Origin of the sequence: Croceibacterium mercuriale (assembly GCF_000802385.1) — a bacterium.
GTDB lineage: Bacteria > Pseudomonadota > Alphaproteobacteria > Sphingomonadales > Sphingomonadaceae > Croceibacterium > Croceibacterium mercuriale.
Window position 1 is genome coordinate 672,022 of record NZ_JTDN01000002.1, and the last position, 57,671, is coordinate 729,692.

Sequence of the window (57,671 nt, forward strand, 5' to 3'; positions counted from 1 at the left end):
CGATGCACCCGCCCGCCGCAGCGGCCCCAGCCCTTCCACGCCCAGCGCGAAGATGGTCGGGAACTGGATCGACAGGAAGAAGCTGGCCGCGACCAGCGCATACAGCCCGGTCTGTCCGGGTGACAGCGCGGCCACCAGCGTCAGGATGCAGGCCGCGCCCGCGAACGATGCCAGCAGCACGGCGGAGCGTGCCTGGGACATCAGGCTGGAGCCGATGAAGCGCCCGGTCGCGAACAGCAGCAGCGACACGAACAGCGCATCTGCGCCGGCGCGTTCCGTCATGCCGGGCACGCTGGCCTGGGCGTAGCGGATGGTGAAGCTCCAGATCCCGACCTGCGCGCCGACATACATCAGCTGCGCCGCCGCGGCCGCCACCAGCCGCGGCCGGCGGAAGGCCGCGGAGAGCCCGCGCAATCCGGCACCGTCCTGCGTCGCGGCCCGTTCGCCCGCCGGGAAGCGCACGACCGCCGCCGCCAGTGCGAATGCCAGCACGACCAGGCCGATGATCACATAAGGCGGCGCCACCGCGCGCACCTCCATCTGGTAATATGCCAGTTGGTCGGCGGCGGACATGGCGGCCAGCGCCGCCTCGTCATGCTCGATACCGGACAGGATGAAGGTGCGCCCGATCCAGATGCCTGCCAGCGCCCCCAGCGGATTGGCCGCCTGCGCCCAGTTCAGCCGCCTGGCCGCGCCGTTCGCGTCGCCCAGTTCCGTCATCAGCGGATTGGCGGCGGTTTCCAGGAAGGCGAGGCCGCTGGCGATCACGAACAGCGCGAAGAGGAACAGCAGGTATTCGCTCATCATTGCCGCGGGATAGAACAGCAGCGCGCCCGCGCCGTACAGCAGCAGGCCCAGCACGATGGAGGCCTTGTACCCCTTCGCGCCCATCAGCAGCGATGCCGGGATCGCGAACAGGAAGTAACCGAGATAGAACACCTGCTGCACGAAGCTGGTGCCGAAATCCGACAGCACGAACGCCTTCCTGAACTGCGCGATCAGGATGTCGTTGAGGTTGTTGGCCATGCCCCACAGGAAGAACAGGCTGACCGTGATGATCAGCGCCGGCAGGAAGCGGCCCTGCGTCGGCGTGGCCGCGCGATCGTGCGCGGCGGGAGGGGGAGCCATCGCCATCAGTCCAGCGCCCGGTCCAGATGGACATAGCCGCCATCCGGCACGATCCACTGCCCGGTGGTGTGGCCGGAGCGCGGTGACAGGAGGAACACCACCGTGTCGGCGATCTCCCGGTCGGTGGTCATGCGCCGGCCCAGCGGGATGCGGGCGGTGATCCGGTCCAGCTGGTCCTGCGGATCGTCGAACGTGTCGAGCCAGCGACGGTAGAGCGGCGTCATCACCTCCGCCGGCAGCACCGCGTTGACGCGCACGCCATCACCGGCCAGCGCGGCGGCCCATTCGCGGGTCAGGCCCAGCTGCGCCGCCTTGGCCGCGACATAGCCGCTGGTATTGCCCTGCCCGGTCAGCGCCGTCTTGGACGAGATGTTGACGATCGCGCCCGTGGCGCTGCGCAGATGCGGCAGGCAGTGATGCGCCATGGAGTAATAATGCCCCAGATTGCGCTGGAGCGAGGCATTGAAGGCGTCCAGTCCGGCCTCCAGCCCGACGCTGTCATTCACGCCGGCATTGTTGACCAAGCCATGGATGCCGCCGAACCGCGCAACCACCTGCGCCACCGCGGCGGCACATTGCGCATCGTCCGACAGTTCGGTCCGGATGAACAGCGTGTCGGGCTGCAATGCACCGAGGCGTTCCGCGAAGTCCGGCTCCAGCGGGCTGCGGCCCAGGATCACGGGAATGGCGCCTTCCTCGGCCAGCACGATGGAGATGGCGCCGCCGATCCCCGCGCCGCCGCCGGTGACCAGCACCACCTTGCCGTCCAGGCCCAGCTTCATGCCACCAGCTCCGGCACGCGGAAGCGGTAGGTCTCGATCGAGTCGCGCTTCATCTCGATGGAGAAGCCCGGCGCCTCCGGCGGCCAGTAGGCCGCGTGGCGCACTTCGCACGGGTCGACGAAATGCTCGTGCAGATGGTCGACATATTCGACCACGCGCCCCGCCTTGCTGCCGGCGATCGCCACATAGTCGATCATCGCCAGGTGCTGCACATATTCGCACAGGCCCACGCCGCCCGCATGGGGGCAGACGGGCAGGTCGTATTTGGCGGCCATCAGCAGGATCGCCAGCACCTCGTTCAGCCCGCCCACGCGGCAGGCATCGATCTGCACCACGTCAATCGCCCCGGCCATGATGAACTGTTTGAACATGATGCGGTTCTGGCACATCTCGCCGGTCGCGACCTGCACCGGCGCCACGCCGTTGCGGATGGCACGGTGGCCCAGCACGTCATCGGGGCTGGTCGGCTCCTCGATGAACCAGGGCCGCGCGAAGGCGAGCTGGTTGACCCAGTCGATCGCCTCCGACACTTCCCAGTTCTGGTTGGCGTCGATCATCAGCGTCACGTCCGGCCCGATCACCTCGCGCACCAAGGCCACCCGGCGGACATCCTCCGCCAGGTCACGCCCGACCTTCAGCTTGATGTGGCGATAGCCGTCGGCCAGCGCCTCTTCGGTCAGGCGCACCAGCTTCTCGTCCGAATAGCCGAGCCACCCGGCCGAGGTGGTGTAGCAGGGGTAGCCTTCCGCCATCAGCGCGGCGATCCGCTCCGCCTTGCCGGTCTCCCGTTCCTGCAACAGCGCCAGCGCCTCGTCCGGGGTGATGCAGTCGGTCAGGTAGCGGAAGTCGATGCAGCGCACGATCTCCTCCGGCGACATGTCCGCCACCAGCCGCCACACCGGCTTGCCGACGCTGCGCGCCCACAGGTCCCATACGGCATTGACGACCGCGCCGGTGGCCAGATGCATCGCGCCCTTGTCCGGCCCGATCCAGCGCAGCTGGCTGTCGCCGGTCAGGTGCCGCCAGAACCGCGCCGGATCGTCGCGGATCCAGTCCAGTTCCAGCCCGATCACCAGGTGACGCATGGCGTCGATCGCGGCGATGCAGATGTCGTTGCCGCGGCCGATGGTGAAGGTCAGCCCATGCCCTTCCAGCCCGGGCGTGTCGGTTTCCAGCACCACATAAGCGGCGGAATAGTCGGGATCGGGGTTCATCGCGTCCGATCCGTCCAGCGACAGGCTGGTGGGGAAGCGGACGTCCGCGGTGCGAATGTTGGTGATGCGCGTCACAGGACGGACCAACCGCCATCGATCACCGCGACCGTGCCGGTGGTAAAGGCGCTTTCATCGCCCGCCAGATGCACCGCCAGCGCAGCGATCTCCTCCGGTCGGCCGAGCCGCCCGACCGGCTGGCGCGCGGCAAAGGCTGCCAGGGTCTTCTCCACCGGCTCGCCATTGCGCTCCGCCTGCTCGCTGACCCGCTGCAACAGCGAGGGGGTTTCCACCGTGCCGGGGCAGATCGCATTGCAGCGGACGCCCTGCGCCACGAAGTCGGCCGCGACCGCCTTGGTCAGGCCGACCACCGCGCCCTTGGTCGCGCCGTAGGCGAAACGGTTGGGCACCCCGATAATCGAGGACGCGACGGAGGCGATGTTGATGATCGAGCCGCCGCCTGCGTCCAGCATCCCGGGCAGGACGGCACGGATCAGGCGGAACATGGCGGTGGCGTTCAGCGCCACGGCGGCGTCCCAGTCATCGTCGGTGCAGTCCAGCGCGGTCCCGGCATGGACCACGCCGGCGGCATTCACCAGCACGTCCACCGCGCCGATCGTGCCGGGCAGGGCGGCGATGCCGGCGCCATCGGTCAGGTCCAGCGTGATCGCGTCCGCCTGGCCCGCCAGCGTGGCACCGTCCCGGTCCAGTCGCCAGACGCGCGCACCTTCGGCCACGAAGGCATCGGCGATGGCGCGCCCGATCCCCTGCCCGGCAGCCGTCACCAGCGCCGTCTTTCCGGCAAGCCTGCTCGTCACGATAATCCCTCTCCGCTTCGCAAACCATCACCGCTTGGCACGGTTTCATATGTGCAACTTACTTCCAAGCCGATTGGCTGCAAGCTTTTTCGCAGGATTTGCCCGACGCCCGGTCACAGGCTAGGTGAAGGCATGGCCACGACCGAGCAAGCCGAGACGGAAGGGCGCGGAAGCGGCGTACGCGCCTATTCCGCGCCGGCGCTGGAAAAAGGTTTCGACATCCTGGAACTGCTGGCGGAAGAGCCGGGCGGACTGACCATCAGCGAGATCGCCGCACGGCTGGGCCGCTCCATCAGCGAAGTGTTCCGCGTCATCATCGTGATGGAACGCCGGCTGTGGCTGCGCAAGGATCCGGGCAGCGACCGCTACAGCGTGACCTACCGCGCGCTGGACGTGGCCTTCCGCGCGACACCGGCGCAGACGCTGTCGCAGGCGGCGGCACCGGTCATGTTCGACCTGGCGGCGTCCATCAACCAGTCCTGCCACCTGGTGATCCGCGCGCAGGATCGCGGCATCGTGGTCCACCGGCAGGAAAGCCCGGCAGCGGTCGGCTTCGCCATCCGGCTGGGCACCGCGGTCGACCTGGCGGCCAGCTGTTCCGGCCATGTGCTGCTGGCCTTCACGCCGGAGGATCGCCAGCGGCAGATCCTGATCGGCCTGCTGGGCGTGGGGCCGGCATTGCGATCCGCGCTGCAGCGGCTGAAGATCGTGCGGGCGCAAGGCTTCGAGATGCAGCCCAGCGCGCGCACCAATGGCGTGACCGATCTCAGCTACCCGGTGTTCGGCTTCGACGGGCAGGTCGCCGCGGCGATGACGATCCCGTTCCTGGCGATGATCGACGGATCGCAGCTGACCGACCTGGACCAGACCCGCGAGACGCTGCGCAATGCCGCTGCCCGCCTCTCGGCCGAACTGGGCGCCCCGGCGGACGTGAACGGCGCAGCCTAGCCCTCAGCGCCCGGTATTGACGTAATCCCACACGCGGGAGATCACGACAGAACCTTCGCCGACCGACGATGCGACCCGCTTGACCGATCCGGCGCGCACGTCGCCCACCGCGTAGATGCCGGCCGCAGAGGTGGCATAGGTCGAGTCCTTGCCCACGCAGGCGCCGGTCCGCACGAAGCCCTTCTCGTCCAGCCCCACCACGTCGGTCAGCCAGCCCGTGTTCGGCGCCGCGCCGACCATGATGAACAGCGCGCAGGCGTCCGTCCGCTCCTCACCCTCCGGACGGCGGATGGTCACGCCGGCCAGCTGCGCGTCACCATGCACCGCGGCAACTTCCGCGCCATATTCGATGCTGATCGCCGGGTCCGCCTCCAGCCGGCTGGACAGGTAGCTGGACATGGACGTTGCCAGCGTGTCGCCCCGCACCAGCAGCCGCACGCGGGCGGCGATGCGGCTGAGGAACATCGCCGCCTGCCCCGCCGAATTGCCGCCGCCCACGACCACCACCTCGCCATCGCGGCAGAAGCGCGCCTCGTTCTCCGTGGCGGCGTAGTAGATGCCGGCGCCTTCGAACTCGGCCAGGCGATCGATCGGCAGGCGCCGATATTGCACGCCGGTGGCGACCACCACCGCCGCCGTCCGCACCCGCTGACCATTGTCGAAGGTGGCGCACCAGCAGCTATCCGGCAGCCGGTCCAGCCGCTCGACCCGGATCGGCACGGCGAAGCGCGTGCCGAACTTCATCGCCTGCACCTCGCCCCGCCAGACCAGGTCCGCGCCGGAGATGCCGGTGGGGAAGCCCATGTAGTTCTCGATGCGGCTGGAGGTGCCGGCCTGCCCGCCGATCGCGCTCTCGTCCACCACCAGCGCGCGCAGGCCCTCCGACCCGGCATAGACCGCCGCTGCCACGCCGGCCGGCCCGGCGCCGACGATCAGCAGGTCGATCTCCTCATCATCCACGAAGTCCAGGTTCATCCCCAGCATCCGCGCGACGTTCTGCGGCGTGGGATCGGCCACGACATTGTCACGCCCGAAGATCGCCGCCGGCAGGTCGGCGGAGATCGCGCAGCTGGTGGCGACCGCCTGCGCCTCCGCACTGCCCAGCGGGTGGGAGAGATATGGGACGCGATTGCGGCTGGCGAAGCTGGCGATGCGGCGGATGTTGCGGTCCGCCTCCTCCCCGATCAGCACCAGCGATGCGTCGCGCCCTTCCAGCTGGCGCCGGCGCCGCGCGGCCAGCACGGTGATGATGATGTCCGACATCTCCGGTACCCGCGCCATCAGCGCCAGCATCGCCGCGCGGGGCACCTCCACCACGCGGGTGGGGGCCGCGGTGCGCATCGCCATGGACCAGCGGCCGCCATGCAGGAAGCCGATCTCCGCCATGAACTGCGTCGGCCCCAGCGTGGAGGGTACCAGCCGTTCGCCGGTAAAGGCGTCGGCCACCTCGATCTCACCCTCCTCGACATAGACGAAGCGGTCGATCGGTTCGCCCGGACGGCTGAGGAAGGTGCCGGCCGGATAGCTCTGCTCCTGCCCGGCGCGGCGGATCGCCGTAACGTGTTCCGGCGCCAGCGGGGTGCGCTGCATCTCCCGCAGGTCGCGTCCGATCGTTTCCATGTCGTCTTGTCCCCTGCTGTCCGGTCCCTTGTGCCAAGCGCAGGCGCCGGCGGCAATCGGGCAGGCGCGCGTGAGATTTGCGGGAGCGCGCAGCCCGCTTGAACATTCTTACGGCAACAAAGGGGACACCTTCATGAAAGCCGCACTGCTGCTCGCCTCCGCCTGCCTGCTCGCCACCAGCCCGGCCATTGCCCAGAGCCATCCGGAGGACGCCGACAAGCGGCCGGTCGATGCCCATTATTTCGAGCCCACCCCGCTGGAGCCGCCGGCCGATTTCGCCGCCGGGCTGAAGGTGCCGGACGGCTACCGCGTCAGCGTGTGGGCACAAGGGCTGGGCAACAGTCGCATGATCGCGCCCGCGCCGGATGGCAGCATCTATGTCAGCCGCCGGTCCGAAGCGGACATCATCCGGCTGGTGGATGCGGACAATGACGGGACGGCCGATGGCGAACCGCAGATCATCGTCAACCGGCCCGGCCTGCACGGGCTGACCATCCATGACGGGCAGCTGTACTTCATGACCGCGCGGGAGGTGTTCCGGGCGCCGTTGCAGCCCGATGGCGGGATCGGCCCGGTGGAGACGCTGATGGACGACCTGCCCGATGCTGGGCAGCACCTGAACCGCACGCTGGCGGTCGGGCCGGACGGGATGCTGTATGTCAGCGCCGGCTCCACCTGCAATGCGTGCGACGAGAGCAGCCAGGAGAACGCGGCACTGCTGCGGTCCAACCTGGATGGCAGCGCGCGCAAGATCTGGGCATCGGGCCTGCGCAACACGATCGGCTTCGGCTGGCATCCGGTCACCGGGCAGCTGTGGGGCTGGGACCAGGGGATCGACTGGCTGGGCAACGACCTGCAGCGGGAGGAGCTGAACCTCATCGAGCGCGGCAACCGCTATGGCTGGCCCTATGTGTTCGAGGACGGCCAGCGCAATCCGCAGGACGAGCCGCCCGGCGGCATCCTGGCGGCGGACTGGATCGCAGCCTCCACCAGCCCGGTGCTGATGCATGTCGCACACTCCGCCGGCATGCAGATGGCGTTCCATCCCGGCGGCGGCTTCGGCCCGGATGTTGCCGGCGACGCCTTTGTCGCGTTGCGCGGCAGCTGGAACCGGCGGCCGGCCTCCGGCTACGAAGTAGTGCGGGTGCGCTTCGACCAGGCGGGCCAGGCAACGAAGATCGAGCCGTTCGTCAGCGGCTTCCTGGCGGCGGATGGCGCCAGCCATTATGGCCGGCTCGCCGGCATGGCGGTGCTGGCGGACGGATCGCTGCTGTTTTCCGACGACGCGAACGGCGTGCTGTACCGCGTGACGCATGACGCGGCGCAGGGCCGCGCCGCACCGTTGCAGCCGCCGGCCGGACCGATGCAGGAACAGGCGGCCAGAGGGTCGGGCGTGCCGCTGGCGCTGGAGCGGCCGGAGACGCGCGCGTCCGGGCAGGCCCGCATCGCGGTGACGTCGCCCGCCTTTGCTGCCGATGGCGCGATCCCGCGCGATCATAGCGAATACGGCCTCGGCATCTCGCCGCCATTGGGCTGGAACGCGGTGCCGGGGGCGCAATCCTACGCCATCGTGATGGAGGATCCCGATGCCGCGGCGACCAGGCCGTTCGTCCACTGGGTCGCGTGGAACATCCCGGCCGCCACGACCAGCCTGCCCGCCGGCCTGAACGAGCGGGACCGGTTGAGCGGCGGCACGCTGGACGGGATCATGCAGGGCGCGACCAGCCATGGCAGCGTCGGCTGGAACGGCCCGCGCCCGCCGAAGGGCGACCGGCCGCACCGCTACACCTTCCAGCTGCTGGCGCTCGACCGCATGCTGGACCTGCCGCTCGGCGCCACGCGCGACCAGTTGCTGGCCGCGGCGCAGGGCCACGTGCTGGCGACCGGCAGCCTGACCGGCCTGTATGCGGAGCCGCGCGGCCCCGAGTGATCAGCGTGCCGCGGACCAGCGGGCATAGGCGCGGGCGACGGCATTGCCGCTGGTATTGTACCAGCTGTAGCCGTCGCGCCGCTCGCGGCTGACCTCCTCCACCCGGTCGCGGATCGCACGGTCGCGATCGCCGAAGATCGGGGCCTGCGTGACCGGATCGTAGAACCGGGCCCATAGCGGCCCGGCGCCGGGTTCCGCCACCAGCAGGCGGCCCGCCGCGGAATCGGTCGCCTTCCACGCCACATCGCGCAAGGCGTGGGCGGCGAACCAGGCAGCACCCGCCTCGATCGCCGCGCGCATCTGCGGCGAAGGGTCGGGCTGGCGCATCAGGAATTGCAGCACCGATGCGCTTTCGCCGGTGGACAGGGCCAGCGGTTCGAAATTGCGTGCGCCGATCGGCACGCGGGTCAGGGCGTCATATTGCTGGGCCCAGATGGTCGGCCGGCCATCGGCCTCCAGCTGCGTGTCCAGCATCACGGCGATCGCCCGCTCCACGGCGGCGGCGGCCTGCGCCCGCATATCCTGCGGCACGAAGGCGTAGTCGCCCCCGCCGCCGGCAATCCGCTGCAACAGCGCGGTGGTGCCGGTCAGCACATCGTCGTTCAGCGTCAGCGCATCGTGATAGCCGCCTTTCAACGGCCAGACCTGCGGCCAGCCGCCGCCCGGCAGCTCCGCCGCCATCAGGTAGGCGACGCCTCTGGCGAAGGACTGGCGATACGGCTCGCCCTCGGTACCCGGCAGCTGCGCCTGTACCCGCGCCAGGAAGGACAGCTCGGTCACGGTGGCATCATTGTCCAGCGTGCCGACGAAGCTCCACCCGCCGGCTCCGTCCTGTGCGGCATATTGCCCCGCCTTCAGGTCGGCGCCGATCCAGTGCTGCCCGGCCACGCGCGGCGGGGCACTGCGATTCTGGTTCTTGCCCCAGCCGCCGGCTGGCGTCTGGAAGCTGACGATATTGTCCGCCAGCGCGCGCGCCTCCGGCCCGGCATACCATGCGGCATCGCGGTCGAGCGGCAGCGTGCCCGCGGTCGAACCGTCGGGTGGCGGCGCCGGCACCGGCTGGCCGGCCAGCGCGGCACGCTCCGCCTCCAGCACGGCCTTGTCCCGCACCATCGCCGCATCAGAGCGGGCGAGATAGTCCAGCCAGGCGGCCTGCTCCGCCGCGGGCAGTTGCGCCACACGCCCGGGCGTCAGCGGTTCGGCGGGCTGCATGGTGCCGACCACCTCGGCCGCGAGCGGCATCGGGGCGGCAGCAAGCAGCAGGGCAATGACGAGGCGTAGGCGCATGGGGATGATCCTAGGGTTCAGGGGGCGGGCGGCGCCGGGTCCGGCTGCAGCACCAGCAGGCCGCGCATGTCGGGCACGCTGCCGGCCAGCAGGCGCGCCATCATGGCGGCAAAGTAGTCGGCGCCGTCCGTGCCCAGATGGGTGCGGTCGAACGACAGGCGCGGGATGGCGGTGGGCACCACGTTCACTTCGGTGGTCGCGGCCGGGGCCTGCCCGGTCGCCTGCGAACCCGGCGGCAATTGCGCGAAGCGGTCGGCCGCCGCCTCCCCCATCGCCTGCACCGCGCCGGAGCTTTCCGCATTGAGGTCGACCAGCAGCGCGCCGGTTTCGGCGGCGACACGCCGCACCGCCTCGGCCCAGGGCTCCAGGTCGTTGACCAGCTGGCCATTGGTGAACATCCGCCGGGTCAGCGGGGTGACCAGCACGGGAATGGCGCCGGCGCGTCGCGTATCCTCGACGTAGCGGCGAATGTAGCCGGGGAACTCTTCCGCCAGCTCGGTCGAGCGGGTCTTGCCCGGCTGGTCGTTATGGCCGAACTGGATCAGCACCCAGACATGGCCGTATCCCGGCACCTGCGCCTCGTGCAGGGCCAGCTCCCACGACCGTTCCTGCATGTAGGTGCGCGACGACCGCCCGCCACGCGCCAGGTTGAGGCAGGCGGCGAAGGAGGTGACGTGGCGGGCGCAGAAGCTGGGCCCCCAGCCGCCGATGACCGCGGTAGTGGAATCGCCCACCAAGATGATCTTGGACGGGGTGATGTCGCGCGGAAACTCGCGCGCGACCGGCGCAGGGGAGGGCGTGTCCTGGGCCGAGGCCGGCATATGTGCGGTGGCGAGCGCCAGCAGGCCCGCCAGCCTGAGATGCTTCATGATCGTCTGCATGATCGTGCCTTATCCCTGCTGCGTTCCCGGAGGGAAAGAAGGCGCCGGCGGTGTTGAACCGCCGGCGCAGGATGCCGTGGAGAGGACCACCAGCGGCATGGAGCGGTTTAGAACCGGACGCGTGCACCCACGCGATAGATCGGCCCGGAGCTGGCATATTGCGACACCACCGGGTTCGCCGAGTAGGCGAAGCGGTTGCTGGTCTGATTGGTCAGGTTCAGCCCTTCCGCCGTGACCGAGATGCTCTCGGTCAGCTGGAAGCTGGCCGCCGCATCCAGGTTGAAGGTGGAGGCGCTGCTGCCGAAGTCGTTGATCAGCGGGGCGTTGCAGTAGGTCGGCGCACCAGTCGCGCTGAGGGTCACGCCAGGCGCACAATTGCCTGCCGCCAGCGGATAGGTGGTGCTGTAGCCTTCGCGATAAGCGCCCGACACACGCAGCCGCATCCGTTCCGTCTCGTAATACAGCGTGCCGTTCACCGCCTTGGGCGACACGCCCAGGAACGGCGCCTGGTCCACCGTCTGCGGGATCGTGGCGGTGCCCGGGTCGAGGATGTAGGTCAGCTCGCTTTCGATGTAGGTGCCGTTCACCTGCACGCCCAGATTGCTCAGCAGGCCGGGCAGGAAGGTCAGGTCGGTCTGGAAATTGACCTCGATCCCGCGGACATAGCCGCCCGGCGCGTCACGGAACTGGCGCGCGATGAACGGATTGTTCGCGTTGATGTAGGCCAGCTGGAACGGGTTGCTGAACTGCGCGCGCAGCGCCTCGATCGTTTCCGCATCGGCAAAATCGGACAGCTGCGATTCAAAGTTCACCGTCTGCGGAAAGCTGGCGATGTCCTTGTTGAACACGGCGACCGAGAACAGCCCGCCAGGCGCGAAGTACCATTCGAAGCTGAGATCGACATTGGTCGCCCGGAACGGGGCCAGCTTGGGGTTGCCGATGGTCAGCGTGCCGCCGGTGACGTCGCCATTGTTGGGCACGGAGATGGAGGAGATCGACGGCGACAGGTTGCCCAGCAGCGGGCGCGCCATCACCTTCGACGCGGCAATGCGCACCACGACATCGTTGATCGGCTCGTACACGAAGTTCAGCGAAGGCAGCCAGTCGGTATATTCATTGTCGCCGGTAATCGGCCGGCCGGCGGTCGTCTCCCCCAGGGAGTCCACCTCGGTCAGCACGGCGCGCACGCCGATATTGCCGCGCCAGGGACGCCCGAACAGCTCCGTATCCCAGTCCATCTGCAGGTAGGCGCCGGTATCGACCTCCTCCACGCCGAAGGATGCGGTCCGGTTGCGCTTGCGGGTGATGCGCCAGTCGGACCATTTGTTCACGCAGTTGCAGGTGAAGTCGAACAGCTCGTCGAACTTCTCGATCGACGGGACGATGAAGCTGGTCGCCGTGCCGTCCGGCACCGTCAGGCCCTGGCCGAACTCGATCGTTTCCGACACGTCTGCCACGTTGACGCCCGCTTCCTTCAGCGTCGGGTTGAGCAGGTCGCTCACGCGTTCGTACTGGTCGGTGAAGAAGCTGTAGGTCCGCCGGGTCACGCCGCCCTTCAGCGTGAAGATGTCATCCACCTCCCATGTCAGGTCCAGCCGCGCGGTCGACAGCTTGTTGGTGGTGTCCCGCGTGTAGTTGCGGATGGCGGAGAAGCCCTTGACCGTGTCCCAGTTGGCGGGATCGGCGGCATCGAAGCCGAAATCGATCACCGGCATGTCGCCGCCTTCGCGCTCGTCATAGATGAACGACCCGGGGCTATCCATGCGGTTGAATTCTACCAGCAGCCCCTGCGACCGGTTGGTCGACTTGGACTCGCCGTAGATTGCCAGCGCACGGAAGTTGTCGGTGAACTCGTGGGTGATGTTGCCGGAAATCTGCCGGAATTCGGTGGTGTAGCTGTTCTGGTCCTGCGCCGACCGGAAATCGACATTCTGCAGCACCAGATACTCGGCGACGCCGTTGTTCACCTCCGATTCCAGCACCCGCACCGCCGGTCGGCCGATCAGCTGGCCGCGATAGGCCAGCCGGTTGGTGCTGGGGATGTAGCCCACGGAATTCGGGTTGTTGTAATAGTCGTACGGATCGAGGTTGAAGGGGTTGGTGCTGAAGATGTTGGCAGTGGCCGGGTTGTTGGCCGCCAGCGCGCCGGGCACGACGGCGGAGGGTGCCAGCACCGAAGGAACGCGCTGGCCGGCGGCGTTCAGCGCGGTCGCGAAGGCGGGCGTGGTGCCGTACAGTTCCTGCCCGCAATCCTGCGGCGCGTTCAGCTCCGTCTCGGCCGTGGGCGTGCACTGGCCAGGATACAGCGCGCGCGCGGCGCTGGGGGTCAAGTTGTTGCCCGCGGTGTTGAGCGCGGCATTGGTGTTGTTGCGGTTGAGGCCGACGGAGGAGACCTGGTTGTAGCGGCTGGTATTCTCGAACCGGGAATAGACGCCATCCAGCGTGAACCGCGTACGGTCGGACACCTGCCACTGATAGGCGGCGGTGATGCCGAGGCGCTCGTTCTCGACATTCTGCTGCTCCAGCGCGGCGAGTGCCGGGATGCGGACCTGAGAATCGTCGAACCGACCGGGCGTGTTGAATGGCGCGCCGGGGAAGAGGTTGGCATAGGCGGCCGCGTCAGATCCGGTCTGGAGATTGATCACCTGCGGATTGGTGATCGCGCTGCCAAGATTGGTGCCGGCAGGTGCGGCAAAGCCGCCACGCTGCGGAGTCTCGTTGCCGGCGAAATCGGCGCCGCGGTACAGGTAGTCGGACGAGCCCACGCCCCGGCGATACTGGTCAAGCTCGTTGCGCGACTGGCTGTAGGCGCCCGAGATCAGGAAGCCCATGTCGCCATCCATGAATCGCTTGGAGACGAGCCCGGCGACACGCGGCGAAAAGGCACCCGAGTTCTGCTGGTAGTTGCCTTCCACTGACAGGGCCAGCGCGCCGCTGGAATAGTCGAACGGCTTGCCCGTCTCCAGGTCGATATTGGCGCCGAGCGAGCCTTCGTCCGTTTCCGCGGACGGAGTCTTCTGCACCTTCAGGCTGCTGAACAGCTCCGACGCGAAGGTGTTGTAGTCGAAGGCGCGGCTGCGATTGGGGCTGGTGCCGGCATCGTTGGAGCCGGCGGTGGCCAGCGCCTCGATCCCGTTCAGGCGCGTGCGGTTGAAATCGCCGCCCAGACCACGGACGGAGATCTGCCGGCCTTCGCCATTGTCGCGATCGACCGACACGCCCGGCAGGCGCTGCAGCGATTCGGCCAGGTTGGCGTCGGGGAAGTCGGCGATGTCCTCGGCCGTAATGGCGTCGATCTGCACGTTGGCCGTGCGCTTCTGCGCGATCGCGTTGCGCAGGGAGGCGCGATAGCCGGTCACGACAATATCGTCCGAATTGCCCTCGGGCGCGATCGCGTCAGCCTGGTCGCCCACGGTGCGGTCGGCCGGCACGCCGGTGCCGTCCGGCTGCTGCTGCGGCACACTGGCGGGCGGAACATCCTGCGCATGGACCGGCGCGGAAGCCAGCGCGATGGCGCAGGCGAACATGCTGCCGCCCAGCGCGAGCTTCGCGCGGACACCGGTGTCAGCCGCAGATGCGACGATATCGACGGAACGAACCTTCATGCCCTCAATCCTTCTCCCTCGCGGCGGGCTCTGCCCTGCCGCATCATGCTGTCGCGCCTGCCTTCAAGCTGCTTCATGTGCTTCTTACGGTAGCGGTACCACCGGTGTCAAAGAAGATTTACATCATTGGCAAAAGTGGGTTTTATGAAAAATAATTGTGTGAATGGCTGGGCCGGACAGTGACGTTCTCGCGCGTGATTTGCCGTGGCGCCACGGCTGGGATACCACCACAGGTGCCATGTCACAGGAACCGTGCCCGATGAACGATGCCGCAGAACCCGAGCTGTTCTACCTGGAATATTACAACGACTTCCTCGACAAGGTGCGCCTGCTGGCGGACCATGTGGCGCATGGCGGCTGGCAGCCGGACTTCATCATCGGGATCGGGCGCGGCGGACTGGTTCCGGCGGTATTCGTTTCCCACCAGCTGGATGTGCCGATGCTGTCGATCGACCATTCGGCCAAGGTGCCCGGTTTCGCGGACGAGCTGCTGGGCAAGGTCGCGTCGATGAGCGCCGCCGGACGGCGGTTGCTGTTCGTGGACGACATCAACGACACCGGCGGCACCATCGAATACATCCGTACATTGCTGATCGACCAGGGGTGCGACCCCGCCAACCTGCGCTTCGCCACGCTGATCAACAACAGCCGCAGCCGCGCCACGGCCGATATCTGGGTGGACGAGATCGACCGCGACACGGACAAGCGCTGGTTCGTGTTCCCGTGGGAAGCGGTGGCGAACCGGGAAAGCATCGTGGACGAGGCCCGCGCCGTGCCCGAACGGCTGGGCTGACCGATGCGGATCTGTGTGTATCTCGGCTCCTCCCCCGGGGCCGACCCGGTCTATGCGCAGGCGGCGCATGATTTCGGCACCATGCTGGCCCGGCGCGGCATCGGCCTGGTCTATGGCGGCGGCACGGTGGGGCTGATGGGCGTGATCGCCGATGCCGCCTGCGCCGCCGGCGGCGAGGTGATCGGCGTGATCCCCGAGGCGCTGCGCGCGCGCGAGCACGACCATCAGGGCATCAGCCAGCTGCATGTCGTGAAAACCATGCATGAACGCAAGGCGATGATGGCCGATCTGGCGGACGGCTTCGTGACGCTGCCCGGCGGGATCGGCACGTTCGAGGAGATGTTCGAGGCGTGGTGCTGGTCGCAACTGGGCTACCACAACAAGCCGGTCGGCCTGCTGGACGTGAACGGTTTCTACACCAGGCTGGGTGCCTTCATCGACGATGTGGTGACCCAGGGCTTCCTGCAGCCGCGCCACCGGGCCATGCTGATCGTGGAGCGTGATCCGACGACGATGATCGATCGGATCGCCGGCTTCGTGCCGCCCGCCAACGAACACTGGCTGGGCGAGGGGGACCGCTAGATCCGATGACGCGCCTGCTCGCCCGCCTGCGGATCGACACCTTCATCCTGCTGCTGGTCGGCACGGTGCTGCTCGCCAGCCTGCTGCCGGCGCGCGGGGCCGGCGCGACGGTCACCGGCGGCGCGGCCGATGTGGGTATCGTGCTGCTGTTCTTCCTGCATGGCGCGCGCCTGTCGCGGCAGGCGGTGGTGGACGGGGCGCGGCACTGGCGACTGCACCTGACCACCGGCGCGGTCACCTTCGTGCTGTTCCCGCTGCTGGGCCTCGCCATCTGGGCGCTGCCGATACTCACCGCGCCGCTGCGCACCGGCATGCTGTTCCTGACGCTGCTGCCATCGACCGTGCAATCCTCCATCGCTTTCACCGCCATGGCCCGCGGCAACGTGGCCGCCGCGGTGTGCAGCGCTGCGTTCTCCAACCTGGCCGGGATCGTGCTCACCCCGCTGCTGGTGGCGCTGCTGATTGGCACGCAGGGCAATGGCAGCGCGATTTCCGGGGAAGGCGTGCTGACCATCGTGGGGCAGCTGCTGCTTCCATTCCTGGCAGGTCACCTGCTGCAACCGCGCATCGGCGGCTGGGTGGCGCGGCAGAAGCGGCTGCTGACGGTGGTGGACCGGGGATCGGTGCTGCTGGTGGTCTATGCCGCCTTCAGCGCCGCGGTCGTCGAAGGCTTGTGGAGCCGGGTCTCGGCCATCGACCTGCTGGTGATCGCCGGCCTGTCGCTGGCCTTGCTGGCGGTGGTGATGGGCGCGACGGGGCTGCTCGGCCGGCTGATGGGCTTCGTGCGGGAGGATCGCGTGGTGCTGCAATTCTGCGGCTCGAAGAAAAGCCTCGCCACCGGGGTGCCGATGGCCGGTGTGCTGTTCGCCGCGCCTGATATCGGCACCATCCTGCTGCCGGTGATGATCTTCCACCAGCTGCAGCTGATGGTCTGCGCCGTATTGGCAGGGCACTACGCCCGCCAGGCGCCGGCGCCCGTGCCGGCCTCAGCCGACTGAGCGCAACGAAGGCTGCTGCTGCTGTGCGGCGGCGGGACGGGTGGCGGCCCATACGCTGATGGTCAGCTCGCCTGCCAGATGCGCCACCACCCGCGCCTCCAGCCCGTGTTCGCCAAGCCAGTCCAGCACTGCGCGGTCGGTGAAGCCCAGCCGCGCATGGGCGAAGCGGCGGCGCAGGTCCTCCCGCTCGTGGCTGGCCATGTCGGCGATGACCATGGTGCCGCCGGGTGCCAGCACGCGGGCGGCCTCCGCTATCGCTGCCTCCGGGTGATGCGCGTAATGCAGCACCTGGTGCAGGATCACCGTGTCGAAAGTGCCATCCTCCATCGGCAGGGCATACATGTCGGCCTGCCCCAGCGCGGCGGCGGTCCCGCGCTCTGCCAGCCGGGCGCGGGCGAAGCGCAGCATCTCGGGCGAGCGGTCCACGCCCAGGGCGAAGTGCGCCCGGCCGGCCAGCTGTTCCAGCATCCGCCCGGTTCCGGTCCCGATGTCGAGCAACCGGCCCAGCGGCCTGTCGCCCAGGCCGAGATCGATCACCCGGTCCACCTCCGTATCGGGCACATGCAGCGCGCGCAGCTCGTCCCAGCGCCAGGCATTGCGTTCGAAGAAGCGCTGCGCCTCGGCTGCGCGATCGGCGCGGATCGCCTTCAGCCGCGCGCGATCGGCGGCGAACCACGGCATCTCCCCGCCGGTGATGGCCCAGTCGTCCAGCAGGGCGAACAGCGGCTGCACCCGTGCCGACGGGCCCAGCCGCAGGAACACGGCGGTGCCTTCCTTGCGGCGGCGGACGAGGCCGGATTCCTGCAGCGCCTTGATGTGCTGCGACATGCGTGGCTGACTCTGCCCCAGCACCTGGGCCAGCTCGCCCACGGTCAGTTCCAGGCTGCGCAGCAGCACCAGCGTGCGCAGGCGCATTCCGTCGCCCAGCACGCGAAACATGTCTTCCGGCGGAACCACCTTCATGCCCTGGGTCTTACAGGCACAGCAATCCTGCGTCAAAGCGCCTTGCGTATATAAGTAATCTTTAATATTGGCCGGGTGCAAAGGAGCTGCGGCATGAGTGTCCGTCTGGTGAACGATTCCCGTACTGCCCCGCTCCTGGCCGGGGCTGCCGGTGACGTGGAGGTCTCGTTCGAGTTCTTCCCGCCCAGGAGCGATGCCGCGCTCGAGACCCTGCTCGCCACCGCGAGCGGCTTGGCGTCGCTGGGGCCGCGCTTCGTCTCCGTCACCTACGGTGCGGGCGGGTCCACCCGCGGCCGCACGCAGGAGGCGGTGCTGGGCATCGCCCGCGAGACCGGCCTGAACGCCGCTGCGCACCTCACCTGCGTCGGCGCCAGCCGGGCGGAGGTGGACGCTATCGCCGACCAGTACTGGCACGACGGGGTGCGCCACATCGTCGCCTTGCGCGGCGACATGCCGGAGCAGGACCAGCCTTACGCACCGCATGCGGAAGGCTACGCCAATGCCGCCGCGCTGGTCGCCGGGCTGAAGCGGCTGCACCCGTTCGAAGTGTCGGTCGCCGCCTATCCGGAGGCGCATCCGGATTCGACCGACATGGCCGCCGATCTCGACAATCTGTGGCGCAAGGTGGATGCGGGGGCGGACCGCGCGCTGACCCAGTTCTTCTTCTCCGCCGACACATTCTTCCGCTTCCGCGACCTGGCGGCGGCGCGCGGCATAGACGTGGAGATCGTGCCGGGCATCCTGCCGGTCGCCAATGTGGCGCAGCTGCGCCGCTTTGCCGGGACCTGCGGTGCCGCGATCCCGCCGGCGATCGACCGCGTGCTGGAAGGGCTGGACGAACGCCCGGCCGCGCGCCAGCTGGTCGCCGCGACCATCGCGGCGGAGCTGTGCGGTGCGCTGTATGCCGGCGGCGTGCGCCAGTTCCACTTCTACACGCTGAACCGGGCAGAGCTGACCTACGCCATCTGCCACCTGCTGGGCCTGCGCCCGGCGCCGGCGACGGCGGAACAGAAGGCTGTCCTCACCGCCGCCTGATGGCGCGTCCTACCGCCGGACGGTCACCGCCGTGCCGTCATAGGTCAGGCGGCGTTCGCCATTCTCGCTGAAGTCGGGGGCCACCGCCTGCTCCGGGCCGTGGAACCGGATCGACATGTCGCGCCGCCTGGCCATGCCGTCATAGCTGCCCTGCCGCGCGCCGATGGTCAGGGTGCCGCTGGCCTCGTCCCAGCTGAGCGGCACCTTTGCGTGCTGCCCTTGCAGATAGGCGTGGCTGGTACCGTCATCCGCATGCCAGGTGAAGCTGCCATCCGCGCCGGTGAAGACATGCAGCACGACCGGCCCGTCCGGCTGTTCGGCCGTGTGCTGCACCGCCGGGCCGGTCGGGATGATCGATCCTGCGCGGACATAGACCGGGATCTCCTCGCGCACGGCCTGCGCGGTGATCGCCTGCCCGCCGCGATGGAACGCGCCGCTGCGCCAGTCATACCAGTCCGCGCCCGCCGGCAGGTACACCCGCCGCGATGTCGCGCCGCGTTCCGTCACCGGCGCCACCAGGAAGGCGGGGCCGAACATGTACTGGTCGTCCACCTCCCACACCTGCCGGTCGGCGGCGAAGTCCATCACCAGCCCGCGCATCATCGTGCCGTCGGCATGGTAGGTGTCCGCCGCGACCGCGGTGATGTAGGGCATCAGCCGGTATCGCTGCTCGATCAGGCCGACCATCGCCCGGTACATCGCCGGATCGTCCTGCCCCAGCTCGTACACCTCGCGATAAGGCGCCTCGCCATGGCTGCGGAACAGCGGGGTCCAGGCGCCGAACTGGAACCAGCGCAGGTTGAGCTCGCGCCATTCGGGCAGATGCTCCGGCTCCGCGCGGGTGTAGCGGTCCTCCACCGCGAAGCCGCCGATATCGTGCGTCCAGTTGGGGATGCCCGACAGGGAGATGTTCACGCCCGCGCTGATTTGTTCGCGCAGATCGTCCCACCGCGCGGCCACGTCGCCGGACCACAGCGCGGCACTGGCCCGCTGGATCCCGCCGAAGCCCGACCGGGTCAGGATGAACGGCCGCCGGTCCGGCTGCGCGGCACGCAGATTGTCGGCCATCCCCTCTGCATGGATCAGCGGGTAGGAGTTGAACACGAAGGCGCCCGGCCCGCGTGCGGTCGGCCCCATCTGGTACTTGCGTTCGTCGATCGACAGGTTGGAATGCCAGTCCGGCTCCACCGCATCCATCCACCAGGCATCGAATCCCTTGTCGACGAGCGCGTCCCTGATCTGCCGGAAATACAGGTCGCGTGCCGGCCTGGTGTAGGGGTTGTAGAACGTGTTGGGATAACCCGGCCCGACCCAGTCCTTCTGCCCAGCCTCCAACGGGCGACGATACAGGAAGCCCTGCGCATCCAGCTCCCGCCCGTTTGCTGTGTCGGGGTAGAATTTGGGCCAGACGGAGATCATGATCCGGGCGTCCAGATCATGCACCTGATCCACCATCCGCTCCGGCCGCGGGAAGCGGGCGGGGTCGAATGCGTGGCTGCCCCAGGTCGGATCGGTCCAGTAGCGCCAGTCGAGCACGATGTTGTCGATCGGGATGCGCCGCTTGCGGTACTCGCGCAGCACGCCGAGCAGCTGGTCCTGCGTCTCGTAGCGCTGGCGGCTCTGCCAGAAGCCATAGGCCCATTGCGGCAGCAACGCCGACTTGCCGGTCAGCGCACGATAGCCGGCGATCACCGCGTCCATGTCCTGCCCGGTGACGACGTAATAGTCGATCGCCCTGGCCGCCTCGCTGCTCAGCCACAGCGAATGGCGGTCCTCCTGCGGCAGCGGGTCGCTGCCGAACAGCGCGATATAGCCCTGGTTCGGCTCCCACTCGATGCGCAGTTCGACCGGCGTGCCGGCGGTCAGCGGCAGATCGAAATTGTGGAACCACGGGTTCCAGTTCTGGCGCCAGCGGTTCAGCACCTCCTGGCCGTCGGCGAACACGCGGACATAGCTGGAGGAATAGAGCCGCAGCTTGTGCACGCCGTCCGCCGTCGGCTGCAACGTGCCGGTCCACACCACGCGCTGTTCCTGCGTGGCGACGCCTTGCGTGTTCTGCCCGCTCTCGCCCGAGGCGGCGATGGCCGCCTTCGCCGCCGCGGGCCAGCGGGCCTGGTCCCGCAGGAACTGGTAGTTGATGGTCGGTTCCACCTGCCGCACGGCGAGGCTGTCGCCGAGATAATACTCCGCGGTCCAGCCCGGCTGGTCGCCACTCGTCACCTTCAGCGCCCCTGCGCCCTCCGCCCCCACCAGCTGCGGCGGACGCGGGTCGCCGAAGCGGGTGATCGATTCATTGTCCCACAGCAGGCCGTACCCCCTGGTGGAGACCACGAAGGGCACGGCGATGTCCATGTTGTGTTGGGCGAGTTCGACGTCCTCCCCATTGTAGTTCATCTGCCCGTTCTGGTGCTGGCCCAGGCCGTAGAACCCTTCATCGGTGCCGCGATTGAACTGCTGGCTGATGCCGACGAACGGCTCGCCCTCGATCGTCACCGGCTGGAACGGCGTGCGTGGGGATTCGCTCAGCAGCTCTTTCCCGGCCGCATCCAGTACGCGCACATGGCCATCGGCCAGCCGCACCTCGGCCGTGCCGGTGGCGGTGCCCAGGGTCACGGCGTCGCCGCTTTCCGCATATGTGAAGGCTTCGACCGGCTGGGCGATGACCATCAGGCTGTCCGGCAGCGCGACTGCATCGGCCGGCATGGCGGTCACGCGGAACTGCCCGTCACCATAGACCAGGACGCGCACCGCCTTGGCCGGGCCGCTGTCGGGCGTCACCAGCACGCCGTGCGGCAGCCGCTCGACCCCCGTAGCCAGCGCCGGGGACGCGAGGCACAGCGCCATGGCGGCAAGGGTAGGGGTGCGCAGCATCGGTGTCGCCTCTAGCGTTCGGTATCGCGCCTGTGTGATGCCTATCGCGGCTGCCAGCAAGGTCGCAGGACAATGCCCGATGGGCTGCCGGTCAGCACCTCGTTTGACCCCGTGCCAAATTATAGTACAAAATCCCGCGATGTGAGATGAGCCGCCGATCCCCCTGCGATGGGGACGGCCGGCAGCGGGAGGATTATCGATGATCGGACAGCAATTGCGCGCCCTGGCGCTTGGCGCCACCATGCTTGCAGGATCGGTCGCGCTGCCCGCGCAGGCGCAGATCGTGCGACCCGACCTGCAACTGGGCACTGAGGTGCAGAGCTTCGGCCGGGTATCCTTCGACGGTCGCTCGCTGATGATCGACGGCAAGCGCGAGGTGATCTGGAGCTCGGAAATGCACGCCTTCCGGCTGCCCAGCCCGGATCTGTGGCGCGACATCCTGCAGAAGATGAAGGCCAGCGGCTTCAACTCGGTCGCGCTATATTTCGACTGGGGGTTCCACAGCCCGAAGCCCGGCGTGTACGATTTCACCGGCGTGCGCGACATCGACCGGCTGCTGACCATGGCGGAGGAAGAAGGCCTCTACGTCATCACCCGCGCCGGCCCGTATGTGAATGCGGAACTGACGCGCGGCGGCTTTCCCGGCTATCTCGTCAACCAGCGGTCCCGCGCCCGCACCGACGATCCCGCCTATCTGGCATCGGTCGATGAATGGCTGACACAGATCAACGCGATCATCGCCAGGCACCAGATCGACAATGGCGGCAGCGTGATCCTGCACCAGATCGAGAACGAGCTGGCGCTGACCACCCCGTCGCAGCGCCGCTACATGGATCACCTGTATGCCAAGGCGCGAGCGGACGGAATCACCGTGCCGATCTTCCACAACGACCAGGGCCGCAACGGATACTGGGTGCCGGAAGGATCGGGTGTCGAGAAGGTCGTGGACGGGCCGAACGACATGTATGCCTTCGATGCCTATCCCGGCGGAACCTGCACCGTGGGCGGCGAACCGACCCGCGGGTCGGCGGCGCCCGACTGGGGTTATTACGGCACCGGCGGTGCCCGTGGTGGCGCCAGCGCCAGCCCCAACTCGCCCGGCTTCGCCGCGGAGTTCGGCGGCGGCTGGTTCGATTACTGGGGCAGCAATGGCGGCTACGACTGCAATGCCGTGCAGCGCGGACGGCGGTATCAGCGGGTGTTCTACGGCACGAACCTGGCCAACGGCATCGGCATCCAGAGCTTCTACATGGGCTATGGCGGCACCAGCTGGGGCTGGCTGCCAGCGCCGGTGGTGTTCACGTCCTACGATTATGGCGCCGCCATCAGCGAGCCGCGCGAGATCCGCGACAAGGGGCAGGAGCTGAAGCAGCTGGGCGGGCTGATCGCGGCGGTGACGGACATGGCCGGCATGGTCCCCGCCGGCCCGGTGGAGATCTCCACCGACCAGGTGCAGGTCTATCACAACCATTCGCCCGAAAGCGATGCGCGCTTCATGCTGGTGACGCAGAACCCCAGCAACGGGGATGGCGACCACAGCTTCACGGTGACCGCCGACCTGCCGGACGGGCGCTACACGATGCCGCTGCGGCTGAACGGGTTCGATGCCAAGTGGCTGGTGGCGGGCGCGGACATTGCCGGGCAGCGGCTGGTCTGGTCGTCCAGCGAGCTGCAGCATGGCTTCACGCAGGACGATGCCGGCATCATGCTGCTGTATGGCCGTCAGGCGGAAGATGGCCGCACCCTGCTGCGTTATACCAGCGCGCCCACGGTGACGGTGGTGGAAGGCAATGTACGCCATACCTTCGATGCCGCAAAGGGCGACCTGCAGCTGGACTACACCCATCGCGGGCTGGCGCGCGTGCGGATCGAGGGCGGCGGCCGGCCGCCGCTGACGCTGCTGATCGCGGACGAGGAGACAGGCTGGCAGTTCTGGAAGGATGGCGACGTGCTGGTGCGCGGGCCGCACCTGCTGCGTTCGGCCGAGATGAGCGGCAGCCGACTGGCGCTGACCGGCGACACGGCGACCGCCAGCCCGCTGGAGGTATGGGCCCCGCGCGCCGCGCGCAACGTCACCTGGAACGGGCAGCGGGTGCGCCTGCAACCCGGCACCGCCGGCAGCCGCGTTGCCACCACCGAACTGGCCGGGCCGCGTGACTTCGCCTTGCCCGAACTGAACAACTGGCGCGTGGCCGCCGGCTCGCCCGAGATCGCGCCCGACTTCGACGACAGCGCCTGGCAGGCGATCGACCGCCGCGCCTATGCCAGCACCACCGCACGCCCCGACGGGGAGCCCAACATGTCGATGGACGCCTACGGCTTCCACGAAGGCGACGTGTGGTATCGCGGCCGCTTCACCGGCACACCCGATGCGGAGCGGATCCGCCTGGCCTATGGCGCGGGCGGCAGCGGCATGGTGCAGGTGTTCCTGGATGGCGAGCTGATCGGGCAGCAGGACCTGCCCTGGGGCCTGCCGCGCCCGATCACCACCGGCACCGCAGAATACGATCTGCCCGATGCGGCCCGCACCCCGGGGGAGCATGTGATCAGCGTGATGGTGCGCAACAACGGCCACAACTGGGATCTGGATGCGGACGACTTCCACAAGGAGGCGCGCGGCCTGATCTCCGCATCGGTGGAGCCGCGCGGCGGGCGCAGTTTCGCCATCCCTCTCGAATGGAAGATCCAGGGCCGGCAGGGGGGCGAGGACATCGTCGATCCGGTGCGTGGCGTGCCCAACAATGGCGGCCTGTTCGGCGAACGGCAGGGCTGGCACCTGCCGGGCTTCAACGACCGGGCATGGCAGCAGCAGGCGGCCCCGGCCAGCGACCTCGACCCCGGCACCACCTGGTACCGCACGAAGTTCGACCTGGCCGTGCCGCAGGGGCAGGACGCGACGCTGGCGCTGCAGTTCGGCGATCCGGCGGTGCCCCGGTCGGCGGCGCAGTATCGCGTGCTGATCTTCGTCAATGGCTGGCACATGGGCCAGTTCATCGCCCATGTCGGCCCGCAGCGGACCTTCCCGATTCCGGAAGGCATCCTGAACCATCGCGGCAACAACACGGTGGCACTGGCGGTGACGAGCGACGGTGCGCCGGGCAACGCGCTGGAGCCGGTGCGGCTGGTCACGATGCGCAATGTGCGCGGCGGCCTGAAGGTTGGGCAGGTCGCGGCACCGGCCACGCTGCGGGATTGATCCTGCCGCCGGTCTGCGGGCGGCTGTGCGCCCGCAGACCGACATGACCGGCGCCCTTCTTTCGCTGCCACCGGTATGATACGCTTCGCATGCAAAGCGCGTACAATCGCGCAGGCGGAGGAAGCATGACCGGCAGAAGCTCAACGCGGCGCGGCCGCACCTTGCTGATGGCGCATCTCGTGAGCGTGACGACCCTGCTGCCATCGGTGACGACGGCGCAGGAGGCTGCCGCTCCGCTGCCGCCATCCACCAGCGATCAGGTCGTCGTCACCGGCCAGGTCCTGCCGCCTGCGGAGGCGCCGCGCTCCGCCACCTGCGAGGCGCTGGTTCGTGACGGGCATTTCCAGGCCTTGCTGACCACCGCCAGGGGCGGAGATCTGCTGGGGCCACAGATCCTGCAGTCCACCCGATCACCGCGCAATCCCGACTGGGCCGCCGCACCGCTCAGCCCGCCAGGCTCTCCGCTGCCGGAACTGGGCGAACAGCGATTCGGACTGTCGCCGACGGATGCGCGCGGGTTGCAGGGCGGGTTGGTGTCGGGCCCGGACGGCGCGCCGCTCTCGATCGAGACGGTGGCAAACAATCGCGACCAGGCGATCGCGCTGTGCCGCAAGATCTACCAGCGCGGCGACTTTGCCCCCACCTACACCGCCACGCAGATCCAGCTCGAAGGCGAACTGGTGTCCGGCCCGGGCGGCATCAGTTCGCCCGGGCGCAACATGCTGGTCCGGCGCGACACGACCTTGCCGATGGCCTTCGCGCTGTTCGATCTGGGCCGGTACGAGGAGTCGCTCGACTGGTTCCGCCGTGCCGAGCGGCGCCTGCAACCGGCCGAGGGCGGCGAAGAAGCGGCGCTGTTCATCGGGAAGATCAACCTGCTGGCGCCGGGGGAATGGGCCGACCGGGAGGAAGGCATCCGCTGGCTGAAGCGTACCGCGACCTCGCCGTACAGTCCGATCGACGACATGCCCCGCTTCGACCCCGATCGACCCGGCTGGAACACGGCCGTGGGCGAGGCCGCGATCATCCTGGGCAATCTGTATCGCAGCGGCTTCGGCGACATTCCGGCGGATCCGGAAGAGGCCCGCCGCTGGTTCGACAAGGCGCTGGATGTCGGTCACCTGCCCGCGGCCCAGATACTGGGCGACATGTGCTTCGCGGGCGAGGGCGGGCGGCGGGACGTGCCGCGGGCGGTCCGGTTCTATCGCCGCGTGGCCGAGTTCGGCCTGCCCACGGCGCAATATGCGCTGGGGCAGATCCTGGAATTCGGCGACGACCGGGTGGAACCCGATCAGCCCGAAGCATTGCGCTGGTACCGGGAGGCGGCGCGGGCCAGCCATCCCGGCGCCATGTTCGCGCTGGCAGTGGCCTATGACCGGGGGGCGGGGGTGCCGGTCGACCGGGTGCTGGCCACCGGTTTCTACAAGGAAGCGGCGCTGCAGGGCCACGCAGGGGCGATGGCGGCGCTGGGCACCTCGTTCTACACCGGTGACGGTGTAGCGCAGGATCACCCCGTCGCGCGCCAGTGGTTCGCGCAGGCTGCCGGGCTGGGCGATGTCGACGGGATGGTGAATCTGGCGGTGATGGCCGCCAGGGGCGAGGGCGGCGCGCCGGACCGGGTGGCCGCCTGGCGCCTGCTGCACAGCGCCAGCCAGCGGCGGCACGAGCGTGCGCCGACCGTGCTGGCCGCGCTGGAGGCGCAGATGTCGCCGGAGGAACGCCGCGCCGCCGCATCGGCAATGCACTGAGGCACGCTGGGGCGGCGAACCGCGCCCGGCGTCGCCCCCGTCAGCCCAGGCTGTTGCCGTAGCCGATGATCACCGTGGCCAGCACCAGCAGGCCCACGCCGCACCACACCAGTGCGCGGACCCGGGGCGCGGCGTCCTTCCATTCGCGGAAGGCGAAGCCCCACAGCGTGCCGAAGATGATGATCGAGGCCATGTGCAGCGTCCAGGACGAGAAGCCCAGCCGCCCCATCTGGCTTTCACCCATGGAATAGAAGAAGAACTGGAAATACCACAGCGTGCCGCCCAACGCCGCCAGCAGGTAATTGCGCAGCAGCGGCGCGCGCCGGGCGCCGTGCAGGGTGTCGGGCACCGCGTCGGCGCCGCCGGTATAGGCCTTGGGCGAGCCGAGCCACTGGCCAGCGGACCGGTTCTTGCGGATCAGGTGGGCGCACCAAATGGCGTTAGTCACCAGTCCGCCGAACATCACCAGGCACAGCACCGGCAGGCCGGCCCACAGCGCCCCGGTGCCCGCCGCGGCGGACAGCGCCCGCACCGGCTCGCCCGCCGCCAGTCCGAAGGCGAAGCAGGAGGACATGATGCCGGAGAAGATCGCGACGGCGAGCCCCTTGCGGTAATCGAATTCCGCAATGGCAACCGCCTTCTGCTCCGCGCTGAGCGTCGCATCCTTGCGCGCGCCGGCAACGGCCACGGTGATGATGCCGGCTAGCGTGACGCACAGGCCGAGCAGCACGATGCGCCCGCTGGTGGTACCCAGCAGCGTCGATGCAAAGTCGCCTTCCACGATGGGCGGGATCAGCGTGCCGAAGACGGTGGACAGGCCCAGCACCACCGCCATGCCCAGCGACAGGCCGAGATAACGCATGGTGAGGCCATAGGTCAGGCCGCCGAAGCCCCACAGCAGGCCGAACAGCACGCACAGCATGACCGTGCGATCGGGCGTCGCGCCCAGCACGCCCAGCAGGTCTTGCGTCATCACGCTGGCGAACAGCCACGGCGCCAACAGCCAGGAGAAGATGCCCCCGGTCAGCCAGAAGATCTCCCAGCTCCATTGCCGGATGCCGCGATAGGGGACGTAGAAGGTGGCCGAGGCAAAGCCGCCCAGCCAATGGTACATAACGCCGACGAGCGGATTCATGAGCAGGTCACCTCTCTGTTGACGAGCGATGACCGATCCGGCGCGACCCGCACCACCAATCGGCACCTCGTTCCATATCTTGGAACATAGGGCTAATTGGTGGAACAGAGTCCGTCAAGTTGTCATATCACTTCAGGCGGAGGCAGCCATCCCTGGCTTCAGGATCACCTTGGTCCAGGTGTTCTGCTCTTCCTTGAAGTTCTTGTAGCCGTGCGGCGCCTCTTCCAGCGGCAGGCGGTGGCTGATCATGAAGGTGGTGTCGATCTTGCCCCCTTCGATCATCTCCAGCAGCTTGGCGGTGTACTTCTGGACATGGGTCTGGCCGGATCGCACCTGCAGCCCCTTCTCCATCAGCGCGCCGGTCGGGAACTTGTCGGTCATGCCGCCATAGACGCCGGGGATCGACACCTTGCCGCCGAACCGCACCGCCATCAGCGCCATGCGCAGCGCATGGGCGCGGTCGGCGCCGATGCCGACCTTCTGCTTCACCACCTCCAGCATGTTGTCGAAAGCGAAGCCGTGCGCCTCCATGCCGACCGCGTCGATCACCGCATCCACGCCGATCCCGCCCGACATCTCCATCAGTGCATCCTGCACATGGGTTTCGCGGAAGTTGATCACCTCGGCACCCAGCTGCTTCGCCAGTTCCAGCCGGTGCGGATAATGATCGATCGCGATCACCTTGGATGCGCCCATCAGGATGGCGGACTGGATCGCGAACAGGCCGACCGGCCCGCAGCCCCACACGGCCACCGTGTCATCAGGCTGGATGTCGGCATTTTCCGCCGCCATCCAGCCGGTGGGCAGGATGTCGGACAGGAACAGCACCTTCTCGTCCTCCAGGTGATCGGGGATCACCACTGGGCCGACATCGCTGAACGGCACGCGGACATATTCCGCCTGCCCGCCGCTATAGCCGCCGGTCAGGTGGGAATAGCCGAACAGGCCGGCCATGGGCTGGCCATACAGCGCAGCGGACATGTCCTGCTTTTCGGCCGGGTTGCTGTTCTCGCACGCGGAGTACTGCTGCACCTTGCAGTGGAAGCAGCCGCCGCACGAGATGGTGAAGGGGATCACCACGCGCTGCCCCTTCTTCAGGGTGCTGCCGCTGCCGGTCTCCACCACTTCGCCCATGAATTCATGGCCGAGGATGTCGCCGGGCTGCAGGCTGGGGATCACGCCGTCATACAGGTGCAGGTCGGACCCGCAAATGGCGGTGCTGGTCACCTTGATGATCGCGTCACGCGGATTGACGATCTCGGGATCGTCGACCGTGTCCACGCGGACGTCGTGGGTGCCGTGCCAGGTGAGCGCGCGCATCAGGCAGTCTCCTTCTTTGCGGCGGCATCGTCCATCTGCGCCGCGCGGGTCTGATCCCGGCGGCGGGCGCTGGTGGCGATTTCGCCGGTTTCCATGTGCATCTTCAAGCGCTTGAGATCATGGCGCGCCTGCACCGCGGGTTCCCGCCGGGCCAGCTTGGCAATGGCGCGGCCAAGTTCACCCAGCGGTGGGGCATAGTCGATCACCAGCGTCACGCGGGTACCGCGATCCCCCGGCGCATCGGCGAAGCTGACGCGGCCCTCGGTCCTGATCGTGGAGCCTTCGACCGACTGCCAGGCGATCACCTCGCCCGCGCGGTCCTCCGTCACTTCCGTCTCGACATCGACCGTGCGCCCGCCGGGCGCGCGGATGGTCCAGACGGAGCGGTCGTTGCCGCCGCCTGCCGGGCGAATGGCGGTGACGTTCTCCATGATCGGCACCAGATTGGCGAAGTCCCGCCAGAAGCTGTAGAGTTCCTGCCGGTCCTTGCGGATCGTCACCGTCCGTCCGGTGACATCCCCGCCGCCCCGCCGGGCGGCATAGTCCGGCGCATCGTCGCCATCATTGCCCGCGTCGTCTGAGCTTCGGCGGGTTGCCATGAACCCGATTGCGGCCGCGCCAAGGGCCAGCCCCAATGCGGCCGCCTTGCCGAGTGTCGCCACTCCTTCATCCTGTCCTGCCACCATGCGCCTCCTTTGTTTGCGGATGGGTCTTGGCAGGTGAAGGTCGGGCGACACGCAAGGTTCCCGACCTGACATGGGGCAAGTTGGTGGCTAGCCCTCCCGGATGCCTTCCTGGATCCGGGGCGCAATCAGTTCGGCCAGGGCTTCGAACCCGTCCCGGTCGCCATCGGTGAAGCGGGCGGGCAGCGGGCTGTCGAGGTCGATCACCGCGATCACTTGCCCGTCCGCCAGCACCGGCACCACCAGTTCGCTGCGGCTGGCGGCGTCGCAGGCGATGTGGCCGGGAAAGGCGTGGACATCCTCCACCAGCTGGCTGGTCCCGCTGGCCGCCGCGGCGCCGCACACGCCGCGCCCCACCGGGATGCGGATGCAGGCCGGGCGCCCGCAGAACGGCCCCAGCACCAGCGTGTCGCCCTGCACCCGGTAGAAGCCGGCCCAGTTAAGGTCCGGCATCAGCTGCCAGATCAGCGCGGCCAGATTGGCCATGTTGGCGACCGGGTCCGCTTCCTCGGCGGTCAGCGCATCGGCGGCGCCGCGCAGTTCGGCATGGAACTCGGCCGAACCGGCGGGGTGATCAATCGTGTAGTCGAACATGGGCAGGAACATAGGTGCGTGCGGCATTGCCGGGAAGAGGCGCCGCCTCTATTCGTGGCCGCCATGAGCACCCGCAAGAAGATCGCCCTCGCGCTCCTCGTCATCATCCTGCTGCTGGTCGGCATCGGCTGGTGGCTGGTCCGCGGCAACCGCGCCGAACTGTCGCTGGACCAGGTGACCGGCACCGACCCGGTCATCTCCCAGACGCGGGAGGAGACCTTCCCGACCGTCGGTGTTGCCAAGCCGATCGGCTGGGCGGACGGGGCCAAGCCGCAGGCAGCGCAGGGTCTGGTGGTGAACCGCTTCGCCGAAGGGCTGGACCACCCGCGGATCATCTACACCCTGCCCAATGGCGACGTGCTGGTGGCGCAGGCCAATCGGCCGGAGACGCCTGAAGGCGAAGGGGACGAAGGTGGCCTGTTCGAGAAGGTCGCCGGCTGGGTGCAGGGGATCCTGTTCAAGCGCGCGGGTGCCGCAGTGCCGTCTCCCGACTCGCTGGTGCTGCTGCGCGATGCCGACGGCAACGGCATGGCGGAGGAACGCCACCTGCTGCGCGACGATCTGGCCAGCCCCGGCGGCATGGTCTGGCGTGACGGGCGGCTGTATGTCGCCAACCACAATGCCGTGCTGCGCTTCGATTACCAGCTGGGCGCCGACGTGCTGACGGGCGAGCCGGTCAAGCTGATGGACCTGCCGGGTGGGGGCAATCACTGGATGCGCAACATCGTCCTGAACGAGGATGGCACGCGCCTCTACGTCACGGTCGGCTCCGCCTCCAACATCGCGGAAAAGGGCATCGAGATCGAGGAAGGCCGCGCTGCCATCCACGAACTGGACTTGGTGAGCGGATCGTCGCGCATCTGGGGCGCCGGCCTGCGCAATCCCAATGGCCTCGCCTGGAACCCGTGGAGCGGGGAGCTGTGGACCACGGTGAACGAGCGCGACATGCTGGGCGGCGACCTGGTGCCCGATTACCTGACCAACGTGCCGATCGGCGTCAATTACGGCTGGCCGTGGGTCTACTGGAACGAGGAGATCGACGAGCGGGTGGAAGCGCCCATGCCGCAATTCCTGACCCAGTACACCCGTACGCCCGAATATGCGCTGGGGCCCCATGTCGCGGCGCTGGGCCTGGCCTTCACGCAGGGTGGCACCCGGCTGGGGCCGAACTTCCAGCAGGGCGCCTTCATCGCGCGGCATGGATCGTGGAACCGCAAGCCGCTGGTCGGTTACGACGTGGTCTATGTACCGTTCGACGCGCGCGGCAATCCGCAGGGCAAGCCGGTGCCAGTGCTGCTGCCGTTCCTGCAGGACCAGGATACGACGCGCGGCCGGCCGACCTGGGTCGCCTTCGACCGGACGGGTGCGCTGCTGGTGAGCGACGACACCGCCAACATCATCTGGCGCGTCGTCGCCCCGGACGCGCAGCCGGCGCCTGCGCCCACGCGCAACACCGGCCCGGCGCTGCCGCCGGTGCGCGAACTGACCGGCGATCCGCGCCGTGCGTTCGAGAACCCCCCGGCGGATATCCGGCCGGGGGTGTAAGGGGCGCCTACCAGCCCTGGCTGCCGGGGACGCCCTTGAACGGACCCGCGACCCGCGACGTGATCCAGCCGCCGTAGAACGCGCCCGGCTGCGGGATCACCGTCTCGTCATCGACGGTGCAGCGGTCGAACGGGCCGGCGTAGAAGGCGACATGGTCGCGCAGCATCGCGAAGGCCGGGGTCGGGCTGGCATAGCTCCAGCCGACACGCGGCAGCACGATGCCGTCGACGACCACGTCCCAGTAGGTCGCCGCACCCTTCCATTCGCAGAACGAACTGCCGTCTGCCCGGCGCAGCGCGCCCGGCGCGATGTCGGCGGGCGGGATGTAGTAGCTGGGCGGGTGGCTCGTCTCCAGCGTGCGGATCGCTGCCCGCGTTTCGGCGATGACCTGTCCACGATGCTCGATCCGGATGTGCGCGCCGGTCGGCTGGGCGATGGCGGGGCGCGGGAAGGCCCAGACGCTTTCCTGGCGGGGTCCGGCGGGATCGGGCTGCGGCCTCATGCCGGCACCACGCGGCGTACCAGCCGTTGCAGGGACGGGCGGACCCGCAGGAAGGCGCGATACGCTGCCTCCAGTCCGCGCAGCACCATGGGCGAACGGGCCAGCAGGCCGACCGGGCGCAGCAGCGGGATGGCCCGCCACATGGCCGCGAAAGCGGCGGCGCCTGACAGCAGCCTGCCATCCTCGCTGGCGTGAAACCGGGCGAGCAGCGCCGCCCGGTCGATCGGGCAGTTGCCGGTCTCCGGCGCCGCCACATCGACGAACCGGATTGCCCCGCGCCGGTCGAGCCGCCGCATCAACGCGATCTCCGCACGGCACAGCGGGCATCCGCCATCGTGCCAGACAACAAGCTTGGTCATTCCGGGCATATGGGGTGGCTGCGACCGGAATGCAGCGGCAGACCGGGTCAGTCGCCGGCGAGCCCGGCCCGCCCCGCCAGCTCCGTGACAAAATGCAGCGCCACCCTGCCAGAGCGGGCACCGCGCCGCTTGGACCATTCCAGCGCCTCGCCCCGCTCCCATGCCAGACCCTGCACCCGGGCATAGCCGTCCACCATGGCGAGGTAATCGTCCTGCGTGCAGGCGTGGAAGCCCAGTGACAGGCCGAAGCGGTCGGCCAGCGCGAGCTGGTCGTCCACCACGTCGCGCGGGTTCAGTGGATCGTCCTGCTCCGCCACGTCACGCGCCACCACGGCGCGGCGGTTGGAGGTGACCGCCAGCCGCACATTGCCCGGCCGCGCCTCCACCCCGCCATCCAGCCACGACCGCAACCGGCGCGGCCCTTCGCTGTCGCCATCGGCGAAGCCCAGATCGTCGATGAACACCACGAAGCGGCGCGGCTGCCCGGCCAGTGCGGCGAACAGTTCCGCCAGGCTGACCAGCGCATCCGCGCCCACCTGCACCAGCGCCAGCGCATCGCCATGCTCGCCTTGCGCGGCGGCCACGCTGGCGCGCACCAGCGCCGACTTGCCCATGCCGCGCGCACCCCACAGCAGCATGTCGTGCGCCGGGTGGCCGGCCGCATGGCGCTGCACATTGGTGGCGACCGCCAGCTTCTGCTTGTCGATCCCCTGCAGCAGCGCCAGCGGCGGGGCGATGATCTGTGGCACGGCGCGGGCGCCCCCTCCACCTATGGCCCCGGTCCAGACATAGGCCGGCGCGGCCAGCCAGTCGGTAGCGGCAGGGGCGGGCGGGGCCAGCCGCTCCAGCGCGGCGGCGATGCGCTTCAGGGTGTCATCCATGGCCCGCCCGCCTATAGGCTGCACCCATGAGCGACAAGCCGGCAGAGCTGCTGACCCCCGATGCCGCCGGGATCGCGCGCGCGGCGGCGCTGCTGCACGCCGGGCAGCCGGTCGCGCTGCCGACGGAGACGGTCTACGGTCTGGCCGCCCGCGCTGATGATGCGGCGGCGGTGGCGGCGATCTACCGCGCCAAGGGGCGGCCGGACTTCAACCCGCTGATCGTGCATGTGCCCGATGTGGCGGCGGCGCGGACGCTGGCCCTGTTCGACAATCGGGCGGAGGCGCTGGCGGCGGCGTTCTGGCCCGGCCCGCTGACGCTGGTGCTGCCGCTGCGTCCCGGCGCCGCCATCATGGCCGCGGTCACCGCCGGTCTGCCGACGATCGCGCTGCGCTGTCCCGCCCATCCGCTGATGCGCCGCGTGCTGGCGGCGGCCGGCCTGCCGCTGGCGGCGCCGTCTGCGAACCGGAGCGGCGGGGTCAGCCCGACCACGCCGGCGCATGTCGCCGCATCGCTGGGCGGGCGCATCGCCGCGATCCTGGATGGCGGACCGTGCGAGAGCGGGGTGGAATCCACCATCGTGGCGCTGCGGGCGGGTGGCAGCTGGCAGTTGCTGCGCCACGGCCCGGTGACGCAGGCGGCCCTCGCTGCGGTGCTCGGCGGAGAGCCGGCCCCGCTGGCGGATGCGCGGATCGAGGCGCCGGGCCAGCTGGCCAGCCATTACTCGCCGGGCAAGCCGGTGCGGCTGAATGCGATGATGGCAGAGGCCGACGAATACTGGATCGGCTTCGGCCCGGTCGCTGGCCATGCCAGCCTGTCGGCCGATGGCGACCTGGCGGAGGCTGCGGCGGGTCTGTATGCCGCGCTGCACCGCGCCGCAGCGGCGCCGCAGCCGCGGGTCGCGGTGGCGCCGGTGCCGGACGGCGGCATCGGCGCGGCGATCAACGACCGCCTGCGCCGCGCCGCGGCGGGCTGATCAGCGTTCCAGCGGGACGCCGGGCGCCAGCTGCTGCATCTGCGCATACAGCGTGCGCGCCCGCTCGCAGGCATCCTGCCGCCCGTCCTCGCAGCGATCCACCTCCCGGCGGTACTCGCGATCGAGCCGGCCCAGCTGTTCCTCCCGCCGGCGGATCTCGCGCCCGCGATTCTCGTCCGCCTCGCTCTGGCTGGTGGTGGCGAGGTCGACCGCACCGGACGCGGCGCGCACGGGCAGGGTGGCGACATCGTACACCGCCTTGGCGAGGCAGCCGCCCAGCAGGGTCGGCAGCAGCGACAGCACGATCAGGGCAGGCAGGCGCATAAGGGATCCTCTACAGGCAGAAGGGCTGTCCCGGCGCGTCAGGCACCGGGACAGCCCCCTGTCATTTCACCAGCTGAAAAGCCGCTCAGGCGACTTCGGCGCTGTCGTAATATTGCGGGGCGTGCTGGCGCAGCACGTCCAGGATCTTGCCCAGCGCGGCCGGTTCGTCCGTCTTCTCCATCGCCGCCAGTTCACGGGCCAGGCGGCTGGACGCGGCTTCGAAGATCTGCCGTTCGGAATAGCTCTGCTCGGGCTGGTCTTCCGGCCGGAACAGATCGCGCGTGACCTCCGCGATGGAGACCAGGTCGCCCGAATTGATCTTCGCCTCGTACTCCTGCGCGCGGCGCGACCACATGGTGCGCTTGACGCGGGGCTTGCCCTTCAGCGTTTCCATCGCTTCGCGCAGTGTCTTGTCGCTGGAAAGCTTGCGCATGCCGATGGATTCGACCTTGTTCACCGGCACGCGGAGCGTCATGCGCTCCTTCTCGAAGCGGAGCACGTACAGCTCCAGCTTCATGCCGGCGATTTCTTCCTTCTGGATTTCCATGACACGGCCGACACCGTGCTTGGGATAAACAACATAATCGCCAACGTCGAAAGCGGGGGCGCTGGAAGCCATTAAGCAGTCCTTTCTTGTCGGACAGGCCCGCATTCAGTGCCAGACGACCGGATCCGTACGACCTCGGATCCCCGTCGCGTTCGCGCACGGCACTGCTGCTGTTGGGGGAGCCTGCCTTCCTTGTCAGCCTGTTGTCGCCGCGCATTGTGGTGCGCTGCGCAACAGTCCCCGCAGCATGTAGCAGATTCGCAACATAATTTCCACCCCGGCCGATTCGCGACGCGAACCGCGCGTGGTTTCAGTCGCCTTCGCCGGGCTCCGGGCTGAAATACTTCTCCAGCTTGCCTTCCACGCCCTTCATCGCGTCCGCGTCGGCGGGCGCATCCTTGCGCTGCGTGATGTTAGGCCATTCGGCGGAATAGCGGGTGTTCAGTTCCAGCCAGTTCTCCAGCCCGCTTTCGGTATCGGGCAGGATCGCTTCGGCCGGGCATTCGGGTTCGCACACGCCGCAATCGATGCATTCGGACGGATTGATGACGAGCATGTTCTCGCCTTCGTAGAAACAATCCACCGGACAGACTTCCACGCAATCGGTGTACTTGCACCGGATGCAGGCGTCCGTGACGACATAGGTCATTGCGAATAGGTTCCTTCCTGTGCGCCGCCGGCGGCCGAAATTTCTCGGCGGAGCGGGCCTGCTATGGTGAGTGATCGGCGCCAGTCAAGGCCGGGCCGACCGCCCGGTAATGCATCCGTGCCTCCGTAGCGGGGCCGCGCCGCAAAGGCAGCGACAGGATTTCTATCACCAGCACAGGCGCACCTCTGGCATCCGGCAGGGGCAGGGTGAGGGTATCGCCGGGGCAGACAGGCTGGTCGATCCGCAGCACCCGCACGCCGTTGCGGCGCATGTGCCCTTCCGCGATCCAGCGCTGCGCCAGCGTGCGGCTCTTGGCCAGGCGCAGGGCGAACAGCAGCTTGTCCAGCCGCAGCACCTGCGCCGCCGGGCCTTCGCTCACGGCATTAGGCCGGCCAGCGCGGCGAAGGCGTTGCCCCCGGCCGCCGCCTGAGGCCGTTGTTCGCGGGGCCGATCGCCCGGGCGAGCCGCACCGTGCCGCTCGCCTGCCCGCTCACCCGGCCGCACCGGCCGCCAGGTCCAGCGTTGTGGGGCGGGCGGGCCGAACTGCCCCTCCGCCAGGGCGCGCGGCGGATTGCCGGAACGGAAACCCGCCTCCCGCAGCAGCGCCTGCAGCGATGCGGGCTGCACTCCCATGGAGGTGGCGAGCGCGCCATCCAGCACGAACGGCCGGCGTCCGGCCTGCGCCCGCGCATCGAAGGCGCCGCGCAGCACGCGTTCGGCCATGTCCAGCCGGATCTGCTGCCGCGCCGCACCGCGATACCCGGTGAACACCCCGTGCCCACCGGTCACCACCGGCTCCATCCGCGGGTTCAGCAGGCCGCCGGGCGCCAGGGCATGCAGCAAGGCACGGGGGGCGGGCTTCAGCAGAGCGGGCACGAACAGGTCCAGCGCGCCCACCGTCACGCCCAGCCGGCGCAGCAGCGGGCGGCGATCCTTGGGCAGATGCTGCAACCCGGCGGCATCGCGCGCCACGATCCCGCCGCCGGCGGCCAGCGCCAGCAGCACCGCGCGCAATTCAGTGCCGGTGGCCGGATCGACCGCCGCTTCCTCGATCCGGCGCAAGGGCGCAAGCGGCGCCAGTTGCGCCTCCAGCCAGGCGGCGAGCGCATCGGCCAGGCGGGTCCGCTGGCCGGCCTCCAGCTGGCTCAGCTCGCGCGCCAGCTTCAGCCGCGGATGGCTCAGCGTGCGGCCGCGCTCCAGCGTGGCGATGGCCCGGCCTCCGCTCCACACCTGCCCGTCACGCAGCTCCACCGTGCCCAGCTCCGCGCCGATCAGCGCGTCGGCACGGCTGGCCAGCAACTGTGGCAGGTGCTTTTCCGCCGCAGCAAGCATCAGCCGGCGATCCTCGTGCCCGGCGGTGCCATCCACCACGAAACGGAACCCTTCCAGGTGGCCGATCTGCTCACCTTCCACCAGCACGCGCCCGGCCTCGTCCGCTTCCACCTTCATCAGCCCGCCATCCTTCCCCATGCCCCGCATCAGTACCGCCGTGCGCCGGTTGACGAACCGTTCGGTCAGCCGCTGGTGCAGCGCATCGGACAGCCGCGCCTCCACGCCGCGCGCGCGCGATGCCATCTCGTCCCGCGCCAGCACCCAGTCGGGTCGCTGGCAGATATAGGCCCAGCTGCGGATCGCGGCGATGCGGCCCTGCAGCGTGTCGATGTCGCCGCCGGTCCGGTCCAGCTCCGCGATGCGCGCCGCCACGAAGTCCGCGCCCAGGTGTCCGCCGCGCAGATCCTGCCACAGGCGGGATACAAAGCGGGCATGGGTGTCGACACCCTGCTGGCGGAAATCGGGCAGCTGGCACGCCTCCCAGAAGCGCCGGACGGTACCGGCGCCGCGCACCGTGGAAACGATGTCCGGATCATCCGCCAGCCGCTTCAGCACACCCAGGTCGATCGCCTCGGGCGCGGCGGTCAGTTCCGGGCGGTCGGGCTTGGCCTCCAGATCGGCGATCAGCTGGCCGACGGAGCCGGTGCGCGGTTGCGCATCGCGCCAGGACAGCTTCGTCAGCGGGGCGAAGCGGTGCTGCTCGATCGCGTAGATCTCGTCTTCCGTGAACTCCGGCTCGCCGCCGCGACCGCTGCCCGCCAGCGTGCCGAAGCTGCCATCCTGCTGGTGGCGTCCGGCGCGCCCGGCGATCTGCGCCATCTCCGCCGGGGTCAGCCGCCGCTGCTTCACGCCGTCGAACTTGCCGAGGCCGGCAAAGGCCACATGGGTGACGTCGAGGTTGAGGCCCATGCCGATGGCATCGGTGGCGACGATGTAGTCGACCTCGCCCGACTGGAACAGTTGCACCTGGCGGTTGCGCGTCTCCGGGCTGAGCGCGCCCATCACCACCGCCGCGCCGCCACGGAACCGCCGCAGCATCTCCGCCACCTGGTACACCTGCTCCACGCTGAAGGCGACGATGGCGGACCGGGGCGGCAGGCGGCTGAGCTTGCGCGGGCCGATATGGGTCAGGGTGGAGAACCGCGGCCGTTCCACCATCTCCGCCTTCGGGAACAGCGCGCGCACCAGCGGCTGCAACGTGGCGGAGCCGAGCAGCATCGTCTCCTCCCGCCCGCGCGCATGCAGCAGGCGGTCGGTGAAGATGTGGCCACGCTCGCGATCGGCGGAGATCTGCGCCTCGTCCAGTGCGACGAAGGCATGGCCGCCGCCGTCCCGGGGCATCGCCTCCGCCGTGCACAGGAAGTAGCGCGCGCCCGGCGGCTCGATCCGCTCCTCCCCGGTGATCAGCGCGACCTTGTCGTCGCCCTTCATCACCCGCACCCGGTCATACACCTCGCGCGCCAGCAGGCGCAGCGGGAAGCCGATCGCGCCGCTGGAATGGGCGACCATCCGCTCGATCGCCAGATGCGTCTTGCCGGTGTTGGTGGGGCCGAGCACGGCCCGCAGGCGGCTGTCTGACGGGGGAAACAACACGATGATACCAGTGTGGCGGGTGGCGGGCACGCGCGCAAGCGGCGCATGATGAAGCCGCCCGCTCCATCGGGCGCACGGTCGCCCCGGCTCGTCGCCGTTCACCCCGATGCAACTTCATGTGGATAGCAGCTTGCGGCAGGCAGGCGGCAACGGGATGGGGTATCGGTGAACACGGCGCGAGCGAGGATCGGGACGGCGGCACAGCCCGGGCAGGCCATGCCCCGGCGCGCGCCCAATCCGCTCGTCCGCCGGATTCGCCGCCGTCCGCGCATCGCCATCGACCTGGGTCGCGCGGTCGGTTCGCGCCGGTGGCTGACCGGCATGGCGGTGCTTGTGGGGCTGATCGCGCTGACGCTGGCGGCTCTGCCGGACCTGTCCCCGCTCACCGCCGCGCCGCCGGTCAGCCTGCGCCCAGGCGAGGCTGACGAGTTCCGCTCGCTCGGGATCGCGCCGCTGGCGCTGGGGGCGGATAGCGGGCGGCGCATGGGGGCGACCGCTGCGGTGACGCCGCTGAAGGCCACGCCCGAGCGCCCGCGCATCGACCTGCAGGCCCGCTTCGCCGCCGGCGACAGCTACGAACGGCTGCTGGGCCGCGCCGGCGTCGGCGCAGGCGAGGCGGCGCTGGTGGCGCGGCTGATCGGCGGCGCCATGCCGGCCGGGCAGGTGGCGGCCGGCACGCCGGTGGACCTGGTACTCGGCCGTCGCATCGGGCCGGGCCAGCCGCGCCCGCTGGAACAGCTGAGCTTCCGCGCCCGCTTCGACCTGCAGCTGGAAGTGGCGCGGCAGGCCGGGCGGCTGGCGCTGGTGCCCCGGCCCATCCGGGTGGACACCACGCCGCTGCGGCTGCGCGGCAAGGTGGGGGAGGGCGTGTACCGCTCCGCCCGTGCGTCCGGGGCACCGGCGCGGGCGATCCAGCAATATCTGCGCGCCCTGGGGCCGGAGGCGCGGCTGGCGGCCGGCGACGAATACGACATGGTGATCGACTGGCGCCGCGCGGCCACCGGCGAGGTGGAGGAGGGCGAGCTGCTCTATGCCGGCGTGCTGCGCGATGGCCGCCCGCGCCACCAGATGCTGCGCTGGGGTCGCGAGGGCAAGTTCTTCGAGGCGTCGGGCGTGGGCCAGCAGCGCGAAGGCATGGTGCAGCCGGTCGCCGGACCCGTGACCAGCCGATATGGTCCTCGCCGCCACCCGATCCTGCGCTTCACCCGCCTGCATGCCGGGCAGGATTACCGCGCAAGTCACGGCACACCGATATACGCGGTGACCGACGGCACGGTGACCTATGCCGGGCGGCATGGCGGCCACGGCAATTTCGTGCGCCTGCGCCATGCCGGGGGCCTCGGCACCGGCTACGCGCATATGAGCCGCATCGCGGTGCGCAACGGCGCGCGGGTGCGGCGCGGGCAGGTGATCGGCTATGTCGGCTCCACCGGCCTGTCCACCGGGCCGCACCTGCATTTCGAGGTCTATCGCGGCGGGCGCACGGTAAACCCGGCCTCCGTGCGCTTCACCACCCGCGCGGTGCTGGAAGGGCGCGAGCTGGCGAACTTCCGAGCGCGCCTCGCCGAACTGCGCCGGGTGGTGCCCGGTGCCGCGCTGCAGCCGCTGGCGCCGGAGCCTGCCGTAACGGCGGCCGAGCGGGGGCCGCTGCGGGAGATCGACCGGGTGGACAGTACGCAGGTGGTCCGCTGAGCTTGCGGCTGCGGCCGATCTGCGGCACCCCACGCGGGATGAACGCAGCCCCCTACCCCGCTACCCGCCTGCGCCGTCCGCGGGCGACCGCCTGGAGCCGGGCCATGCACCGCGAGACGGTGCTGACCCCGGCAGACCTGATCTGGCCGCTGTTCGTGACCGAAGGCACGAATGTGGAACAGCCGGTCGCCAGCCTGCCGGGCGTGTCCCGCTGGTCGGTGGACGGCATCGTGGCGCGGGCGAAGGAGGCGGTGGCGCTGGGCATCCCGTGCGTGGCGCTGTTCCCGAACACCCCCACCGCCGCGCGCAGCGCCGATGCGGCCGAAGCGCTGAACCCCGACAACCTGATGTGCCGCGCCATCCGCGCCATCCGCGGTGCCTGCGGCGACAGCATCGGCGTGCTGACCGACGTGGCGCTGGATCCCTATACCAGCCACGGGCAGGACGGGCTGCTGGACGATGCCGGCTATGTCGCCAACGACATCACGGTGGAGATGCTGGTCGGCCAGGCGCTGGTCCAGGCGGAGGCCGGCAGCGACATCGTCGCCCCGTCCGACATGATGGACGGCCGCATCGCCGCGATCCGCGCCGGGCTGGAGGCAGGCGGCCACCACAATGTCCAGATCATGAGCTACGCCGCCAAATATGCCAGCGCCTTCTACGGTCCGTTCCGCGATGCGGTGGGCAGTTCGGGCGTGCTGCAGGGCGACAAGAAGACGTACCAGATGGACCCTGCCAATGCGGAGGAGGCCCTGCGCGAAGTGGCGCTGGATCTGGCCGAGGGGGCCGACAGCGTGATGGTGAAGCCGGGGCTGGCCTATCTCGACATCATCTGGCGGGTGAAGCAGCAGTTCGGCGTGCCGGTCTTCGCCTATCAGGTCAGCGGCGAATATGCCCTGATCGAGGCCGGCGTGGCGGCGGGCGTCGCCGCGCGCGAGGCATTGGTGATGGAGAAGCTGACCGGCTTCAAGCGGGCCGGCTGTTCCGGCATCCTGACCTATCATGCGCCGCTGGCGGCACGGCTGCTCGGTGCCTGACTTCACCCTCTCCACGCCCCGGCTGGTGCTGCGCGAATGGCGCGAGGCGGATGTCGCGCCGTTCCATGCGATGTGCCGCGACCCGCTGGTGATGCGCTTCGTCGGGCCGGACCTGACCCGGCGGCAGGCGGCGGGCGAGATCGCGCAATACCGGCAGGAACGCCGGCGCGACGGGCACAGCTTCATGGCGGTGGAACATCGCACGAGCGGGCGCTTCATCGGCTTCTGCGGCATCCGGCGCGGCTGCCCCGGCACGCCGCTGGCCGGTCAGCCGGAACTGGGCTGGCGCCTGGCCAAGCGGGCATGGGGCCAGGGTTATGCGCGCGAGGCGGCGGCGGCGGCGATCACCTGGGGATTCGGCCATCTGGCGGATGAGCGGCTGATGGCGATGACCGCGCCGGCCAACAATCGGTCATGGGGGCTGATGCTGCGGCTGGGGATGGAGCATCGCCCGGAACTCGACTTCGGCCATTCGCGCCGGACCGGCGCGCGGGTGCACCGGCCGCATGTCGTGTTCAGCGTCAACCGCACCGGCTGGACCGCGGCATGAATGTGGCGGACCGCTTCCCGTGGGCCACCATCATGCCGTTCGCCGGCAAGATGCCGCAGATCCACGACACCGCCTTCGTCGCGCCCGGTGCGCGCATCATCGGTGACGTGACGATCGGGCCGGAGGCCAGCGTGTGGTACAATTGCGTGCTGCGCGGCGACATCCACCGCATCGTGATCGGCGCGCGCAGCAACGTGCAGGATGGCAGCGTCTTCCACGTGGAAGGGCCGCGTCCCGACACGGACGGCCAGCCCAGCATCCTGGGCGAGGATTGCGTGATCGGCCACATGGCGGTGGTGCATGGCGCCACTGTGCATGATGGCGGCTTCGTCGGCATGGGGGCGGTCGCGATGGACGGCGCGGTGATCGGCGCGGGCGCCATGCTGGGCGCCGGCGCGCTGCTCGGCCCCGGCAAGACGATCCCCCCGGCGGAGATCTGGGTCGGCCGCCCGGCCAGGTTCCTGCGCACGCAGACCCCGGAACAGGTGGCCAAGATCCGCTTCCAGACCGAACGCTACTGTCGCCTCGCCCAGGCACACCTGGCGGAGCTGACCGCGAGGTAGCACACCCTACACGGCTAGCCGTATTTAGATGGGAAAAAGTGCAATCGAATCAACGAAGGTGTTCACCAAAGCGCTCCGCAGTGCGGGTGCCGCCGATGGCCTTCTGCTCCCCGCAAATCCGCAGATCTCTGGGACTCTTCACGGCAAATTTGATACATCCGATGGCCTTATGGTCCCCACCGGCCAGAGTCGCCCAAAACGGGCCTTGCTGGATGGCAATGTCGCACGGCGCAAGCTGCCGCTGCGCACCACCGAGTACTGCATCTGGGACACCGAACTGAAGGGCTTCGGGCTGCGTGTTCGGCCCTCCGGCAAGTACCTCTGGTTCGTCCGTGTACGGCACCGTGACAAGCAACGGCGATACACACTCGGCAGTACCGAAGAGCTGGATGCGGTGCTCGCTCGATCGCAGGCACGGCGACTGCTGGCCGAGGTCGCGCTGGACGGTCTGCCGAAGCGCGTTGTCGTGAAGGCGACGCCAACGATGGACGACTTTGTCGAGACCTATTGGCCCGATCTTGCGAGGGGGTGGAAGCCGCGGACCGTAACGCGGAATATGAACGCCTGGAAATTGCAGCTGAAGGCCCCCTTCGGAGCTTGCAGGGTAGCGGATATCACCCGCGCGGATGTGGTGCGCTGGAGGGATGGTTGCGCGGGTGAAAGTGAGGCGCAGTTCAATCGCGCTGTGCCAGTGTTGGCGTCGTTGATGAAGTATGCCGAAGCGCTGCATCTACGACGCAAGGGATCGAATCCGTGCAGGGGTATATCGCGCTACAAACGGGAGGCGAAGGAGCGCTACCTTACGCCGCTGGAATACCGGCGGATCGGCAAGGAGCTGGCCGAGGATGAGGCGGCGTTTCCGGGTGAAGTTGCGATTGTCCGCCTGCTGCTTCTTACCGGCGCGCGGGTCAGCGAGATACGCGACTTGCAGTATGAGTGGGTGAAGCCGCCGCGACTTGTCCTGCCGGACAGCAAGACCGGCCCCAAGATCATCTGGCTGAACAGCAAGGCGCTTGCGATCCTTGAGGCTGTTCCGCGCATTGATGGTTGCCCGTTCGTCTTTCCAAACAGAAAGAGGACCAAGCCGATGCTGCTTGATCCCTGGTGGTCGAAGTTTCGCCGACGGTGTGCCCTGCCGGACGTGCGGATCCACGACCTCCGGCACAGCTTTGCCTCAGCCGCCATTATGGACAACGTGCCACTGGCTACCATCGGCAAACTGCTCGGTCATGTGCTGCCGGAGACGACAGCGAAATACGCCCACTTGGCAGACGAGGTAATTGCCGACGCCGCTCAGCGCGTCTCCGGCTCGCTCGCCAGCGCGATCGGCCTACGCCAATGACGGCGCTCGCCCTCAAGCAGGTGGTGGCGGAGGCGCTGGCCCGTGTCGGCGCCGACACTAGCTTCAACCGCGTGCCGAAAGGCAAGCCACGCTCGACCACATGGATCGGCATCGAGAACGGCTTCGGCATCCGCCATTATTCCACCGGTCGCAACGTCTACATCGTCCAGACCCGCATGGCCGGACGGCTGCGCACCGTCACGATTGGGCCGGCATCGGTCATTACCCGCGATCAGGCGACCAAGGTCACGCGTATGGTGCTGGCCTACGCTCGCATCGGCGATGACCCGGCCACCGATCGGGCGCGCATACGCTCGGCACCCAGGTTCGACGACTTTCTCGATGAGTTCTGGACCAAGTGGGCCGTGCGCTGGAGCGACCAAACCTTCAGCAACAATTCCGGGTACCGCCGCAACTATCTCGACGATGCCTTCCCGGGCATCTTTGTCGACGAGTTGAACGAGGCGCATGTCACCAAATGGTTCGCCGACCTCAACAATAAGACCAGCCCCGGCGCGGCGAACATGACGCTTGGCCTGCTCAGCCTGATGATGAACAAGGCCGAGGCATGGGGCTACCGATTGGAGAACACCAATCCGTGCCGCGTGGTTCGCTGGAACCGCCGCCGGCACTGCCAACGCTTCCTCAGCACCGAAGAACTGCACCGCCTGGGCGAGGTGCTGGAGCGGGAGCGTGCCTCTGAGAACCCGGTGAAAGCGCTGGCAGCAACAGCCGCGACCCTCCTGCTGCTCACCGGTTGCCGCCATGGCGAGATCATCGGGCTGCATTGGAAGGACATCCGCGGCAATCGACTGAAGCTGCGCCATGGCAAGACTGGGCCGCGAACTGTTTGGCTAGGGGACGAAGCGCGGGCGCTGCTCGACACCATCCCGCGCCACAAGAACATTGACTGGCTATTTTGGAACGTGCGCTACCGCCGGCCGATAAAATGCATCGTCCACTACTGGCACGAGTTCCGCGCCGACGCCAAGCTGCCCGGCGTTCGCATCCATGACCTACGCCACACTTTTGCCAGCCATGCCGCGATGAACAAGGAAACGCTGCCGATGATCGGCCGGCTGCTGGGCCATGCGTCCGTGCAGTCGACGGCGCGGTACGCGCACCTCGATGATGAGCACGTGCTTGAAGCAGCGGAACAGATCGGGACGGCAATCGAGCGGATGATGCACCCGCCGGGGCAGCACGCGGGAGTGTAGCTGGGCAGTTCAAGCAATTGGGCTGTCGAGACTTCCGGGTTCTTGGTGAAGGCGTCACTGTAGCTGCTATCGACCCGGCGGAGGTTTGCTAGCCTCAATGCTTGAAGCAATGCTCCCGATGCCAGCGAATGAACGGAGCATGCGGGCGATCGGCTGCGCGCTGTGGCATGAGCACACGGCGGCTAGCATTGATGATGCCGCGGATACTTTCCGCGTCGTTGGCCTGCCGTGACACCATGATCCCCATGTCCTCGTCTAGGGAGATTAGCCCGCGATCAAACATCCAGTGCGCCGTGCCCGACAAAGCCAGACCATTGCTGATGATGTCGGGTCCATCAGCATCGACAGGTCGGATGTGAGCGGCTTCAACTTCGGCCCGCCCACCGCCGTTGATCAGCTTCAGCCCGGTGATCGCGCAGCGTTCATCATAAGCTACGAGAACAATTCGCCTGAAGACGCGATCACGTACCACCCGCGACACGATCGCGGACACGCGCTTTCTCGCCTCGTCGAAGATGAAGGGCGCCCGTTCTTCGCGCACAACCAGATTGGCTGCGGCGATGTCTGTGCGCGGGAGCAGCGGTTGTTCGTCCGCCAAGCCTGCGTCCACAATCCGAGTGGAATCACCGGGAGACAGCGTGCGGACCGCCGCCTGTGCGCGTCCGGAAATGCGGCCCATGTCGTTCAGAACACCGCGTTCGATTGGACCATCCAGATCAGTAAACGGGACCGGGGTGGCAAAATCGAGATAGCTACTTGGCTCGATCAGTGCGAGATACATGCCATCCGCCGAGGGATCAGGGATAATGTCCGGCTTAAGCGGACGCTCGTTCACGCGTCGTGGGTGACTGCCTCAGCGGCAGAGATGAGCCAACATAGACCGGTTTGTGGAAGGCGCTCAGCGCATCGTCGGCCATACCTGTCTTCAAAAAGCCGTTGGTGAATGTAAGAGTTAATGAACGCTGCCGTCAATCAAACCGTCTGCTGCGAGGACCCCTGCATCGTGTAGCCATGCCGACCCTGATGAAGGATGGCGATGAGTAGGCATTTGAACAGGTAACGCCGTCTTCTAGCATTGCTCGCCAAGTGATACGGCGAACAGAGGACTCAACCAAATCTACAGCTCGGAGGAATAGCAACCTAGATATCGGCTCGCCTGCAAGAATTCGGGTGGCTATGCTGTTCTTAGCCTCAGGGGTGGTCAGAGCAGTGAACTCGGATCTGTCGCACCTGTTTCGGTCATAAACTTGCCCTTTAATTGTTCGACAGCCAAGATGCGCTGCTATGTTCACAAAAAATATCTAAGTGAAGCATTTGATAGTATTAAGGAAAGCGCAATGTCCAAGATACCTATGGTTCTCAATCCAGCATGTATTAAAACACTTGCAGCGGTCGAGGCTCATCCCGACCGTTCGAACCAACATGAATTCAACGGAGTAGCCGCGCTAGAGCAGTTGTTTGGCGTGGCTAGAAGAAAGATTGAAGCGGTATTTTCTGTACGAGGAGAGGATCACTCTTACGTAGCAGAAGTCACTTGGTACGACGCTCGGGAAAACCATCCAGATCGTTCTGAGCATAGACTTTACTTTAAAAGAAACCCAGTGATGGAGCGCGCTCGGGAGGGAGATAATATGCTGATTGGCTTTGATGGAGATCAGCTTAATTGCATTCTGATCCCTAATGCGTCCACGCAATACACTGGCTGGACGCCATCGCCATCCTTATACTAGTACAAATTGCAAGGTTCGACACATCTTCTGGTGTGTGATCATGGTGTGGTGCTCAGCGTCATCCTATGGCCGAGCTGGCCCAGACCATCAACACTAGAACTTCGGTGGCCACGATCCGTAGGGTGAGCATGAAGGGGCAATCATCCGGCGCCTGTGCGATCGGCTTCCCTGACCGCGTGCGAGATGTGTTGAACGTGTCAAAGCGCCAAAGGGAGCCAATTTCACCCGCTGACAACGGCTCCGGCTAATGGAAAAGAGGCGTTGGGAATGACGGAAGTTCATTACGGCTCATGAGCGACCTTGCTGAGGTGAATGCGATTATCGACCTCCTACGAAGTGGGCACGACATGCTGCCCTTTCTGACCGGGTTGTACCCTGCGACCCTGATGCAGCTTCAACCATTGCCGCTGACATGCAGGCCTTGCTGGAGGCCACTCCTTACTAACGCCCACCCGAGCCAAGCGAGGGGCCTGTTTGGTTGCAGATCGGGAGTGCAGACGATGCGGCCTGGCTGCTGGTGTACCGCAGCCGCGGCGCCGGCATCCTGTACGTCATTGCCCCGGACAGACTGGCTGCGTGAGCGATCGGCGGCGGAATTCCACCTCTAGCCCCTTCGGGCGAGCTAGGTTCGCTCGACCTTGCCGACCATCAGGTGTGCTGGGCCATCCTCGCTGGCGACAAGCACCAGCTCGCGGAAGGGCTGGTTGTGGAGATCGCGTTCGACCAGATAATCGAGGATGTGCCCGCCCGGCTTGAGGGTGCGACGCTGCTGGACGTGGATACAGCCATCCTCGACAAAAAGCGGCGTCCAGATAGATGGCATGCCTTCGCCCGGGCACGGTTGCGGGCGCAGGCTCTTGGCCTTGGACACTATCTGCAGGCGCGAGAGGGCGTTTCCAGGTTTGGCTGGTAGAGACGGACGATCCCCGTGCGAACTTTGTGGCCAAGAGGCATAGGACTACCGGTTGACTGGACCTGTCTGGCTCCAAGACCATCGAGGCGGTCGATCCAGTCGTGTCGGAGTATTGCCTGATGGCCCCGCTACACTGGCTGCGGGTCTTGCCGGTGTGATCAGCGGGGAGCCGCGGGCGCTTGTCCAGGATCAGTGGTTAACTTCCCCCCGGGGATAAAACATAAATTGTCCCTGTTTGTTCTTGCCTGTTGGGAGGCTCTACGCCAAAGTGGCACGAATTGTCCCAGAGGTGACCCTTGCGTTCAGCCGTTTCCGAGTTCTCCCGCCTTCGCACCAGCGCCGGCATCAGTGTCGATGCGTTCGCGGCCACATCGGGCTTCTCGCGCCGGACGGTGTATCGCTGGGAAAGCGGCGACGTGCCGCCTCGTGGTGCTGCGGTAAAGCTGCTGGACAGCATGATCCGGGAGAGCCGGGCGGCAAAGCCGCAGGGCAAGGCCTTTCGCTTCATTGACCTGTTCGCCGGCATTGGCGGCCTGCGTCGCGGGTTCGATGAATGGGGCGAATGCGTCTTCACCAGCGAGTGGGACCGCCATTCGCAGAAGACCTATCTCGCCAACTACGACTGGCAGCATGAGGTCACCGGTGACATTACCGAGGTGCCGGTGGAAAGCATCCCGGAGCATGACCTGCTGCTGGCCGGCTTTCCGTGTCAGCCATTCTCGATTGCCGGCGTATCCAAGAAGAACGCCCTCAATCGGCCGCATGGCTTCGCTGACGAGACGCAGGGCACGCTGTTCTTCAATGTCGCGAAGATCATACAGCACCACCGGCCCAAGGCCTTCCTGCTGGAGAACGTCAAGAATCTGATCAATCACGACAAGGGCCGGACGTTCGAGGTCATTCACCGTACGTTGACCGAGGAGCTGGGCTATCAGGTCCATTGGAAAGTCATTAATTCCAAGGCCTTCGTACCCCAGCAGCGTGAGCGCATCTTCATCGTTGGCTTCCGCGATTCCAACGATTTCACCTTCGCCGACCTCGTGCTGCCCGACCCGCTTAACGGGCCCAAGCTGGGCACCATCCTGCATCCCGAGGATGGCACGGAGGAACTGGACGCCCCCTACACACGCGGGAATATCGCTTCGGTGTCCGAGAAGTACACTCTGACAGACAAGCTATGGGCTTATCTTCAGGGCTATGCCGACAAGCACAAGGCGGCCGGCAATGGCTTTGGTTTCGGGCTGGTTGGTCCGAACGACGTCGCTCGCACCCTGTCAGCGCGCTACTACAAGGACGGATCGGAAATCCTTGTCGAGCAGAAGGGAAAGAACCCCCGTCGCCTGACGCCGCGCGAATGTGCCCGGCTGATGGGATTTGATGAGCCGGACGGTCGCGACTTCATTATCCCGGTGTCCGATACGCAGGCCTATCGCCAGTTCGGCAACGCCGTCGTGGTGCCGGTGGTGAAGGCTGTAGCCGAGCATATGCTGCCATGGCTGCTTGACCCTGCGGAGATCGAACCGGAGCGGCTCCAGCGAAAGCTGGCACTTGCCGGGTGATATAGTCGACCCGGCGACGCGCAGCCGCATGATGGCCGGGATCAAGGGGAAGAACACCAAACCCGAGCTGGTGGTGCGGAGCGGCCTTCATGCCGCCGGCTTTCGCTTCAAACTGCACGACCGCGCACTACCCGGGAAGCCCGACATGGTGCTGCCGCGCTGGCGTGCGGTTGTCTTCGTCCATGGCTGCTTCTGGCACGCCCATGATTGCTCGCTGTTTCGCTGGCCGGGCACCCGGCAGGAGTTCTGGCGGCAGAAGATCGGCCGCAACCAGGAGCGCGATGCCGAAGTAGAAGTCGCGCTTGACCATGCCGGATGGCGCGTGCTCAAAATCTGGGAATGTGCAATCAAAGGTCCTGGCAGGATCGGGGCTGATGCCGTCGTGTCGCTCGCGGCCGACTGGCTGCGCTCCGATCAGCGGCATGGCGAAATCAGGGGGACGGATCGTGCCGATGGGTGATCTTGTCGAGTGGCTGGATGAGTACGGCGGACCGGGGTTCGTCTGGTATGTGAAGCGCCTGTCCAGCAACGACACTCTGGCGAACGACAGCCATCAGGCTGGACCCTATATCCCGCGCGAAGTCCTGTTCGACCTCTTCCCGATGCTCAATAAGCCGGCAGTGAAGAACCCGGACGTATGGTTCGACCTCTACGTGGACTCCCATCCCGATCACCAGCGGGTCCGGGCGGTCTGGTACAACAACAAGCTGCACGGCAATCCCAAGGGCGGTCGCAACGAGACACGGCTGACCAACTTCGGTGGGCAGGCCTCCGCGCTGCTTGATCCCGAAAGCACCGGCGCGCTGACAATTTTCGCCTTCAGCAAGGTCGATCCGGCCGCGGTGCCCGACTGCCACGTTTGGGTCTGCCGGCATGAGACGGAAGAGGATCTTCTCGAGGACCGGGTCGGACCGGTGGAGCCGGGCAAGTGGCTGTTGTGGCCGCGGGTGCAGGATGGCTTGCTTGATCTGTTGCAGGCGCCAGCGGGGCGCGCGAGCTGCTGGCTGGCTGATGATGAAATCCCGGCAGCATGGCGTATAGGGTTTCCATCCGGTGCTGACATTATCCGCAAAGCGGTCGAGCTGCGCGCAGATGCCGGCCTTGATCCCGACAAGCGGCTGATGCGTCGCCGCGATTGCGAGTTCGAGATTTTCCGCAGCGTTGAGCAGGCGATTGAACTGCCATTTATTCAGGCTGGCTTCGGAACGGTGGACGACTTCATCGCCCGCGCCCAGACCATCCTCCAGCGCCGCAAGGCCAGGTCGGGCCGATCGCTGGAGTTGCATACCCGCGCGATCTTCATGGAGGAGCGGTTGGTTGAGGGCACACACTTTGCCCATCAGCCGGAGTCCGAGGCCGGCAAGCGGCCGGACTTCCTGTTTCCGTCAGTGACGGCCTATCGTGATGCCAATTTCCCAGCTGACCGGCTCCGAATGCTGGCGGTTAAAACGACGTGCAAGGATCGCTGGCGGCAAATCCTCAACGAAGCTGATCGTATACCTGCCAAGCACCTGCTGACGTTACAGGAGGGTGTGTCGGAGCCGCAGTTTCGTGAGATGACGAATGCGGGTGTGCAGCTCGTGGTGCCGGCGGGTATCGTCGACACGTTCCCCAAGGGTGTTCGGCCTCACCTTCAAACGCTCGAGAGCTTTATCGGCGATGTGCGACTTCTGCCACTAGCAGGATAAAAGCTCGGTGTTTTGGCCTGTGCTAACGATCTCCTTGTGATCGGCCCAACATTCCGCTTTCTTGTCTGAGGATAGTGCAGAAGTGGTGACTTGGCGGAGTTTGGATGCAACTACATTTTCAAGAAATCAGGCCTGGAGACGTCGAGCAGGAGCTGACGCAGAAGGACCAGTTTGACACCGACAAGGTGCCCCTGACCGCGACTTTGGTCAGGGAAGCACTCCAGAATGTTATGGATGCCCGGGCGCCGGACTTTGATCAGCCACTTCGGGTGCGCATCGCATTTCATGACAGCACCGCCGATCCGGAGTTCTGGCAGGAGTTGTTTACCGGCTTTCGCCACCATCTGGAAGCCAGTGGCGTCTCGATCGAGGGCATTAGGCTGGACGCCCCTCGCTTTCTGCTGATCGAGGATTTCGGGACCACAGGCCTGCGTGGAGCTACCGAGGAGCGCGATGAACGTGAGTTCTCCGATTTCTGGCGCCGCGTTGGCAAGTCACACAAGAGTAGCGGCAAGGGCGGCAGCTGGGGCTTGGGAAAGCTGGTCTTCCCAGTTTCGTCAGCCCTCCGATGCTTCTTCGGACTAACGATCAGAAGTGACGACGGTTCGCGAAGCCCCAAGCTGATGGGGCAGACGATCCTCAGCACGCATGTGCTCGATGACAAACGCTACGTGCCTCATGGCTTCTTCTGCGACCTCGGGCAGGACGGCATCCAGGTGCCGGTGTTTGATGACGGAACGGTAGAGAGGTTTCGTCGCGCGACCGGACTCGCGCGTACAGATCAGCCAGGCCTGTCTATCGCGATCCCGTTCCCCCGCGAGGAGATCACCGGTGAGGCGCTGATCCCCTTTGTGATCGAGCACTACTTCTTTCCGATCCTGACGGGCGAACTGATCATCCAGATTGGCGATGAAACTATCTCGGCGGGGACACTTGAGCAGCTGGCAGAACGGTATCCGGCGCCAGTTCTGAAAGATGGTTACATGATTGCCTTCATCAAGGCGCTGGATGCCTCCAGGACCGCGGATGCACCGGTCAATGTACCGGATGGCTGGGATAGCTCTGCCGGGCTGGAAGCTGTGCTGGACGCGGCTCTCGTTCAGGAGTTGCGCGCGCGATATCTGCGTGGAGAGTTACTTCATTTCCGCCTGCCAATTGCCTGCAACTCAATTGCTGAAGGCCGGCTAACAGGAAGCTTCGATGTTTTTCTGCAACCGGCCCCGGCCGGTGCCAGTCCGGTACCGCTGTTCATTCGGAATTCGATCACCGTCCCGAATGAGGCCAGCTACTTCACAAACCCGCAGGTTTTCGCGGCTGTGGTAGCTTCGGACAAGGTCGTCAGTTCCTTTCTGCGCGACGCAGAGAATCCTGCTCACACCAGTTGGAACGGACGCGCGGAGAAGCTGATGGCCCGTTGGCGAACCCCCGGTTCAACACTGCCAAAAATTCGCCACAGTGCCCGGAAGCTGGATCAGCTAGTCGGCAACTCGGAGAACATCATTGATCCGGACGCGCTGATTTCCCTTCTGAACATTCCGAGGCCTGCCACGGCAAAAAAGCGGAAGGTTCCAAACCCAATCAGTCCTCCGTCTCCAACCCCTCCGGAGCCGACGCCACGACCGTATCGGATCATTCCCAATGTGGGCGGCTTCACAGTGAAGGGAGCGGGCGAGAGCGCAATTTCCGAGATGCCGATGTCCATCAATGTTCGGATGGCTTACGCGATTGCCCGCGGCGATGCTTTTAAGCGGTACGATCGCAACGATTTCAGTCTGGCCGGGGCAACCGACATCAGGATTCAGGCTGATGGAGCCACCAGCCAGCCTGCCGCTGACAATGTCCTGCTGATCGAGGCTGATGCTCCCGATTTCAGTGTTACCGTGAGCGGCTTCGATCCCAATCGCGATGTTATCGTCCAGTCGAACAGGGTAAGGGCATGAAGCGGACGATCAACTCGACCGGGCGCAGAAAGCTGACGCTGGATCAGGTCACTATCAGGATCGAAGATCCGGCAGTCGCCGGAGGTACCCGCCGCTTCTCGGCCGAGCTGACAGGGCTTGACGACATGAACCTGCCAGCGAACGCGAGGGTCTATGTCGAGCCTTACGCGAGGTCCTCCTTCATGCGGTTCGACTATGGCACCGTAGCTACTCTTCGGGCGCCGTCTGACACCGGACTTGTCGATATCGACGCTGGATCTCCCGTTCTATTCGATGTGAAAGTCGTGGACGAAAGTGAGAACATCGGCCGGATTCTGGCTGCCGCCAGAGCGATCAGTCCTGTCAACTCTGTCGAGGGTGACGACAAGCGGCGCTCGCTCCTCCCAGTTGAGTCACGCGATCTTGGCGAGCTGGTATGGCAGCTCGATATGCCGCCTGACGCCCGCCCGGTCTTGGTCCTGAACAGCCGGGTTCCGAATGCACTTGTCCGGCTTAAGAGCGATCCGCTCATTCAGGGAGCGATCCTGCCTGCCGCCATCGCACTGATCCTCGACAGGCTGCTCGATCCAGAGGGCCCCGGTACGGAGGACGACGAGTGGGTCGATGATTGGCTGACCTGGTACCGGGCTGCCACGGGAATTGAGCCGGAGGAGCGGCTCGATGCCGAGGAGCGACGCATTCTTGTACTGAACGCCTGCCAGAGTTTTGCGACCCAGCAGCGGTTTGCCACGCGTACCGAGGGGTTTGGTGACCAGCAGGAAGGGTCAAACAATGACTGAACCATTGCGCAGGCTCACTGACGAGGGAATTAATCACTTTCGGGATTATATCGAGCGGATCCGCAATGGGGCGAAGGATCAGCCCCCGTCCGATCTGCTAACAGACCCGGTTTTCTCGGAATCGGTCGCAGGCGGGGTGGTGCTACCGCCTGACCTGCCAGAGGACGCTTTAAGCGACCGCTTCAGGTTTGGCATATGGCTGAGGGACTTGCTGGCTCCATTAAAGCAGAACACGCTTCCAAGAGATTACCAACTATGGAATTGGCTTTCCCTCCGGTTCTTCGATCAGCTTTGTGCCGCCGGCGGGGGCGATCTCCGCCGGCCTCGCCGGGATGAAGCGTACATCCTCGACGCCGCGTTTTCGCATACGAAGTATTACCGGCATCTGGTTCGAATGGCGTGGATGGCGGTCAGTCTGCACGGCGAGTACGGCAAGATCCTGCTGAAATCGCGGAATGCCGACGGGCCGCCTCTTGCTGGTTCCGGCGAAATTGTAGAGCAGCTCGCCTCGCGTCAGAGCCTATTCGGCAATGCTACCCTCATACAGGGTGCTTATCAGTTGTATTTTAGCGAGGATGAGCAACGTCCACGGCGAGGGGCGGGCGGTTCCGGCGCAGGGTCGCCTCGTCGACTGGCGACAGTGGTCCAGCAACTCGATTTAACATACGACCTGAGAGACTGTACGCCGGAGCAATTCATTGCGCTTCTTCCGAAAGAATTTAATCGATGGAGGGCTTAGAGTAGATTAGACACGCCCGCACGTCTGGTCAGGTAAGTGTCGTCTGGCGTCTGGTAATGGGATCTGTCGCTTTAATGAGGGTCGGGACCTCGGTTGAACGGGGTCTGCCTTGTGCCACGTGCAGAGATTACCTCGCCCGGCTTCAAGTCGGGCATTGCTCCAAGCAATTGAGGCGCATGGGATGAAGAGATTGTGGCTGGTGGCGGCCATGGGTTTGATGTCGGCATCTACATCTAGCCAAGCACAGGATAGTGATGGCGCTAATTAAGCTTTCCAAGCCTAACTCGCTAGGTGGAGCACTCAAGAGACGGCTGCGGAGCGGGATATCGAATTGGCGGGCGAGCTTTCGCGGGCGTTCTATTGTAAATAGGCGTTGAACCGGGACCCCCGATCGGCGTCGAAGAGGGACCCCCTAACAGCGTTGAGCTGATGTCGATGATGGGGTGCCGTTCGCGGTGCTCGCGGCGTAGGGAGGGCGTAGCCCGACCGGAGGCGCGAGCACCGCGAACGGCTCTTTCTGGCTACCGTGCCAAGATCAGCTGCGGTTCTTGAAGCGCCAGCTGTCGTTGCCGGTTTCGACGATGTCGCAGTGGTGGGTGATGCGATCGAGCAGCGCGGTCGTCATCTTGGGATCGCCGAACACGCTGGGCCACTCGCCGAACGTCAGGTTGGTGGTGATGATCACCGAGGTGTGCTCGTAAAGCTTGCTGATCAGGTGGAACAGCAGCTGGCCACCCGAGCGGGCGAACGGCAGATAGCCAAGCTCGTCGAGCACCACGAGCTCGTGGCGGCGCAGCTGGGCCGCGAGCGCGCCGGCCTTGCCGATCCGCGTCTCCTCCTCGAGCTGCGTCACCAGATCGACGGTGTTGAAGTAGCGACCGCGGGCACCGGCGCGGATGACGCTGGCGGCGATCGCGCTGGCCAGGTGGGTCTTGCCGGTGCCCGTGCCCCCGACCAGCACGACGTTGCGGCGGCCTGGCAGGAACGAGCCTGCGTGAAGCGAGCGCACCAGCCCCTCGTTGATCGGGGTGTTCTCGAACACGAACGCGTCGAGGTCCTTTACGACCGGCAGCCTGGCAGCCGTCATGCGGTAGCGGATCGAGGCGGCATGACGGTGTGCGCCTTCGGCGCGCAACAGATCGCTCAGGATCTCCATCGCGGTGCGCTTGCGCTGAACACCGGTGGTGACCGCTTCATCGAACGCACCCGCCATGCCCTTGAGTCCGAGCCCACGCATCGCGTCGATCATCTCATGCCGCTGCATGAAGGCCTCGCAGGCTGTCGTAGCGGGCGCAGTTGGCGATCGGCGGGTGCATCAGCGTTAGATCCTCAGACGTGACGATGGATGCAGGCCGGGGCGGCTCTCGCCGCCGTGACAGGATGTTGAGGATCACCTCGTCGCTGACCGCACCGGCGTCGAGCGCCTCGCGAACGGCGCCCTCGACGGCATCCAGGCCATCGCTGAGAACGGCCGCAAGAACGCGGACGAAGCGCCGATCGGCATCGTCGTCGCTGCCAAGCTTGCGGCGCAGCCGAGCGAGCGCGGGCGGTAGATCCCAGCCTTGGAACGGTGCCCCGTTCCTCAGCGCGCCGGGCTTGTTCACCAGCACCGGCAGGTAATGCCAGGGGTCGTAGATCGTCCGGTCGCGACCGAAGAACCGGGGATGATCGGCGATCACCTCGTCGCCCATCCGCACGACGATCCGGTCGGCATAGGCCCGGACCTGGACCGCACGACGCACCGCCTTTGCGGCAACCGAGTAGCGGTTCCGATCGAAGCTGATCAGGCACGTCCCGGTCACCGCATGCTGCGTCTCGTGGAAGCCGTCGAACGCCGCGAGCATCGGCTGCAGCGCGGGCCGTTCCAACTCCAGCGCCAGTGCGACCGTCATCTCCTTATGCTCGGGATGCGCATGCATCTCCGCCCAGCGACGGCACTCGGCTTCCAGCCAGCCGTTCAGTTCCTCCAGGCTGGCGAACCGCGGCCGCGGCTTGAAGAGTCGGCCCCGGATCGTCTGGACCTGATGCTCGACCTGGCCCTTCTCCCAGCCGGCCGCTGGCGAGCAGGCGGTCGGCTCGACCATTTAATGATCCGCCATCACCAGGAAGCGACGGTTGAACACGCGTTCCTTGCCGACGAACACGGTCGTCACCGCGATCTCCACATCTTCGTGGCTCCAGTCGAACTGGTACGCCTCGCCCTGCCTGAACAGCAGCGGGATAAATGCCGCTACGCCGGCGCCGGGATCCTTGCGCCGCGCCTCGGCCCAGCGCGTGGCGTAGCGCCGGGCCGCATCGTACGATCCCTCGAAGCCTTCGCGTAGCAGCAGATCATGGATCCGCGTCATCCGCAGCCGATCGCGACGCGGGCGCGCCTCGTTCTCGGCCAGCAGCGTATCGAGCCGCTCCTGGAACGGTCCGATCCGCGGCAGCGGTTGCACCGAGCGATGATAGTCGAACGAACCTTCCGGTGCCCGGATCGCCTTGCGCACCACCTTGCGCGACAATCGAAGATCCCGCGCGATCGCCTTGATCGGCTTGCCGCCGGCGTACTCACGCCGAACCCGAACCACAGTCTCCACCACCAACATCCCGATCTCGCCGCCTGAGAATACCCAGGCCGCTGTCTAAACCATCGAAATGAGGGGTCCCTTTTGGACGCCGATCACCCCGCTAAGGGGGTCCTTTTTGCACGCCGATCCACAACATTCGCGGAACTTAGGCAAGTTCGGGCTTAGCAGTCTCACGGCCGACGGCCTCGCCACGCGCACTGGAAGTGAGTACAATCAACGGGTTAGAGCCTTCGTACCGGCTCACTCAAACCAGCCGATCAGTCCCTAATTGACAAGCACACCGAACGCGGCAGGATCAGTCTTCCCGCACGCCTGCCAGCAGGGTGGGGGCGTGTTGCAGGAAGGGGAGGGGGTTCACGGCGCGGCCGTGCACGCGGACCTCGAAGTGCAGGTGCGGGCCGGTGGAGCGGCCGGTGCTGCCCAGCATGCCGACCTGGTCGCCGGCCGCCACACGATCGCCGACCTTTGCCTTCCAGCCGGACAGGTGACCATATCGCGTCATCAACCCGTTGCCG

The 57,671-nt window shown here is 67.1% G+C and carries 49 protein-coding genes and 1 pseudogene (2 of these 50 only partly in view); 23 read left to right on the top strand and 27 right to left on the bottom strand.

Translation table 11 applies throughout. The features are described from left to right. The 4 genes in view from fucP to PK98_RS12765 are tightly spaced (at most 5 nt apart) and all read right to left on the bottom strand, a layout consistent with a single transcriptional unit that may run on beyond the window. Nucleotides 1-1,128, bottom strand: partial view of an L-fucose:H+ symporter permease gene (gene fucP, locus PK98_RS12750; RefSeq protein WP_039097687.1) — the 5' portion only. It extends 162 nt beyond the left edge of the window; the window shows 1,128 of its 1,290 coding nt (coding positions 1-1,128); it begins with the start codon at nt 1,126-1,128; its stop codon lies beyond the left edge, outside the window. 5 nt (nt 1,129-1,133) lie between these two features. Continuing rightward, nucleotides 1,134-1,910 (bottom strand): L-fucose dehydrogenase, encoded by a 777-nt coding sequence (locus PK98_RS12755; protein ID WP_039097230.1) that lies wholly within the window; start codon nt 1,908-1,910, stop codon nt 1,134-1,136. Then, complete coding sequence (locus PK98_RS12760) at nt 1,907-3,211, bottom strand: L-fuconate dehydratase (RefSeq protein ID WP_235425506.1); 1,305 nt, start codon at nt 3,209-3,211, stop codon at nt 1,907-1,909. The genes PK98_RS12755 and PK98_RS12760 overlap by 4 nt, the downstream gene beginning before the upstream one ends. Then, entirely contained in the window at nt 3,196-3,939 is a 744-nt protein-coding gene (locus PK98_RS12765; RefSeq protein WP_039097232.1) for an SDR family oxidoreductase, read from the bottom strand. The genes PK98_RS12760 and PK98_RS12765 overlap by 16 nt, the downstream gene beginning before the upstream one ends. Before the next feature lie 132 nt (nt 3,940-4,071). On the opposite strand from PK98_RS12765, the gene PK98_RS12770 reads away from it, so the two are divergent. Next, entirely contained in the window at nt 4,072-4,887 is an 816-nt protein-coding gene (locus PK98_RS12770) for an IclR family transcriptional regulator (RefSeq protein WP_039097233.1), read from the top strand. Between the two features lie 3 nt (nt 4,888-4,890). On the opposite strand, the gene PK98_RS12775 is transcribed toward PK98_RS12770, so the two are convergent. Continuing rightward, nucleotides 4,891-6,507 carry an FAD-dependent oxidoreductase gene (locus PK98_RS12775; protein WP_039097234.1) on the bottom strand — a complete coding sequence of 539 codons (1,617 nt, stop codon included), beginning with the start codon at nt 6,505-6,507 and terminating at the stop codon, nt 4,891-4,893. Between the two features lie 133 nt (nt 6,508-6,640). On the opposite strand from PK98_RS12775, the gene PK98_RS12780 reads away from it, so the two are divergent. Beyond that, nucleotides 6,641-8,437: a YbhB/YbcL family Raf kinase inhibitor-like protein gene (locus PK98_RS12780; protein ID WP_039097235.1), complete on the top strand. Its 1,797-nt coding sequence runs from the start codon at nt 6,641-6,643 to the stop codon at nt 8,435-8,437. On the opposite strand, the gene pelA is transcribed toward PK98_RS12780, so the two are convergent. From pelA to PK98_RS12795, 3 genes are all read right to left on the bottom strand, one after another. Further along, nucleotides 8,438-9,724, bottom strand: a complete 1,287-nt coding sequence (gene pelA / locus PK98_RS12785) for a pectate lyase (protein WP_235425507.1) — start codon at nt 9,722-9,724, stop codon at nt 8,438-8,440. A gap of 17 nt (nt 9,725-9,741) precedes the next feature. Next, entirely contained in the window at nt 9,742-10,605 is an 864-nt protein-coding gene (locus PK98_RS12790; protein WP_039097236.1) for a rhamnogalacturonan acetylesterase, read from the bottom strand. A 107-nt stretch (nt 10,606-10,712) separates the two neighbouring features. After that, nucleotides 10,713-14,210: a TonB-dependent receptor gene (locus PK98_RS12795; protein ID WP_081996228.1), complete on the bottom strand. Its 3,498-nt coding sequence runs from the start codon at nt 14,208-14,210 to the stop codon at nt 10,713-10,715. 259 nt (nt 14,211-14,469) lie between these two features. On the opposite strand from PK98_RS12795, the gene PK98_RS12800 reads away from it, so the two are divergent. The 3 genes from PK98_RS12800 to PK98_RS12810 are packed head-to-tail and all read left to right on the top strand — an operon-like array spanning nt 14,470 to nt 16,583. Next, nucleotides 14,470-15,003, top strand: coding sequence for a phosphoribosyltransferase (locus PK98_RS12800; protein WP_039097237.1), 534 nt, complete (start codon nt 14,470-14,472; stop codon nt 15,001-15,003). Between the two features lie 3 nt (nt 15,004-15,006). Next, nucleotides 15,007-15,585, top strand: a complete 579-nt coding sequence (locus PK98_RS12805) for an LOG family protein (protein ID WP_039097238.1) — start codon at nt 15,007-15,009, stop codon at nt 15,583-15,585. A gap of 5 nt (nt 15,586-15,590) precedes the next feature. After that, the gene (locus PK98_RS12810) at nt 15,591-16,583 is read left to right on the top strand and encodes a bile acid:sodium symporter family protein (protein ID WP_200885036.1); all 993 of its coding nucleotides are present in this window, start codon (nt 15,591-15,593) and stop codon (nt 16,581-16,583) included. Here the strand turns inward: PK98_RS12810 and PK98_RS12815 are convergent. Continuing rightward, entirely contained in the window at nt 16,572-17,546 is a 975-nt protein-coding gene (locus tag PK98_RS12815; protein WP_039097239.1) for an ArsR/SmtB family transcription factor, read from the bottom strand. The genes PK98_RS12810 and PK98_RS12815 overlap by 12 nt on opposite strands. 93 nt (nt 17,547-17,639) lie before the next feature. Here PK98_RS12815 and metF point away from each other — a divergent pair, with 93 nt between their 5' ends. After that, nucleotides 17,640-18,581 (top strand): methylenetetrahydrofolate reductase [NAD(P)H], encoded by a 942-nt coding sequence (metF, locus tag PK98_RS12820; protein ID WP_052208655.1) that lies wholly within the window; start codon nt 17,640-17,642, stop codon nt 18,579-18,581. 9 nt (nt 18,582-18,590) lie between these two features. On the opposite strand, the gene PK98_RS12825 is transcribed toward metF, so the two are convergent. Next, nucleotides 18,591-21,452, bottom strand: coding sequence for a glycoside hydrolase family 31 protein (locus tag PK98_RS12825; protein ID WP_039097240.1), 2,862 nt, complete (start codon nt 21,450-21,452; stop codon nt 18,591-18,593). A 199-nt stretch (nt 21,453-21,651) separates the two neighbouring features. Here PK98_RS12825 and PK98_RS12830 point away from each other — a divergent pair, with 199 nt between their 5' ends. Both PK98_RS12830 and PK98_RS16065 read left to right on the top strand, forming a co-directional pair. Then, complete coding sequence (locus PK98_RS12830) at nt 21,652-24,648, top strand: glycoside hydrolase family 35 protein (protein ID WP_039097241.1); 2,997 nt, start codon at nt 21,652-21,654, stop codon at nt 24,646-24,648. A 167-nt stretch (nt 24,649-24,815) separates the two neighbouring features. Next, nucleotides 24,816-26,396 (top strand): tetratricopeptide repeat protein, encoded by a 1,581-nt coding sequence (locus PK98_RS16065; protein ID WP_052208657.1) that lies wholly within the window; start codon nt 24,816-24,818, stop codon nt 26,394-26,396. A 40-nt stretch (nt 26,397-26,436) separates the two neighbouring features. Here PK98_RS16065 and rhaT read toward each other — a convergent pair whose 3' ends face one another. The 4 genes from rhaT to PK98_RS12855 all read right to left on the bottom strand — a co-directional run bounded on the left by rhaT (nt 26,437) and on the right by PK98_RS12855 (nt 30,128). After that, nucleotides 26,437-27,537, bottom strand: a complete 1,101-nt coding sequence (gene rhaT, locus PK98_RS12840; protein WP_152608700.1) for an L-rhamnose/proton symporter RhaT — start codon at nt 27,535-27,537, stop codon at nt 26,437-26,439. 126 nt (nt 27,538-27,663) lie between these two features. After that, a complete protein-coding gene (locus PK98_RS12845; RefSeq protein ID WP_039097243.1) occupies nt 27,664-28,851 on the bottom strand; it encodes a zinc-dependent alcohol dehydrogenase in 1,188 nt (395 codons plus the stop codon). Beyond that, nucleotides 28,851-29,537, bottom strand: coding sequence for an SRPBCC family protein (locus tag PK98_RS12850; RefSeq protein WP_039097245.1), 687 nt, complete (start codon nt 29,535-29,537; stop codon nt 28,851-28,853). Before PK98_RS12850 ends, PK98_RS12845 begins: the two co-directional genes overlap by 1 nt. 87 nt (nt 29,538-29,624) lie before the next feature. Next, complete coding sequence (locus PK98_RS12855) at nt 29,625-30,128, bottom strand: GAF domain-containing protein (RefSeq protein WP_039097693.1); 504 nt, start codon at nt 30,126-30,128, stop codon at nt 29,625-29,627. Nucleotides 30,129-30,191: 63 nt separating this feature from the next. Between PK98_RS12855 and PK98_RS12860 the strand changes: the two genes are divergently transcribed. Further along, entirely contained in the window at nt 30,192-31,673 is a 1,482-nt protein-coding gene (locus PK98_RS12860; RefSeq protein ID WP_039097246.1) for a PQQ-dependent sugar dehydrogenase, read from the top strand. 7 nt (nt 31,674-31,680) lie between these two features. Here PK98_RS12860 and PK98_RS12865 read toward each other — a convergent pair whose 3' ends face one another. Genes PK98_RS12865 through PK98_RS12875 form a run of 3 tightly spaced genes read right to left on the bottom strand, consistent with a single transcriptional unit; the run spans nt 31,681 to nt 33,415 of the window. After that, the gene (locus PK98_RS12865) at nt 31,681-32,175 is read right to left on the bottom strand and encodes a DUF427 domain-containing protein (RefSeq protein WP_039097247.1); all 495 of its coding nucleotides are present in this window, start codon (nt 32,173-32,175) and stop codon (nt 31,681-31,683) included. After that, entirely contained in the window at nt 32,172-32,534 is a 363-nt protein-coding gene (locus PK98_RS12870) for a thiol-disulfide oxidoreductase DCC family protein (protein WP_039097248.1), read from the bottom strand. The genes PK98_RS12865 and PK98_RS12870 overlap by 4 nt, the downstream gene beginning before the upstream one ends. Before the next feature lie 47 nt (nt 32,535-32,581). Then, entirely contained in the window at nt 32,582-33,415 is an 834-nt protein-coding gene (locus PK98_RS12875) for an ATP-binding protein (RefSeq protein WP_039097249.1), read from the bottom strand. A 26-nt stretch (nt 33,416-33,441) separates the two neighbouring features. Between PK98_RS12875 and PK98_RS12880 the strand changes: the two genes are divergently transcribed. After that, nucleotides 33,442-34,389 (top strand): L-threonylcarbamoyladenylate synthase, encoded by a 948-nt coding sequence (locus PK98_RS12880; RefSeq protein WP_039097250.1) that lies wholly within the window; start codon nt 33,442-33,444, stop codon nt 34,387-34,389. Here the strand turns inward: PK98_RS12880 and PK98_RS12885 are convergent, their stop codons facing one another. The 5 genes from PK98_RS12885 to PK98_RS12905 all read right to left on the bottom strand — a co-directional run bounded on the left by PK98_RS12885 (nt 34,390) and on the right by PK98_RS12905 (nt 38,834). Further along, complete coding sequence (locus PK98_RS12885; protein WP_039097251.1) at nt 34,390-34,713, bottom strand: hypothetical protein; 324 nt, start codon at nt 34,711-34,713, stop codon at nt 34,390-34,392. Nucleotides 34,714-34,798: 85 nt separating this feature from the next. Beyond that, nucleotides 34,799-35,332 carry a CarD family transcriptional regulator gene (locus PK98_RS12890; RefSeq protein WP_039097252.1) on the bottom strand — a complete coding sequence of 178 codons (534 nt, stop codon included), beginning with the start codon at nt 35,330-35,332 and terminating at the stop codon, nt 34,799-34,801. Between the two features lie 238 nt (nt 35,333-35,570). Then, on the bottom strand, nt 35,571-35,909 hold the full coding sequence (gene fdxA / locus PK98_RS12895; protein ID WP_039097253.1) for a ferredoxin FdxA: 339 nt from the start codon (nt 35,907-35,909) through the stop codon (nt 35,571-35,573). Between the two features lie 61 nt (nt 35,910-35,970). After that, complete coding sequence (locus PK98_RS12900; protein WP_235425508.1) at nt 35,971-36,288, bottom strand: S4 domain-containing protein; 318 nt, start codon at nt 36,286-36,288, stop codon at nt 35,971-35,973. Further along, on the bottom strand, nt 36,285-38,834 hold the full coding sequence (locus PK98_RS12905; protein ID WP_407637626.1) for a helicase-related protein: 2,550 nt from the start codon (nt 38,832-38,834) through the stop codon (nt 36,285-36,287). The genes PK98_RS12900 and PK98_RS12905 overlap by 4 nt, the downstream gene beginning before the upstream one ends. A gap of 165 nt (nt 38,835-38,999) precedes the next feature. Here PK98_RS12905 and PK98_RS12910 point away from each other — a divergent pair, with 165 nt between their 5' ends. From PK98_RS12910 to PK98_RS12935, 6 genes are all read left to right on the top strand, one after another. Then, entirely contained in the window at nt 39,000-40,526 is a 1,527-nt protein-coding gene (locus PK98_RS12910) for a M23 family metallopeptidase (protein ID WP_052208659.1), read from the top strand. A 38-nt stretch (nt 40,527-40,564) separates the two neighbouring features. Next, a complete protein-coding gene (hemB, locus tag PK98_RS12915) occupies nt 40,565-41,563 on the top strand; it encodes a porphobilinogen synthase (protein WP_039097254.1) in 999 nt (332 codons plus the stop codon). Next, nucleotides 41,556-42,113: a GNAT family N-acetyltransferase gene (locus PK98_RS12920; RefSeq protein ID WP_039097697.1), complete on the top strand. Its 558-nt coding sequence runs from the start codon at nt 41,556-41,558 to the stop codon at nt 42,111-42,113. The genes hemB and PK98_RS12920 overlap by 8 nt, the downstream gene beginning before the upstream one ends. Then, nucleotides 42,110-42,676: a gamma carbonic anhydrase family protein gene (locus PK98_RS12925; protein ID WP_152608657.1), complete on the top strand. Its 567-nt coding sequence runs from the start codon at nt 42,110-42,112 to the stop codon at nt 42,674-42,676. Before PK98_RS12920 ends, PK98_RS12925 begins: the two co-directional genes overlap by 4 nt. 205 nt (nt 42,677-42,881) lie before the next feature. After that, nucleotides 42,882-44,018 carry a site-specific integrase gene (locus tag PK98_RS12930; protein WP_235425509.1) on the top strand — a complete coding sequence of 379 codons (1,137 nt, stop codon included), beginning with the start codon at nt 42,882-42,884 and terminating at the stop codon, nt 44,016-44,018. After that, nucleotides 44,015-45,235 carry a tyrosine-type recombinase/integrase gene (locus PK98_RS12935; protein WP_039097256.1) on the top strand — a complete coding sequence of 407 codons (1,221 nt, stop codon included), beginning with the start codon at nt 44,015-44,017 and terminating at the stop codon, nt 45,233-45,235. The genes PK98_RS12930 and PK98_RS12935 overlap by 4 nt, the downstream gene beginning before the upstream one ends. 94 nt (nt 45,236-45,329) lie before the next feature. On the opposite strand, the gene PK98_RS12940 is transcribed toward PK98_RS12935, so the two are convergent. Next, nucleotides 45,330-46,070 carry an HNH endonuclease gene (locus PK98_RS12940; RefSeq protein WP_235425510.1) on the bottom strand — a complete coding sequence of 247 codons (741 nt, stop codon included), beginning with the start codon at nt 46,068-46,070 and terminating at the stop codon, nt 45,330-45,332. A 502-nt stretch (nt 46,071-46,572) separates the two neighbouring features. Here PK98_RS12940 and PK98_RS16405 point away from each other — a divergent pair. Further along, on the top strand, nt 46,573-46,965 hold the full coding sequence (locus PK98_RS16405; protein ID WP_081996231.1) for a type II restriction endonuclease: 393 nt from the start codon (nt 46,573-46,575) through the stop codon (nt 46,963-46,965). A 622-nt stretch (nt 46,966-47,587) separates the two neighbouring features. Here PK98_RS16405 and PK98_RS16770 read toward each other — a convergent pair. After that, nucleotides 47,588-47,836, bottom strand: a complete 249-nt coding sequence (locus PK98_RS16770) for a hypothetical protein (RefSeq protein WP_152608658.1) — start codon at nt 47,834-47,836, stop codon at nt 47,588-47,590. Nucleotides 47,837-48,174: 338 nt separating this feature from the next. On the opposite strand from PK98_RS16770, the gene dcm reads away from it, so the two are divergent. From dcm to PK98_RS12975, 6 genes are all read left to right on the top strand, one after another. Beyond that, complete coding sequence (gene dcm / locus PK98_RS12950) at nt 48,175-49,437, top strand: DNA (cytosine-5-)-methyltransferase (RefSeq protein ID WP_039097258.1); 1,263 nt, start codon at nt 48,175-48,177, stop codon at nt 49,435-49,437. Continuing rightward, complete coding sequence (locus PK98_RS12955) at nt 49,427-49,897, top strand: very short patch repair endonuclease (protein ID WP_039097259.1); 471 nt, start codon at nt 49,427-49,429, stop codon at nt 49,895-49,897. The genes dcm and PK98_RS12955 overlap by 11 nt, the downstream gene beginning before the upstream one ends. Beyond that, entirely contained in the window at nt 49,890-51,125 is a 1,236-nt protein-coding gene (locus PK98_RS16410) for a type II restriction endonuclease (protein WP_200885038.1), read from the top strand. Before PK98_RS12955 ends, PK98_RS16410 begins: the two co-directional genes overlap by 8 nt. 104 nt (nt 51,126-51,229) lie before the next feature. Further along, the gene (locus PK98_RS12965) at nt 51,230-53,065 is read left to right on the top strand and encodes a hypothetical protein (protein ID WP_039097260.1); all 1,836 of its coding nucleotides are present in this window, start codon (nt 51,230-51,232) and stop codon (nt 53,063-53,065) included. After that, nucleotides 53,062-53,844, top strand: a complete 783-nt coding sequence (locus PK98_RS12970) for a hypothetical protein (protein ID WP_039097261.1) — start codon at nt 53,062-53,064, stop codon at nt 53,842-53,844. Before PK98_RS12965 ends, PK98_RS12970 begins: the two co-directional genes overlap by 4 nt. Continuing rightward, nucleotides 53,837-54,583, top strand: coding sequence for a hypothetical protein (locus PK98_RS12975; RefSeq protein WP_152608659.1), 747 nt, complete (start codon nt 53,837-53,839; stop codon nt 54,581-54,583). Before PK98_RS12970 ends, PK98_RS12975 begins: the two co-directional genes overlap by 8 nt. A 535-nt stretch (nt 54,584-55,118) precedes the next feature. On the opposite strand, the gene istB is transcribed toward PK98_RS12975, so the two are convergent. From istB to PK98_RS12990, 3 genes and pseudogenes are all read right to left on the bottom strand, one after another. Next, the gene (gene istB / locus PK98_RS12980; RefSeq protein WP_039097264.1) at nt 55,119-55,847 is read right to left on the bottom strand and encodes an IS21-like element helper ATPase IstB; all 729 of its coding nucleotides are present in this window, start codon (nt 55,845-55,847) and stop codon (nt 55,119-55,121) included. Next, nucleotides 55,834-57,174 (bottom strand): annotated as a pseudogene (locus PK98_RS12985) (IS21/IS408/IS1162 family transposase). Before PK98_RS12985 ends, istB begins: the two are co-directional and overlap by 14 nt. Nucleotides 57,175-57,451: 277 nt before the next feature. Beyond that, nucleotides 57,452-57,671: the 3' portion of a M23 family metallopeptidase gene (locus PK98_RS12990; protein WP_039097265.1), read on the bottom strand. The gene runs 938 nt beyond the window's last position; the window shows 220 of its 1,158 coding nt (coding positions 939-1,158); its start codon lies off the right edge, out of view; its stop codon occupies nt 57,452-57,454.

What these genes read in the sequence shown, in the direction of transcription:
- PK98_RS12755 (WP_039097230.1), bottom strand. Translation starts at nt 1,910, where the DNA reads ATGAAGCTGGGCCTGGACGGCAAGGTGGTGCTGGTCACCGGCGGCGGC.
- PK98_RS12770 (WP_039097233.1), top strand. Translation starts at nt 4,072, where the DNA reads ATGGCCACGACCGAGCAAGCCGAGACGGAAGGGCGCGGAAGCGGCGTA.
- PK98_RS12775 (WP_039097234.1), bottom strand. Translation starts at nt 6,507, where the DNA reads ATGGAAACGATCGGACGCGACCTGCGGGAGATGCAGCGCACCCCGCTG.
- PK98_RS12780 (WP_039097235.1), top strand. Translation starts at nt 6,641, where the DNA reads ATGAAAGCCGCACTGCTGCTCGCCTCCGCCTGCCTGCTCGCCACCAGC.
- pelA (WP_235425507.1), bottom strand. Translation starts at nt 9,724, where the DNA reads ATGCGCCTACGCCTCGTCATTGCCCTGCTGCTTGCTGCCGCCCCGATG.
- PK98_RS12790 (WP_039097236.1), bottom strand. Translation starts at nt 10,605, where the DNA reads ATGCAGACGATCATGAAGCATCTCAGGCTGGCGGGCCTGCTGGCGCTC.
- PK98_RS12795 (WP_081996228.1), bottom strand. Translation starts at nt 14,210, where the DNA reads ATGAAGGTTCGTTCCGTCGATATCGTCGCATCTGCGGCTGACACCGGT.
- PK98_RS12800 (WP_039097237.1), top strand. Translation starts at nt 14,470, where the DNA reads ATGAACGATGCCGCAGAACCCGAGCTGTTCTACCTGGAATATTACAAC.
- PK98_RS12805 (WP_039097238.1), top strand. Translation starts at nt 15,007, where the DNA reads ATGCGGATCTGTGTGTATCTCGGCTCCTCCCCCGGGGCCGACCCGGTC.
- PK98_RS12810 (WP_200885036.1), top strand. Translation starts at nt 15,591, where the DNA reads ATGACGCGCCTGCTCGCCCGCCTGCGGATCGACACCTTCATCCTGCTG.
- PK98_RS12815 (WP_039097239.1), bottom strand. Translation starts at nt 17,546, where the DNA reads ATGAAGGTGGTTCCGCCGGAAGACATGTTTCGCGTGCTGGGCGACGGA.
- metF (WP_052208655.1), top strand. Translation starts at nt 17,640, where the DNA reads ATGAGTGTCCGTCTGGTGAACGATTCCCGTACTGCCCCGCTCCTGGCC.
- PK98_RS12825 (WP_039097240.1), bottom strand. Translation starts at nt 21,452, where the DNA reads ATGCTGCGCACCCCTACCCTTGCCGCCATGGCGCTGTGCCTCGCGTCC.
- PK98_RS12830 (WP_039097241.1), top strand. Translation starts at nt 21,652, where the DNA reads ATGATCGGACAGCAATTGCGCGCCCTGGCGCTTGGCGCCACCATGCTT.
- PK98_RS16065 (WP_052208657.1), top strand. Translation starts at nt 24,816, where the DNA reads ATGGCGCATCTCGTGAGCGTGACGACCCTGCTGCCATCGGTGACGACG.
- PK98_RS12845 (WP_039097243.1), bottom strand. Translation starts at nt 28,851, where the DNA reads ATGCGCGCGCTCACCTGGCACGGCACCCACGACGTCCGCGTGGACACG.
- PK98_RS12850 (WP_039097245.1), bottom strand. Translation starts at nt 29,537, where the DNA reads ATGGTGGCAGGACAGGATGAAGGAGTGGCGACACTCGGCAAGGCGGCC.
- PK98_RS12855 (WP_039097693.1), bottom strand. Translation starts at nt 30,128, where the DNA reads ATGTTCGACTACACGATTGATCACCCCGCCGGTTCGGCCGAGTTCCAT.
- PK98_RS12860 (WP_039097246.1), top strand. Translation starts at nt 30,192, where the DNA reads ATGAGCACCCGCAAGAAGATCGCCCTCGCGCTCCTCGTCATCATCCTG.
- PK98_RS12865 (WP_039097247.1), bottom strand. Translation starts at nt 32,175, where the DNA reads ATGAGGCCGCAGCCCGATCCCGCCGGACCCCGCCAGGAAAGCGTCTGG.
- PK98_RS12870 (WP_039097248.1), bottom strand. Translation starts at nt 32,534, where the DNA reads ATGACCAAGCTTGTTGTCTGGCACGATGGCGGATGCCCGCTGTGCCGT.
- PK98_RS12875 (WP_039097249.1), bottom strand. Translation starts at nt 33,415, where the DNA reads ATGGATGACACCCTGAAGCGCATCGCCGCCGCGCTGGAGCGGCTGGCC.
- PK98_RS12880 (WP_039097250.1), top strand. Translation starts at nt 33,442, where the DNA reads ATGAGCGACAAGCCGGCAGAGCTGCTGACCCCCGATGCCGCCGGGATC.
- PK98_RS12885 (WP_039097251.1), bottom strand. Translation starts at nt 34,713, where the DNA reads ATGCGCCTGCCTGCCCTGATCGTGCTGTCGCTGCTGCCGACCCTGCTG.
- PK98_RS12890 (WP_039097252.1), bottom strand. Translation starts at nt 35,332, where the DNA reads ATGGCTTCCAGCGCCCCCGCTTTCGACGTTGGCGATTATGTTGTTTAT.
- fdxA (WP_039097253.1), bottom strand. Translation starts at nt 35,909, where the DNA reads ATGACCTATGTCGTCACGGACGCCTGCATCCGGTGCAAGTACACCGAT.
- hemB (WP_039097254.1), top strand. Translation starts at nt 40,565, where the DNA reads ATGAACGCAGCCCCCTACCCCGCTACCCGCCTGCGCCGTCCGCGGGCG.
- PK98_RS12925 (WP_152608657.1), top strand. Translation starts at nt 42,110, where the DNA reads ATGAATGTGGCGGACCGCTTCCCGTGGGCCACCATCATGCCGTTCGCC.
- PK98_RS12935 (WP_039097256.1), top strand. Translation starts at nt 44,015, where the DNA reads ATGACGGCGCTCGCCCTCAAGCAGGTGGTGGCGGAGGCGCTGGCCCGT.
- PK98_RS16405 (WP_081996231.1), top strand. Translation starts at nt 46,573, where the DNA reads ATGTCCAAGATACCTATGGTTCTCAATCCAGCATGTATTAAAACACTT.
- PK98_RS16410 (WP_200885038.1), top strand. Translation starts at nt 49,890, where the DNA reads ATGGGTGATCTTGTCGAGTGGCTGGATGAGTACGGCGGACCGGGGTTC.
- PK98_RS12965 (WP_039097260.1), top strand. Translation starts at nt 51,230, where the DNA reads ATGCAACTACATTTTCAAGAAATCAGGCCTGGAGACGTCGAGCAGGAG.
- PK98_RS12970 (WP_039097261.1), top strand. Translation starts at nt 53,062, where the DNA reads ATGAAGCGGACGATCAACTCGACCGGGCGCAGAAAGCTGACGCTGGAT.
- PK98_RS12975 (WP_152608659.1), top strand. Translation starts at nt 53,837, where the DNA reads ATGACTGAACCATTGCGCAGGCTCACTGACGAGGGAATTAATCACTTT.
- istB (WP_039097264.1), bottom strand. Translation starts at nt 55,847, where the DNA reads ATGCAGCGGCATGAGATGATCGACGCGATGCGTGGGCTCGGACTCAAG.